Raw genomic sequence first — 57,671 nt, 5'->3', positions numbered from 1 at the left:
CGCCATTACCTAAAATCGCACTAAAGCCATTTTCGGCCAGCTCTTCAAACCTTGCTCGAGTATCTTCAACGACAACAACAGGGATTTCTTTTCTACGTAGCTTGTCTGCTAGCATACCGCCTACACGCCCATAACCGACAATGATGGCATGGCCACAAATATCGACAGGCACTTGAGTTTCTTCTTCCAGCGTTTCTTCCAGAAGTTGTTCTTCAATGGTTTCGGTACTTTCGAGGTATTTATCTAATAAAGTAAATAACACAGGGTTAAGCATAATAGAGACAATTGCCCCTGCTAACACAAGGTTCTGCGCGTCTTTATCCATGACACCGAGTGTTAAGCCCATACCTGCTAAGATAAATGCAAACTCACCGATTTGTGCAAGGCTAACTGATATGGTTAAGGCGGTTCGCCGTGAATGGCCAAACATCCTGACTAGTGCTAATGCCGCCGCAGATTTACCAATGATAATAATGGCGAGTACACCAAGAATGCCTAAAGGTTGTTCAATAAGTACGACTGGGTCAAATAGCATCCCGACGGAGACAAAGAACAGAACAGCAAATGCATCACGTAATGGTAAGGTATCCTGTGCTGCGCGGTGGCTCAATTCTGATTCGTTTAATACCATCCCAGCAAAGAAAGCACCAAGAGCGAATGAAGCGTCGAAAATCGCGACTGCTGCGTAGGCAATACCTAATGCTAGCGCAAGTACTGCAAGGGTAAATAGTTCACGAGACCCCGTAGAAGCGGTGCGCGATAAAATCCATGGAATGACCTTTCTGCCAATCACTATCATAATGAAAATGAATAGAACAACTTTCCCGATAGTCCAAGCTAGGCCTAATGCTAATTCACTAAAGCTTGCGTCATCGGTATTCATGATGGCAGCGGCTGCGGGGAGTAGGACCAAGGTTAATACCATGGCTAAGTCTTCCACAATCAGCCAGCCAATCGCAATTTGCCCACGTTGACTTTCAATCAGTTGCCGTTCTTCTAATGCACGAAGTAATACCACAGTACTGGCGGTCGAAAGACAAAGACCAAAAACAATACCCGTAAAGATCCCCCAGCCGAACAATAGGGATAACCCAAGACCAAGTAAGGTGGCTACTGCGATTTGTGCAATTGCCCCAGGAATGGCGATGGATTTAACGGCGAGTAAATCTTTCAGTGAAAAATGTAGGCCAACCCCAAACATCAGTAAAATAACACCGATTTCAGCTAACTCGGGTGCAAGAGCCGCATCCGCAACAAACCCTGGCGTAAATGGGCCTGCGAGAACACCTGCTGCAAGGTAACCAACTAAAGGGGAGATTTTTAATCGCTGTGCGATCATACCTAACACATATGCAAGGGCGAGACCACCAACAATGGTTGTGATTAAGGGCGTTGAATGCTCCATTTAGTCTCCTCTGATTAGTATAAATAATAATAGGTGGGTACATGCCGTTGACTTTTAAAATGAGGCCTTCATTTTAAAATGCAAATGCGATGTTTTTATATTTTAACTTTTTTTGAGAAAAATTTCCTTAAAAAAATGAAATGTTTTTAAAAAAAAGACGCTTTAAGGGTGCTAAATCGTTACAAACGATAAGATTATGGGATTTTTATCTGGAATTTATCTCTAAGGTGGTGAGAAAGACCCACACTTATTTTTAGGTAAGTGTGGGAAATATAACAAAATAAATCTATTTATGACCGATATTCGGCAGCAATACTGTAAAAATGCCAAGTAATGGTAGGAAAGCACAATAATGATAAACTTGTTCTATACTGGTTAAGTCAGCGATATGCCCTAAGACGGCAGCACCGACGCCTCCCATTCCAAAAGCGAGACCAAAGAATAACCCTGACACCATGCCTGTTTTACCGGGGATTAGTTCTTGCGCATAGACCAAAATAGCAGAAAAAGCGGAGGCTAAAATCATCCCGATAATCACGGTAAGGATACCAGTCCAATACAGTGAGGCATAAGGTAAAATTAAGGTAAAAGGTGCAACTCCGAGGATTGAGAACCAAATAACGTATTTACGCCCTATTTTGTCACCAATAGGGCCGCCAATCATGGTGCCTGCTGCAACTGCGAATAAGAAAACAAATAAGTGGATCTGGGCGTTTTGCACAGAAACACCAAACTTATCGATCAGATAAAAAGTGTAATAGCTGCTAATACTGGCCAAATAGAAATATTTGGAAAAAATCAACACTAACAATACTGCTAGTGAACCAATAATCGCTTTACGTGGTAACACGTTAATATCAGCGGTAGAAGCGGGTTTTTTACTTGCAGCACGGTGCTGTTGCTTATACCAATTACTGACTTGTAATAAAATGACGATGGCGAGTAATGCCGCTAATGAAAACCAGCCAATATTCCCTTTCCCATAAGGCTCTATAATTAAAGCCGCGAGTAATGGTCCTAAAGAAGCGCCTAAATTGCCGCCAACTTGGAAAAAGGACTGAGCGAGGCCATGACGCCCCCCTGATGCCATACGAGCAACACGCGAAGACTCAGGGTGAAAGACCGAAGAGCCGGTTCCGACTAAAGCGGCAGCGAGCAAAATGGTAGGGAAAGTTTCAGCCATTGCGAGCAAAATAAGCCCCGTTAGGGTAAAGGTCATTCCAATCGGCAATGAATACGGCTGTGGGTGCTTATCGGTATAGTACCCAATGATAGGCTGCAATAATGAAGCCGTAATCTGATAGGTCAAGGTGATCATCCCTATTTGGGCAAAACTCAATGAGAAATCAGCTTGCAACAAAGGGTAAATCGCTAATATCAACGATTGGATCATATCATTGAGTAAATGAGAAACACTGATAGCAGTTAGAATACTAAAAACAGTTTTCCCAGTTTTATTCAGTGGTTTTGATGGATTCGTGTTATTTGGGGTTGTGGTTTGCTCACTCATAATTATCAACTTTCTGTGTTACATAATTGTTATCAATATAGCTGAAATACAATTTATTTAAATGAATAAATAAGTCACATGAAAAAATAACACCAGTGATTTATTTGATGGCGATCTCATTTTTATGAAACGAATTTCTTATTCTGCAATAGGTATCAAATCCTGTTCATATTTTTGTGCTATAAAACTGAGGGTCGTGACAAGCTATAATCTAATATTAGTCAATTAAAATTCCTATACCAGCAGGGAGAAATGTATGAGGTTTACATTTAAGGCATCCGCATGTGCATTGACGGTATCATTAGCGTTAATACCCGCCACTATGGCAAATGCGTGGGAAAAAGATAAAACCTATAATATCACTATTTTGCATACCAATGACCATCATGGGCACTTTTGGCATAATGACCATGGCGAATACGGGCTAGCAGCTCAGAAAACAGTGGTTGATGAAATTCGCGATGAAGTAGCAAAGCAGGGTGGTAGCGTTTTATTGCTGTCTGGTGGTGATATAAACACAGGTGTTCCTGAATCAGATCTGCAAGATGCAGAGCCTGACTTCAAAGGTATGAACCTTGTAGGTTACGATGCAATGGCATTGGGTAACCATGAATTTGATAATCCTTTGGAAACTCTGCGCCAGCAAGAAAAATGGGCAACGTTTCCTTTCTTATCTGCCAATATTTATCAGGCAAGCACAGGTAAGCGTTTATTTAAGCCTTACCAAGTTTTCGATAAGCAAGGCGTAAAAATCGCCGTGATGGGGCTAACAACCGATGATACAGTTCGTATCGGTAACCCAGCAAACTTCCCTGACGTTGAGTTTCGCGTACCTGCTGATGAAGCGAAAAAAGTCGTCGAAGAGTTACGAGAAACAGAAAAACCAGACATCATCATCGCCGCAACCCACATGGGGCACTATGATGATGGCAATCATGGTTCAAATGCGCCGGGTGATGTAGAAATGGCTCGTAGTTTACCCGCGGGTTATTTAGATATGATTGTTGGGGGGCATTCACAAGACCCTGTTTGTATGTCTCAAGAAAATAAAAACTACAAGCAAGCTGATTATGTGCCAGGCACGCCTTGTGCGCCAGATAACCAAAATGGGACTTGGATTGTTCAAGCACACGAATGGGGTAAATATGTCGGACGTTCTGATTTTGAATTTAAAAATGGTAAGTTTACCCTGAAACATTACCAGTTAATTCCAATTAACTTAAAGAAAAAAATCACGAAAGAAGACGGCACGAGTGAGCGCGTTTATTATACGCAAGAAATAGCTCACAACCCTGAAATGACCAAGCTTCTGACGCCTTACCAAGAAAAAGGTGATAAGCAACTTAGTGTGAAGGTGGGGTCAGTTGAAGGTAAACTTGAAGGTGACCGCAGTAAAGTTCGTTTTGTTCAAACCAATATGGGGCATCTTCTGTTAGCTGCACAAAAAGAGCGAGCAGGGGCCGATTTCGCCATCATGAGCGGTGGTGGTGTTCGTGATTCTATTGAAAGTGGTGATATTACCTACAAAGATGTCCTTAAAGTTCAACCGTTTGCTAATGAGCTAGTGTATGTTGATTTTAAAGGGGATGAAGTGATCCCTTATTTGACAGCTGTGGCAAATATGAAGCCTGATGCGGGTGCGTATGGTCAGTTTTATAATGTGAATTTAACACTGAATAAAGATGGCACTATCAGTGATGTTAAAATTGATGGTAAGCCTGTTGACCCTAGCAAAACTTATCGCATGGCAACATTAAACTTCAATGCTATCGGTGGAGATGGTTATCCGAAAATCGACAACCATCCAAACTACGTCAATACAGGTTTTGTCGATGCAGAAGTCCTCAAGGGGTATATTGAAAAACATTCCCCTCTGAAGGCCGCGGACTATGAACCTAAAGGTGAAATTATTTACAACAATAAATAATTCATAAAACCAGTAGAAAAGCTCCATTTATATGGGGCTTTTTTATCGCAAAAATACATTTGCCACTAAACGTGGTCCTTCAAAGATCTTGAAAGTAGATAAGTGCTTAAAATAGTCATTAGGTGCATGGTCAACAAGGAAACGAACTTTTCCTTGTGTTAACCACAACTGATGGCTATTTATTAAGTGGATTTCAAGTTGAAATACTACACTCCAATTTTTACTGTTAGGGATATCGAAGTGAGCGACTGCATAATAGAGCCCGATTGGCGGTAGTTGTTTTCTACCACCATTTTTAGTTAATACCCATTCAATAGTAACGGGAAACATTAAATCAGCAGCTACTTGCGAATTTCAGCAAAGGTGGCATTCAGTACGTTAGCGAGGTCTGTGGGGGCGAGTTCAATATCTAATCCACGTTTTCCCCCAGAAATAAACATCGTCGCATATTGTTGTGCTTGGTCATCGATAACGGTGGGCAGACGCTTCTTTTGGCCTAATGGGCTAATCCCCCCAAGCAAATACCCCGTTGTTTTTTGGGCTATCTGAGGGTCGGCCATTTCAACTTTTTTTACTTTAAATACTTTGGCGACTAACTTTAAATCTAATTGACCTGAAACAGGGGTGACAGCAACGGCTAATGTTTTTTGGTCACCATTTAAGGCGACTAAGAGTGTTTTAAATACCTGTTTGGCATCTAACCCGAGCTTACGCACTGCTTCATCACCAAAGTTACTTTCATTGGGGTCATGTTCATAGGGATGCAGTGTAAATTGAATTTTTTGTTTTTCGAGTAATTTAACGGCTGGAGTCATTCTTTTGCCTTTTATTGAGTTATGACTTACTAACGCAAATATTCAACAAGACTATTTTCACCAAATAAATGCAATGCGCCCACGGCGACAACATAATTTCCATCAGGGAGCGCTTTGAGCTTCTTTCCCCAATCTGCATTACGTTGATTCATTAATACTTGATATGTCCCTTCGCTAAAGGTATTTGGGAGAATCGTTCGATTATTGGGTTGGTAATCTAGCCACCAACCTATCATGGTTTGCAGTAAACGTGCGTTTTCTCGCCAGTGAACCAGTGAGTCTTGTAATAACGTAAGCCCATTATTAGGCAAGGAAAGCAACAATTCAACTTGGGAATGGGTTCCCTCAAGCTCGATAATAGGTTTATTCTGCGATTGGGCACTGCGGAGTAATTGATAGTCTATGCCATAATGACCGCGCAAACCCAGTTCTTGGGCTTGTGTTGCTTGTAAGATCAATGCGATTTGCCATGAAGGTAGTGCGTCAAAGCGTTCAGGTGATTGGTGTATTTCTTGGCAAGACTGTAAGAAAAGACTGAACTCTTTATCAGTTAACCGCTGTTGGACTGGAGGTAGCTCAGTATTACCGTCAGAAAAAGGTGAGTGGGTATCAGTAATATCCGCTTCAACAATCAATGCATCTGCTTGGTTAAGTTTGTCTAATAGTACGCTAGATAAGGGAAACATATTTTCTGTTCCCATATGAATACTGCCCACTATGTGCAGTTTGAGGTGCTTTGATAGTCGAACATCAATGGCGGGATAAGGATAGACTGGCGCAGTTTCCATATGGAGCCAATTTTTTAAATTTTCGATAAGTTTTCCCATGTTCCCTACCCAATTCTTAGTTAGACAACTAGGTTAAACAATCTTTGGTCATTTTGCGAATGTTGAACGTCAATTGCGCATTTTTAGTGTGTTTGTCATTAAAAGTGATTAAATAAAGGGTGGATAAAACCGAGGAAATAATGCCTCTATAATAGAGGCATTATCAGTGATTAACTTTGCTTATTGATATTTTTAAACACGCTTAACAACGTAAATAAGCTAAAGGAACTAAATACCATTTCAATACCAATCAATGTTGTCAGTAAAGTGATTGACGTAATTGGGCCGTTTCCGATGAGTAAATAGGCGATAAAGAAATCTAAAAGACCAATAATAATTTGCAACCAACCGCTAGCGGAGCTGATTTGTTGGAAGCCAACATATAGCCGAATAACACCACCAATAATAAAAAGAGCGGCTACAAAAATGGCGAGAGCAATTAGACTTTGGAGCGGGTCTTTGATAAAGGAATAGCCAACAATGATATAGATTAGCCCAATAATAAAGCCAAATAAGCGTGACCACCCCGTGTAAATAACGGTGCTTAAGATGCTCACAATTGCGCCAACACCACCAATAATAAGCAAAACACCTAGTACTGTACTGACGGCGATACCAGATATCATTGGGTTAATAATACAAAAAATCCCACCTGCTAATAGTAAAAAAGATAATATTAACAAAATGGTGCGCTGTTTTTTAAACTCTTCACTAGCGAGTTTTGCGAGCTTATCACTATCAATATTAAGCATTTTGTACTCCAAATATTAAATAACGGGATATTTAACATTATAGACTTCGCTTTCAATTAATAACATATAAGATAATAAGATTTTACTGCATAAAGCATTTTCTGTGAGAATGGATAAAAGGAGAGGAAATCAATTTCCTCTCCTTACAGGGTTATTTCTCAGGTTTAAAGCGTAATAAGCGGTTGGCGTTACTGACCACGGTAATGGATGATAAGGCCATTGCTGCACCTGCAACGACAGGGTTAAGTAAAGTCCCCGTAATTGGGTATAAAATACCCGCCGCGATTGGAATGCCTAATGTGTTATAAACAAAGGCACCAAACAGGTTTTGTTTCATGTTACGCAGTGTTCCTTTTGAAATAGACACTGCATCGGCAACGCCATGTAAGCTTTGGCGCATTAAGGTAATGGATGCGGTCTCAATCGCGATATCACTACCGCCACCCATCGCAATACCAACGTCAGCTCGGGCTAGAGCAGGGGCATCATTGATACCATCACCGACCATCGCCACTTTGTGGCCTTTGGCTTGTAAGGCTTCGATTGCTGCTGATTTACCGTCAGGCATTACGCCGGCGATAACTTCATCAATACCCGCTTCTTTGGCTATCGCATTGGCGGTTACTGGGTTGTCGCCAGTTAACATGACTAAACGGAAACCTTGTTTATGTAAACGCGCCAGCGCACTTATGCTGTCTTCACGTAATGGGTCACGGATAGATAATAGTGCAGCGACTTTGCCATCCACCGCTAACATGACAGGTGTTACACCTTGAGTTGCTTGTTGATGCAATGTCTCTTCAATATCGCGGGTGTCGATATTATTTTGTGTTAACAGCTTTTGGTTGCCTAATAAAATGGTTTGCCCATTAATGATGGCGCTGACACCAAGGCCTGCGAGAGTCCTAAATTGCTCATTGGTTGGTAATGTTAAGCCTTTTGCTCGGGCTAATACCGCACGTGCTAATGGGTGATTAGAACCATTTTCCAATGAGGCCGCCAGTTGTAAGGCGGTATCTTGTTCATAACCATTAAATACATGGATATCGGTAACTTGTGGCATACCCTCAGTCAATGTACCTGTCTTATCGAATACTATGGTATCTAATTCACTGGCTTGTTGTAACGCATCTGCATCACGCACTAAGACACCAAATTCAGCAGCTCGACCTACGCCTGAAATAATGGACATAGGCGTCGCTAAACCTAAGGCACAAGGACAAGCAATAATAAGTACCGTGGTGGTAATGACCAGTGCGTAGGTAATTTGTGGGGCAGGGCCAACAAAGTACCAGATGGCACCTGAAATCAAAGCAATAGCCACGACGATAGGTACAAACACCGCAGAAATACGGTCAGCAAGTTGGCCGATTTGTGGTTTGCTGCTTTGTGCTTGGCGAACAAGATAAATAATACGAGCTAAGGTAGTTTGACTCCCCACAGCTGCTGCGCGAAATAGCACAGTTCCATCCTGAACTACAGTACCTGCATGGACTTGGTCACCCTTGCTTTTTTGCTGAGGGATTGGCTCACCAGTTAGCATTGCTTCATCTAGCCAGACTTCTCCTTCAATGATTTCACCATCGACAGGTACGCGGTCGCCCGTCGCTAAGCGTAACACCATCCCTTTTGTCACCTGCTCTAATGGCATATCCACTTCGCCTTGCTCTGTGACGACACGGGCAGTGGGGGGCGTTAAATCCAATAGCCTTTCGAGAGCTTTTGATGAACGCTGACGAGCACGTTGCTCTAGCGCATGGCCTAGGTTAATCAGACCGATAATCATTGCACTGGCTTCGTAATAAAGGTGCCTTGCCTGATCAGGAAACCACTCTGGCCAAATATTGACGACGATAGAGTAAAGCCAAGCTGCACCTGTTCCTAGTGCAACTAGGGTATCCATTGTGGCACTGCCATTTTTTAGGCTTTGCCATGCATTACGGTAAAAGTGGCCGCCTGCAAACACCATGACGGCAAGGGTTAACAGACCAATGGTTAGCCAAATAGTATGGTTTTGCTCAGTGAGCACCATATTATCGCCCATCATCCCCCAGACCATCACTGGGATACCAAGAGCGAGTGCTAACGCTGATTGCCAGCGAAAACGACGCATATTTCCCTGCGCCACTTCTTGCTGTCGTTCGCGGCGTTTTGCTTCATCTTGAATAATTTCAGCGCCATAACCGGCTTTTATGACGGCGTTAATCAGGTCTTCAGGGACTGCGGTTCCTGTAACTAACGCACTGCGTTCAGCTAAATTTACACGTGCATTCTCAACACCTGGGACGCTATTTAATGCTTTTTGCACTTTACTCACACAACTGGCACAAGTCATCCCGTCTAATAATAATTGAACACTGTCATCGGTTGGTGTTATGTTAGGTTGTTCATCTAAATCAGACTGCTGTGCCGGAATATCACATATTGCCGCTGAATCAGCTTCCGGCTGTTCAGTTTCTATCGTCAGCGGCTCAGTTTTTGGGGATTCAGAACCTTCTTGACTGAGGGATGCTTGATATCCTGCCCCTTCAATTGCACTAATTAGTGCATCAACGGAAGCATGACCGTGAACAACAGCCGATTTAGTATCAACTTCAGCACGTTCAACCCCCTCAACGGCTTCTAAAGCTTGTTGCGTTTTCGCTGCACATTTCATGCAACTTAAGCCAGAAAGAGCTAGTGTTGTTGTATTAGGTAGTGCAAGCTCCGCATGATAACCGGCTTGCTGAACCGCGCTAATTAAAGCTTGTGGATCAGCGGTTCCATAGACTTTTGCATGCGTGGTATCAACAATTGCGACGGCAACACCATCAACGGATTCAAGTGCTTGCTGGGTTTTACCTGCACATTTCATGCAGTTTAGACCGGAAAGCTGTAATTGTACGTCAGGGGTTGTTGCGACTGTAGCTTCATAGCCAGCGTCGGTGATTGTAGGAATAAAATCAGTTGCATCGGTATCACTGTCAAAAACAGCATAGTCGATGGTAACTTTAAGGTTAGCCACATCATCACGACTTTCCAATGCTTTAGTGACTGAACTGACGCAATGCATGCAGCTTAGCCCTTGTAATTTCAATATAACTTTATTACTCATTTTCCAGCCTCCAAACCCTTTTAGTAAATGGGTCTATAATTTTATCTTTAATTTGGTCTATAATTCGTCGATATGCAAAGGTTACACCTTCCAGCAAGGTTAAGGTCAAGAGGAATTATGAATATTAGTGAAATTGCCAAAAAAACTGGCCTAACTGCAAAAGCGATTCGTTTTTATGAAGAGAAAGGGCTAATTACTCCACCAGAAAGGGGGGAGAATAGCTACCGCTATTATCAAGAGAGGCACTTGAATGAACTTGTGTTACTCAAACAAGCAAAAGACGTTGGCTTTACACTGGATGAATGTGGCGAGCTGTTAGGGTTATTCCGTAACCCCAGCAGACATAGTGCGGATGTAAAAAGCACAACTATTGCTAAGATAAATGAAATAGAGCAGACAATCGTAAAATTGTCTGCTATTCGAGATACATTACAAGAGCTTGTCGATGTGTGCCCCGGGGATGATGGTGCTGACTGCCCAATTATTGACCATTTGGCGCGTAGTTGTTGTCACCTTCAGAAGGCTTAACTTTCAAAGTGATACCATCAACGGCAACGACGACCACTTCAGTGTTTACAGAAAGAGGGACGTCGCTATAAACACGCCAACTGCCATCGGCAAGGCGTATGCGGCTATAGCCCTCTTCAGTATCGGTTAATAAACGTGCTTTGAAGCCAACCAGTTGGTGACTAATTTGATTGACGTCATCGGCAGTCGTTTTCTTTCGCCCACTTAACCACTTACGCCATAAAACGGCAGACACAACCGTTAATACGGCGAATAAAATTCCTTGCCATTCCCAACCAAGAAATGGCAGTAACCAAGTGAGTAACCCGACGGCAACAGCGGCAATTCCTGACCATAGTAGATAACCGCCAGTACCAAGTAGTTCGGCAATTAGCAATAGCCCACCAAGACACAGCCAAAACCATGCCGGCTGAGCACTGATAAGCTCTATCATTCTGCGACCTGTTTTTTGGTATTGTTGGCTTTTTTACTTTCGCCGATCAGCTCTGTAATTCCGCCGATTGCTCCCATTAGATTGCTAGCTTCTAATGGCATCATAATCACTTTGCTATTTTCAGCGGAACCAATACTGGTTAGCGCATCAGTGTACTTCTGGGCAACGAAATAGTTAATCGCTTGCATATCCCCTGCGGCTATAGCATCGGACACCATTTGAGTCGCTTTCGCTTCGGCTTCCGCGGCTCTTTCCCGAGCTTCTGCTTGTAAGAAAGCAGACTGGCGTTCACCTTCTGCTTTTAGGATTTGGGATTGTTTTTCACCTTCGGCTTTTAAAATAGCCGCTTGACGAACCCCTTCAGCTTCCAAAATATCAGCACGCTTAGTCCGTTCAGCCTTCATTTGTGCATTCATCGCGCTGATAAGTTCTTTTGGTGGTTTGACATCACGAATTTCAATACGGGTGATTTTAACCCCCCAAGGGTTAGTTGCTTCATCAACGACATGTAATAAGCGAGTATTGATAGAATCACGTTGAGACAGCATTTCGTCAAGTTCCATTGAACCTAATACAGTACGAATATTGGTCATGGTTAAATTCAGTACGGATAACTCTAGATTACTGACCTCATAAGCTGCACGAACAGGGTCTACGACCTGAATAAAGCACACGGCATCGATAGTGACGTTGGCGTTATCCCGAGAAATGACTTCTTGAGATGGGATATCAAGGACTTGTTCCATCATATTAATACGACGGCCTATTTTATCCATAAATGGCACGATGATATGTAAGCCTGGTTGTAAGGTACGGGTGTAACGACCAAAGCGCTCTACAGTCCATTGGAAACCTTGAGGCACTGTTTTAACACAGGTAAAAACAATAACGATAGCGACAAAAATGATAATCGGTATTGCACCATAGGCGAACAAGTCCATATCGACCTCTTAATTAATAAAGTAATGAATAAACTTGGCGGCGATATTTACTTGCTAACGCATCGCCAGTACCCATTGCTGACATGATATCCATCATAGTTTTTTTAACGGCACCTTCACCAGCGCCCAAATCTTTACGTAAGAAGCCAAATAATAATTCCAGTGCTTCTTCATTACGGTTCACTTCATGGAGTTTTAATGCCAATTGTACCGCTAAATTTGTATTTTGTGGTTCTTGGTTAAATTCATCCTGCAATTGTTGAATTTCTGGGGTATCTGCAGCTTGTTTCAGCAATTCAATCTGAGCAACTAAACCTTGATAACGGCTGTCTTTATCTTGTAATGGAACACTATTCAGGGTGATTTGGGCATCATCAACTAAGTTTAAGCTAATTTGTGTTTCTGCCAATAATAGTGTGATGTCACTATTTTTAGGGTTAAGTTGGTTAGCTTCTTTTAATAATGGTAATGCTTCTTGTGCTTTACCTTCCGCGATTAGCTCCGCGGCTTGCGCCGCTTTCATTTCTTCTGGGCTAGGGAGTACCCGAGATAAAATTTCTAGCACAACCTCTTCAGGTTGTGGCCCTTCAAAGCCATCGACGGGGCGACCATTTTGCAATACATAGACGGTTGGGATTGCTTTTAAGCCAAATTGACCTGCAATCATTTGTTCTTCATCACAATTAACTTTAGCTAAAATAAATAAACCTGCATAGTCATTGGTGATTTTTTCCAACAGGGTACCAAAATCTTGGCAGTGTGGGCTGCGAGGGGACCAAAAATAAAACATGACAGGTAAGTTCATTGATTGTTCAATGACTTGATGCAGGTTAGTTTCGTTGATATCGATAATTTGAGCGTTAGCAAACATAAGGTATCTCTTTAGAATTTTTTAACATTAATAGTAGAGTGGGGCTGATTTTGCTTTTTTCAAGCCTTTTTCCCCTGATTTGCCAGTATTTTATCCATTAATTTGTCGGGTAGAATACGTTTAAGTATACGCACGGCAACGGTTAATAATGTGACTGAATAGCGTACTTTGGGGCGTGGGCTTTCTAAAGCATGGATTAGTTTCTCAACCACATGCTCTGGCGTTAATGTAAAGCGAGAAGCAATCCCTGGGTTTTGAATGGGTTTATCTTTTTGAGTTTGTTCGACATTTTGGGTAAATGCAGTATGAATAGGGCCGGGTTCAATTAAGCTGATAAATACACCGCTACCTTTTAGCTCTAATCGTAATGCATCTGACCAAGCTTCAAGGGCATATTTACTGGCTGCATAGGCCCCGCGGCCAGGGGTCGAAATAATGCCCATTACGGAGCTAGTTTGAATTATTCGGCCTTCATGGTGCTCTAGCATGGAAGGGAGTAATTGTAAGGTAAGCTGGTGGACACCAAAAAAGTTGGTGGAAAATTGCGCTTCGAGTTGCTCGCGACTAATGCTACTTAAAGGCCCATATACGCCAAACCCTGCGTTATTGAATAATCCGAAAAGCCGATGGTTACAGAGAGATAATACAGTTTGTGCCGCAGCATCTATGCTATTGTTATCATTAAGATCAAGGGAGACCGTGTCATAGCCAAGTGCTTGAAGGCGTAAAATATCGCTTTCTTTTCGACAAGCGGCAATAACATGGTAACCACGCTGGCGTAGGGTTTGTGCAGCACAAAAGCCAATACCACTCGATGCTCCGGTAACCAAGATTGATTTTTTGTTTCGTGCTGATGTTTGCATAACTTTACCTTGATTCCATGCAATTTAAATTATTTCGAGTATAAAAGAGGGCTTTTATACTCTGAGTTTAGCCATTATTTTACTGCTTAGGCGGTAAAATATGCGCAGAAAGTTGCTTTTCCATAAAATCAGCAATTGATGGTTGGGCTTCTACTGTAGGATGAATACCATCTTGTTGTATCCATTCAGGCTTTGTAATCACCGTTTCCATATAAAATGGTAATAAAGGTATTTTATTATTTTCAGCAAGTTTGGGATAAACTTTTTCAAAGCTTGTTGTATAACGTTTTCCATAATTGGGTGGAATACGAATTTGCATTAAGAGCGGTTTTGCACCAGATTGCTCTATTTGGTCGATAATTTGCTGTAAATTAGTTTCGAGATCCTCAACAGGGAGGCCTTGTAAGCCATCATTGGCACCTAATTCAATCAGAACCCAGTTTGGTTTGTTTTGTGTAAGTAAGGTAGAAAGGCGTTCAAGCCCTTGTGCTGAGGTATTCCCACTGATGCTGCCATTAATAACTGCAATGGGCGGTGACAGTTTCTGCCAACGGTCGGCAAGTAGCGAGGCCCAAGCCTGCTCAGCCGGTAAACGGTAGCCTGCACTCAGGCTATCCCCTAAGATCAATAACTTAGTCGACGCCAGTGCGTGTCCACTCGCGGTTAGTAACAGGAGAAAAACCAATATATGTCGGCGAATAATATTCTTGAAGTTCATCATCTCATTAAACGTGTTGGTCAAGGTGAACATGAACTGACTATATTGCAAGGTGTTGAGCTAATTGTCGAGCCCGGTCAAACAATTGCTTTAATTGGCGAGTCTGGATCTGGAAAATCGACCCTATTGGGGATCATCGCAGGCTTAGATGATGGTTCTAGTGGCACGGTTAGTTTACTAGGGCAAGAGCTAACCCGTATGGATGAAGAACAACGTGCGCGTTTACGTGCTGAAAGTGTCGGTTTTGTTTTCCAGTCTTTTATGCTTATTCCAACATTAAATGCGGTTGAAAACGTGCAGCTACCTGCCTTATTACGTGGTGAATCTGAATCAAAAAGCTACCAACAAGCCGCTGATTTACTGGCTGAATTAGGGCTAGGGAAACGCCTTAATCATATGCCGGCTCAGCTTTCAGGAGGGGAGCAGCAACGGGTTGCATTAGCTCGCGCTTTTAATGGGCGCCCGAAAATTTTGTTTGCAGATGAGCCAACGGGGAATTTAGACCGCCATACTGGGGATAAAATTGCTGATTTATTATTTGCTATGAATAAAGACCATGGCACAACCTTAATTTTAGTCACTCATGATAACGAATTAGCTGCTCGTTGCCAGCGTCGTTTACGGTTAGTTGATGGGCAATTGAGGGAAGAAATATGATTTGGCGTTGGTTTTGGCGTGAATGGAAAACACCATCGCTACTTATTGTTTGGCTTGCATTGACGCTTGCTGTTGCCTGCGTATTAGCGTTGGGGCGCATTAGTGATCGTATTGAAAATAGTATGAGTTACCAAAGCCGTGAGTTACTGGCTGGTGATTTAGTTTTACGTTCTTCACACCCCGCTGACCCAAAATGGTTGCAAGAAGCGAAAAATACAGGGCTACAGCTGAGCCAGCAGATTTCATTTTCGACGATGGCATATGCAACCGAAGATGAAGATGCAAGGCCGCAACTGGTACTAGTCAAAGCCGCAGATAACGCTTACCCACTCTATGGTGGGTTAGTAACTGAACCTGAAGGCTTACAGCCTAGACAAGGGCAGGTTTTAGTTGCACCACGGCTACTTGAGTTATTGGGACTTAAAGTTGGAGATAGCCTCGATATTGGTGATGCCACACTTAAAATTTCAGGTAAATTGCTCCAAGAACCTGATAGCGGTTTTAACCCATTTCAAATAGCGCCAAGGGTATTAATTGCGATTGAAGATGCACCATTAACAGGGGCAATTCAATTGGGGAGCCGTTTAACATATCGCGATATGTTTGCTGGTGATACCGACATGGTCAGCAGTTTTCAACAAAAATTTGATCAACAGCTCCGAAGTGACCAACGTTGGTATACTTTAAGTGAGAATAACGGGGCGGTCGGAAAAACCTTCCAGCGGGCGCAACAGTTCTTGTTACTGTCAGTTTTATTAACCTTATTGTTAGCCATTGCCGCGGTAGTGGTTTCTATGACCCATTATTGTCGCAGCCGTCACCAGTTAATAGCAGTGCTTAAAACCTTAGGTGCAGGGCGAAATGCGTTACGGAAATGGATTATTGGCCAATGGTTGGTGATCTTAATTGCTGCGGCACTACTCGGCTCATTATTAGGGTTGGCTTTTGAAGGCATTTTAATGCAAATCCTTGGGGCCATGTTACCGAAAGAACTTCCATCAGCAAGCTTAATGCCTTGGGTTTGGGCTGTAGGTACCCTATTTATTATTGCTATTATTGTTGGTAGCCGGCCTTATTACCAACTTATGGCAACTCAGCCTTCAAGGGTATTACGGGATGATGCTCAGTCTCCTGTTTGGCCACTATATTATTATTTACCTATCGTAGTATTCATTGTTGTTGGTGGTTTATTTATCTTTGCGGGGGTAAACCCACTGTTATGGTCGATTCTAGCAGGGATTGTGGTTGTTGCTATTTTATTGGCTTTAATTGGTTGGCTAGGGCTATGGGGGCTTCGACATATTAAATTCCGCCAGCTTAGCTTACGTCTTTCTGTGAGCCGGTTACTAAGGCAACCACTACAAACGATTACTCAGATGAGTGCATTTTCATTATCGTTTATGTTATTGGCGTTATTGATCTTAGTGCGCGGTGATCTTCTTGATCGTTGGCAGCAGCAACTTCCTGCGGATAGCCCTAATTATTTTTTGATCAACATGAATCACTCACAGCTTGAGCCTGTGACAAAATTACTTGCACAGTACCAAGTTAAACCGACAGAGTTTAACCCTGTGGTACTTGCACGCTTAACGGATATTAACGATCAATCTGCTATTGAATGGGCAGATGAGCGAGATCCCAATAATAATACGGTTAGGCGTGAATTAAGTTTAACATGGCAATCGGAATTAGCCCCTGCGAATGTAGTGGATGAAGGGACGTGGCCACCTAAAGCGGGTGAAGTTTCAATTGAACAGACGGTGGTTAAAGAGCTAGGTTTAAAAATCGGCGATAAACTTACTTTTAACGCAGGTGCTCAGGTGTTTTCGGCAACAGTAAGCAGTATTCGTACTGTTGATTGGGAAAGTTTACGGCCAAACTTCTATTTTATTTTTTCAGAAGAAACGTTATCGGCCATGCCAGCAACTTGGCTAAGTAGCTTCCATTACGAAGGCGATGGTCAGTTATTGACACAACTTAGTCGTCAGTATCCAACTATTAATGTCCTTGATACTGGGGCGATTATCACACAGATCCAGCAAATTCTTCAGCAAGTCAGCCAAGCTCTTGAAGTAATGGTTGTGTTGGTTATCTTCTGTGGAATACTGTTGCTATTAGCGCAGATCCAAGTGGGAATGAGCCAGCGTGAACGTGAGTTGGTTGTTTATCGCACCCTCGGTGCAAGTAAAAAACTGATGCGAAGAACACTGTGGAGTGAATTTGCTTTACTTGGTTTAATGGCGGGTCTTGCGGCTGCATTTGGCGCAGAAATCGCGTTATGGTTACTGCAAAGTAAAGTATTTGATTTTCCATGGCAACCCGAGTGGCGTATGTGGGTATTACTCCCTTTAAGTGCCGCCTTATTGTTATCTATTTGTGGCGGGTGGCTGGGGCTGCGTCTGGTTGGAACAGGAAACCAGCACAGGCGGCTACCAAATAGTTAACAGGGTGATTTTTAGCGTTAGGCGGTCTGTAATGCTAAAAGTTAACTTAAATAAAGGGGCAAGTATGAGTGCTGTTTGCTTGCCCTTAATCATAGTAGGCCGTTTGTTGGTGTCTCTAGTCAAATAACTGTCTTTAATTCATCACAAAATTGTCATTCACTATAGTTATGATTCCGCTGTCTATTATTGATGGTCATACAGTGGAAATATAACAATGCAATATAACAATTCTATTAAGCGTAAGTTCGGTTCTTTATCTTTGTTGGCAAGTTTAATTACTTTTAGCATTTCAGGGTTCGCTCAACAGGAAGTACCAGCAACGCTGGCTGGGCATTCTATTTTGCCTGTTGATTCAACGGTTTCAGCGCCACACAATGCGCCTTCAGGTTTACAAGTTAGCGGTAAATTTACTACGGGGACTCGTGTTGATACTCTCGGTAAAGTCGAAGGTAAATCTGCTGATCGACCAACAGGGATGTCTATTCCAATTAAAGGTCAACCGCGGCAAGGTCATTCAGGTATCAAGCATATGGCTGATGGTACTTATTGGGTTTTGACTGATAACGGCTTTGGTAACAAAGTAAATTCACCAGATTCTATGTTATATATCACGCAATATGATATTGATTTTAAATCAGGTAAAACGACACCATTGAAAACCGTTTTCTTCCATGACCCAAATAAAATTATTCCTTTTCATATTATTAATGAAGACTCAAAAGAACGTTATCTGACGGGGAGTGATTTCGACCCAGAAAGCTTTCAGTTTGCTGATGGTGCGTTATGGGTAGGTGATGAATTTGGCCCTTATTTAATCAAGATGGACCTTGATGGTAAAGTCTTGGCATTGTTTGAAACCCAAGTGAATGGGGAAAAAGTGATTTCTCCAGATCACTACCAAGTAACAACGCCAGGCAAACCATCTGATACAGTGGCTTTTCAAGTTAATCGCTCAAAAGGTTTCGAAGGGATGGCATCATCACCGGATGGCTCAAAATTATATCCGATGCTAGAAGGGGCAATTTGGGACGATAAAAAGCAAGACTATGAAAGTGTGGATGGTAAGCGAGCCGCTCGCATTTTGGAATTTGATGTCAAGAAACAAGGTTGGACAGGCAGAAGTTGGTTGTATGTCTTTGAAGATAACCAAAATGCGATTGGTGATTTCAATTTAATTGATGATACCCACGGTTTAATTATTGAGCGTGATAATGGCGAGGGGACAGCTGACAAGGCATGTGCAGCGGGTAGTAGTAAGACTGAAAATTGTTTTAGTCATTTAGCGAAATTTAAACGCGTATATCGCATTGAGTTCTCGGATAAAAATGTAGGCGGTGCGGTCGATAAGCAAGCATATATAGATTTGATGCAGATTAAAGACCCGAATAACCAAGCAAGAAAGGCGTTAAACGAGGGCGTATTTACCTTCCCATTCTTTACTATTGAAAATGTGGATATTGTGGATGATGAACATATTATTGTGGGGAATGACAATAATTTCCCATTCTCATCGAGCCGTGACCCTAATAAAGCGGATGACAACGAATTTATTTTACTGAAAGTCCCTGAGTTACTAAAACCTTAATTTATTTTATGCCACTTTAACACGATGTTGGGTGGCATAAACTGATACGCATGTGTTGATCCAATATCTGGTCTTTTAGCTTATTTTCCCTTGGTTTTAATCTTTCCCGAGCTAGAGTCTCGGGATTTTTTATTGGGTATTGAGTACAGGGGGCTTCATCATCAATGTTAGCAGTAAAATAACGACAACAGGGGCAGCAATAATTAAAAATGCTGGGGTGAAGCTGCCTGTAAAATCTTTTATTGCGCCGGCGATAAAAGGGGCCAAACAGGCAATAGTAGAAATTAAATTTACCACGGAAAACAATTCTAAATAAGGGCCACGACCAAAATAGTTAGACAGCAGAACACTCGATGCAAGGAAGGTCATACCATACCCAACACCGACACACAGTACGAATAAAATGAGCCATAACCAAGATGTCGCAATGCTTAGGAAAACCACGCCAAGTACCATAATGATTAGACTACCAATTAATAGTTTTTTAGGTTCTAACCATTCACCAGCAGCTCCACCAATAAACCTTGAGAATGCATTAACAAATGCCATTGTACTAAGTAATGAAACTGCAACGGTCATACCAAACCCGCGCTCCTCAATATGTGCCACGGCAAAGCTGTTGACAGTAATGCCACACCATAAAAAAGAGGTGTAGGTTGCTGCAATTAAATAAAATTGCCATGTACGCAGTGCTCTGCCGACAGTCCATACTTCAGCAGTACGATAAATGGGTTTATTGGCATCACTCACTTGTTTTTGCATCACTTTTTTTGCATGAGCTTGTTCTTGTTTGCCTTCGCGCAACATAAAAATCGTGATTAAAGTAACAATGCTCAGGTAAACGGCGCAAAGTACCCAATGCATACGCCATGAGCCGAGCTGATTAGAGGCATAAAAGTAGATCCATGGGCCTGCTACGCCACCTAACCCGCCTATGGTGAAATACATCCCAAAGGCGAGAGATTGTTTTTCAAATAACCGTGAGAGGACATAAGTCCCTGGAACGGTAGCCAGTAGGGTAAAACCTATCCCAATTAGTGCTGTGCCAAGAAAATAAGTACTGATGGTATGTGTGGAGTATAAGTTATAAAAACCCGTGATAAAGACCAATGTTCCCAACAGTAAAGTGGTGCGTACCCCCATTTTACGGATAAGAAGTGAAGGAAGAAAACTGGCGAGACCACAGGTTAACCCGAGTAAAGTAAAACCGAAGCCTGCTTCGCTCCAGCTCCATTTAAGTTCGCTTATCATCTCCGGTAGTACCACACCCAAAGAGGTAAAGGTTGTTGCGGTGGCTAAAAAGTAAACCAGCCCTAAAAGGATGAGAATGCACCATTGATAAAGCGGACTAAAAGGCTGCGAGGACATATTAACTCCGGTAATGCCGCACACCTTGAACCAGGATACGTATTGATTGGGTGACGGCCAAAAATAGCAGAATGCCCGAAAACATGTTCGGGCATCGATTAAGCGTTATTTTCGCTATTTATTGCTGAGAGTGCCAGTCTAATTTTGCATTTGCCCACTCAATACCACTTTTGTACTCATTTGGTAAAAGCGGAATTAGGCTATTAAGGGTTGAAATAAGTTGCTGGTAATCATTATGGGCTAAATTTAAATGACCAACTTTACGGGCAGGGCGTACTTCTTTTTCATACCAGTGTAGGTGAATAAGCGGTAGTTTAAGCCAGTCAAGGTTGATATTAGTGCCAATAAGGTTGACCATAACCGCAGGGCTATAAACCTCAGGGGATGGCATCGGCAAGTTTAAAATTGCCCTTAAATGTAATTCGAATTGGCTAATGGAGGCACCGTTTTGAGTCCAATGCCCACTATTATGAACGCGAGGGGCAATCTCATTGATAAGTAAGTTATCGCCAACCACGAAACATTCCATTGCCATGACACCGATATAACCTAATTCATCCATGACTGCACTTAACATCGCCTGCGCTTGCGCTTGTAATGGAGTAGCAGATTTAGGGAAAGCGACGCTGGTACGCAAGATCCCTTCTTGATGAAGGTTATGGGTGATTGGGTAGAAAACGGACTCCCCTGCTTGGTTGCGTGAGCCAATCACAGACACTTCGCCATCAAAGGGAATGCCTTGCTCAACGATGCACTCACCATAAATTTCTGCGGGCAATTGAGTTTCATCGCCGGGGCGCACTCTCCATTGCCCTCGGCCATCGTAACCGCCAGTTCTACGCTTGACGATGAGAAAGTCCCCTAACGTAGCGAATAGCTCAGGCCATTGTTCTGGTGACTCAAGCCGTGCCCAAGGCGCCGTTGCAAGCTGCAAGCTATCAAATAGGCTTTTTTGTGGGAACCTATCCGCTAGGCGTGGAAAAATATCACGATTAATAAAAGCGTTATGACGTGCGAGTTCTTTTGTTAATGGGGTTTCAGGCCAGCGTTCAATTTCCGCAGTGATCACGCTTTGTTGATAAGGAACCGCCTCAGGTTCCGCATCAAGGCCAACAGGAAAAACAGCGATACCTAATGGCTCGCCCGCTTGGCGAAGCATTCGGCCTAATTGGCCATTACCAAGAACGCAGACGGGCTTCATTAGGCTTCCCTCGGATCTGGGTTGTTTAACACATCATCAGTTTGCGTCGCACGCCATGCAGCGAGGCGATTGAAAACGACGGAGTCACTGATTGCGAGTACTTGAGCGGCTAATAAAGCCGCATTGGCAGCGCCTGCTTTGCCTATAGCTAAGGTCCCAACGGGGATCCCTTTGGGCATTTGTACGATAGAATAGAGGCTATCGACGCCACTGAGTGCAGCACTTTGTACAGGAACGCCAAATACAGGAACTAAGGTTTTCGCTGCTAACATACCCGGTAAATGAGCGGCTCCGCCAGCACCGGCAATAATCACATCAAAGCCATTTTCTTTCGCATTTTCAGCGAAAGAAAACAGTTTGTCTGGGGTGCGGTGTGCTGAGACTATTTCGACATGAAAAGGGAGTTGGAGCTCGGTTAACACATCAGCAGCATGCTGCATGGTTGTCCAGTCACTTTTCGAACCCATAACAATGGCGATTTTTGCCGCAGATTGATCAGAAGCTTGGGCAGTCATTTGGTGCTTTCCTGTATTGAAAAAAACGTCACCCGAAGGCGGAGAATTGAATTGTGCCGATCATATCACGACAAAGCAGCAAGGAAAACGTTTGCGTGATTAATAAATAGGCAATCAGTTGTGTTTACAACCAAGAAGTTGCAGAAGCGTTATTCGAATGGGAAGAAAATGAGTTCGATACCTTGTTGATTGATAACAAAGGCAGAACCTTCATGATGCCATGCACCTAACACGCCACGAAAATGAACTTTACCACCAATATTGATTTCATGAATAGCAGGGCGGTGGGTATGACCGTGGATCATCCATTGGGCTTGGTGCCTTTTTAGTGCGTCAATAACCGCTTGAGGATTAACATCCATGATGGATTCTGCTTTCATACTGCTTGCATACTGGCTATTTTGGCGCATTTTTTGGGCAATGCGGCGGCGAATAAATAAGGGAAGTGCAAGAAAAATACGTTGAACCCATGGAGTATGGACTTTTTTACGGTAGTTTTGATAAGCGGCGTCATCAGTGCATAAAGTATCACCGTGTAAAATCAAAATGCGATTACCATAAAGTTCCAGCAATGTTTCTTGGGGCAAAATAGTCATGCCACATTGTTTGGCGTAACGTTTACCCATCAAAAAATCCCGATTTCCGTGAATGAAATAGCAAGGGACTCCCTGACTTGTCAGTGTTTTTAATTCGTTAGCAACAAGTTGATGAAGCGGGCCTTGATCATCATCACCCACCCAATAATTAAAAAAATCACCGAGGATATACAGGCTATCGGCGTGGATGGCTTGCTGTTGAATAAAATTAATAAAACCGGCGGTGATCGCCGGTTCATCTTCACTCAAATGCAAATCTGCAATGATATAAGTGGACATGCGCTCAGGCTTACTCGCTAACTGTCACTTTCTCAATGATTACATCTTCACGAGGAACGTCTTGGTGGAACCCACTGCGACCAGTCGATACCCCTTTGATTTTGTCGACAACGTCCATGCCTTCAACAACCTCTGCAAATACGCAGTAACCCCAGCCATCAGGGCGCTCTGAGCGGAAGTTTAAGAAGTCATTATCAACAACGTTAATAAAAAATTGTGCGGTTGCAGAATGTGGGTCGTTGGTACGAGCCATTGCTAATGTACCACGGCTGTTTTTGACACCGTTGTTAGCTTCATTTTTGATAGGAGCTTTAGTGTTTTTCTGTTCCATGCCGGGCTCAAAACCACCACCTTGGATCATGAAACCATTAATAACACGATGGAAAATGGTATTATTGTAGAAACCTTCACGACAATAAGTTAAAAAGTTTTCGACTGTGACGGGGGCTTTATCGTCAAAGGTTTTGATAACAATGTCACCGTGATTGGTATGAAATGTAACCATAATAGCTATCCTGAATAATTGTTTTTTATGCGCTATCTTGCGAAAGCGTTGAGATCAGCAAGTTTATATCACAGATAAAACCTGACTTGAAGCAGCAGTACGCATTGTAGCTGTTTTATAGCATAATAGGTGCGTCTTAAATACAATGAAAAAACCGATAGTAAAGGTAGGTTAAACCCTTGCATTCTTAAGGTGAACGGGGTTCAATAACATGATATTTTATCGATAGAAATCGATAATCATTTTTCAAATAAAATGGAAAAGTTCAGATGCTGCAAATTTTTAATACACTAAGTCGCCAAAAAGAAGAGTTTAAGCCCATCCACGCAGGTAAGATTGGGATGTATGTGTGTGGCATCACTATCTACGACTTGTGTCATATCGGTCATGGCCGTACATTTGTAGCGTTTGATGCAATTAGCCGTTATTTACGTTATTTAGGTTATGACTTGAATTATGTTCGTAATGTGACTGATATTGACGATAAAATCATTAAACGTGCGGCGGAAAATAATGAAAGCGTTGAAGCGCTGACAACGCGTATGCTGGCTGAAATGCATAAAGATTTCGATGCTTTAAATATCTTGCGCCCAGACAGCGAGCCACGTGCAACACGTCATATTAGTGAAATTATTGAATTAACCCAAAGTTTAATTGAACGTGGACACGCGTATGTTGCAGGTAATGGCGATGTCATGTTTGAGGTAAAAACTGACCCGAATTATGGCTTATTGTCGCGCCAAGATTTAGAACAACTGCAAGCGGGTGCACGCGTTGAAGTTGCGGATGTTAAACGAAATCCAATGGATTTTGTGTTGTGGAAAATGTCCAAACAAGGTGAACCTAGTTGGGAGTCACCTTGGGGGTTAGGTCGCCCAGGCTGGCATATTGAATGTTCCGCGATGAATAGCAAAACGTTAGGTAACCATTTTGATATTCACGGTGGGGGCTCTGACTTAATGTTCCCACACCATGAAAACGAAATTGCACAATCTACCTGTGCCCATGATGGCCCATATGTTAATTATTGGATGCACTCAGGGATGGTGATGGTCGATAGAGAGAAAATGTCTAAATCTCTCAATAACTTTTTTACTATTCGTGATGTGCTTGAGTATTACGATGCAGAAACGGTACGTTATTTCTTGTTATCTGGTCATTATCGTAGCCAACTCAATTATACCGAAGAAAATTTAAAGCAGGCTCGTACAGCACTTGAGCGCATGTATACCGCATTACGAGGCACCGATAAATCAGCTGTACCAGCTGGTGGTGAAGAATTTAAAGCTCGTTTTATTGAAGCGATGAATGACGATTTTAATACTCCAGAAGCCTATTCTGTATTGTTTGATATGGTACGTGAAGTAAACCGCTTGAAATCAGAAGATATGTCAGCGGCCAATGGGATGGCGGCACAACTTCGTGAGCTAGCCGGTGTTCTAGGTTTGTTAGAACAAGACCCAGAAAGCTTCCTAAAAGGTGGCGCACAGACTGAAGATGATGGGGAAGTGGCAAAAATTGAGGCATTAATTCAACAACGTTTAGATGCGCGTCAGAATAAAGATTGGGCACAAGCGGATGCGGCGCGTGATGAACTTACTGCAATGGGGGTAGTGTTGGAGGATGGTGCGGCTGGCACTACGTGGCGTCGCAAATAATACGCGTCATATTTCGCGCTGTGGCGGTGTTGCCATCACTTGGCTACTTGGGTCACATACTTTTGTATGCTCCCCAAGTTATCCGCGTTCGGCGCCTAGCCACAACACGAACTATTTAGCGTATTAATAAGTGTTAATTTCACGCTGTGGCGGTGTTGCCATCACTTGGCTACTTGGGTCACATACCTTTGTATGCTCCCCAAGTTATCCGCGTTCGGCGCCTAGCCACAACACGAACTATTTAGCGTATTAATAAGTGTTAATTTCAAGCTGTAGCGGTGTTGCCATCACTTGGCTACTTGGGTCACATACCTTTGTATGCTCCCCAAGTTATCCGCGTTCGGCGCCTAGCCACAACACGAACTATTTAGCGTATTAATAAGTGTTAATTTCAAGCTGTAGCGGTGTTGCCATCACTTGGCTACTTGGGTCACATACCTTTGTATGCTCCCCGAGTTATCCGCTTTCGGTGCCTAGCCACAACACGAACTATTTAGCGTATTAATAAGAATCAACTTCACGTTGTGGCGGTGTTGCCATCACTTGGCTACTTGGGTCACATACTTTTGTATGCTCCCCAAGTTATCCGCGTTCGGCGCCTAGTCACAACACGAACTATTTAGCGTATTAATAAGTGTTTATTTCACGCTGTGGCGGTGTTGCCATCACTTGGCTACTTGGGTCACATACTTTTGTATGCTCCCCAAGTTATCCGCGTTCGGCGCCTAGCCACAACACGAACTATTTAGCGTATTAATAAGTGTTAATTTCACGCTGTGGCGGTGTTGCCATCACTTGGCTACTTGGGTCACATACTTTTGTATGCTCCCCAAGTTATCCGCGTTCGGCGCCTAGTCACAACACGAACTATTTAGCGTATTAATAAGTGTTAATTTCAAGCTGTAGCGGTGTTGCCATCACTTGGCTATTTGGGTTAGGTAGTTTTATCTCCCCGTTTTTCTTTTGTTCTAGATAAACGCCCCCCAATTAAGGGGGGAATAAGACTACCAACAGGGACTAGGAATGGAACTTAAATTGGTATGACTAAGCGATACTTGCCATTTCTTGTTGAGCTTCTTTAGGGGTTGCTTTTTTGACAATGGCATAAAGCACACCTGAAACCACTGTGCCAACTACTATCGCGAATAAATACATCAATACATGATTAATGGCTCCGGGTATTAACAGCACAAATAGACCCCCGTGAGGTGCCATCAACTGAATACCAAAGTACATGGATAACGCTCCAGTTATTGCGCCACCAATGATACAAACAGGGAGAACACGGATAGGGTCTTTTGCTGCAAAGGGAATGGCTCCTTCAGAAATAAAGCATAATCCTAGAACAAATGAAGCTTTGCCTGCCTCACGTTCCGCTGGAACAAATTTATGACGAGCCAAAAAGGTTGCAATACCCATTGCAAGAGGGGGAACCATTCCTGCTGCCATAATCGCTGCCATTGGCGCATAAGTTTGTGAACTTAACAGTCCCACACCAAAAGCATAGGCAGCTTTATTGACCGGGCCTCCCATATCAGTGCACATCATTGCACCGAGAATCGCCCCTAAGATCACGGCATTGGTGGTTCCCATCGTATTTAGCCAGTTTGTTAGCCAATCCATTAACCAAGCGACGGGATGCCCTATTACATAGATCATGGCTAGGCCGGTCACTAAGGTAGAAATTAGTGGCACGATTAAAATTGGTTTTAGTGCCTCCATTGTTTGCGGTAATTTTAATCGAGTACTAATAAAATGAGCACTGTAACCCGCAAGGAAGCCAGAAATAATCCCACCTAAGAACCCAGCACCTAAAGTGGTTGCAAGTACACCGCCGACTAGACCTGGCGTTAAACCAGTCCTATCAGCAATAGAGTAGGCGATATAACCGGATAGCACTGGCACCATCAACGCGAGAGCTGTTTGTCCACCAATTAGGCTAAGTGCCCAAGCCAGTGACCCTTCAATGTTGGAAGCGTCCAAACCAAAAGCAAATGACAGTGCGGTGCACAGACCTCCGGCAACAACCATCGGAAGCATATAAGACACTCCAGTGAGTAAGTGTTTATATATTCCACGTTTTTCATTGGTTTTATGTGATTGCGAGGAGGGGGTTCCACATTGTGGCGTGAATAGACTCGCTTCTTCTATAGCTTTATCCATTACTTGAGCTGTTTTTTTCAATGCCGCACTGGTGGAGGTGCGGTACATTTTTTTCCCCGCAAATTTATCAACATTGACTTCAATGTCTGCCGCGACGATAACAAGATCGGCCCGTTCTATTTCTTCTGGTGTAATTTCGTTTCCTACACCGACGGAACCTCGAGTTTCTACTTTTATATGCCAGCCACGTTTTTTGGCTTCAGTTTCAAGAGCTTCTGCTGACATATAGGTATGTGCAACCCCTGTAGGGCAGGCGGTAACTGCCAGAACAGATAGAGGAGATGAATGAGAAGGTGCTGAAGCATTTTCTGTTAAGAATATAGCTTGGCTAAGAGCTGCTGAAAGAAATTCAGCAGGTTGCCTAATTGCGTGCTCAGGAAGGCCAAAATAAACTTTTTTATCGATGCAAGGAAAGTTATCAGGTAGTTGATTTTCAAAACAAATGATAATATCGGCATCTGAAAGTTGTTCTGTAAACGTAATATTTTGGCTAGCAGATATTTTTTTTAAGGCATCAATAGCCAGCCAGACAATAGCAGGACCTTGTTGATGACTCGGAGCGATTAGTATTTTCATCATGTTTACCCTTATTCTACTGTAAACGGCTGTAAGTCAATTTGAGCCATCATGCGTGCAAGTTGAGCTCTGTTAGTAACACCAACATTAGGTTGTGAGACTGCGAGTGCGGATACCGCTGTAGCAAGACGTAAGGTATGTTCACTAGTTTGGCTCATTAATAAGCCATAGATTAGCCCGCCAACCATGGAGTCTCCGGCACCAACAGTACTGATAACTTCGCATTTAGGTGGTTTTGCAAACCAAGCCCCTGATGCGTTAACCCACATAGCACCTTCTTCACCCAAAGAAACGACAACATGGGCAATACCTTGCTGCCGGAGCTGATTCGCGGCCTCAACAATTTCTTGATGGGTAGATAGTGCTCTGCCTGCCCAAATTTCTAATTCACGGTGATTGGGTTTGACTAGCCAAGGTAATGCTTTTAAGCCTGCGACAAAGGCTTCGCGACTACTATCAAAAATCACACACATGCATTGTTCACGCAGGCGGCGCATCCATTGGGTAAAATCATTTAAGTCGACGCCTTGAGGTAAACTTCCGCTAACACAAATCATATCGAATTGCCCAGCCCAGCTTAGTGAGTCTGTTACGAAACGCTGCCAATCTGCTTTGGTAATGCTAAAACCTGAAAAATTGAAATCAGTCACAGACCCAGCTTGCTCTGTGAGTTTCACATTAATTCGTGTACGTCCTTCAACGACTTGGAAGCGATTCGCGATACCCGTTTCACTAAAGACTTTTTGAAAGCCATCTTGGTTTTCTTTTCCTAAAAAACCACCGACGGTGACATCAATATCTAAATTTTTAAGTACTTTGGCGACATTGATCCCTTTTCCTGCTGCGTGAAGACCTGCAGTTTTAACTAAATTCACATCACCACGATGGATATCAGTTAACAGACCAACTAAGTCATAAGCTGGGTTTAAAGTGATAGTTGCAACTCTTCTACTCATGGAATTTGTTCTCCAAGTCCGGAATTAATGGCTTCGCCAATCGTGCTTATCGCTTGCTGTGCATCAACTCCTTCTGCGTGAATTCGTAAACGATGGCCACATTTAGCGCCTAAACTGACTATTTTCATTAAACTACGCCCATTAACAGGTACTGCTGTCCCATCAAGGTTACTGACGGTGATTGTGCTTTCGAATTTTTTAATAGTGCTGACTAACAGGGTACTTGGACGAGTATGCAAGCCATGTGGATTCATAATGGTAAAATCTTGAGTGATCCCAGACTGGCTTGGTTCTATAAGTGAATCGGAGGGGGAAGGGGAGTTTGTGTTTTGTTCATTTGTAAAGCGTGAAACTAAAGAGTTAACGTTATCATTTTTTAAAATATGACTGATTTGTTGGTTTTGTAATAACTGACTTACTTTTGATAGAAATGACTCAACTTGGTTATTCGCATAAGAAATGGTGATTAAGGCTTTGACTGGATGCTCTTGAAAATGAAAGGTGTTTTTGGCGACCGATAACGCAATACCATTTTGAATGTTCCCAACAGGGCTATCACTTAGCCAAATACCTTGTCCAAGGTAATAAGGTGTTTCAGTGAGCACTTGCGTAATAAAGTCAGTACTCACTATTTGGGCATTTTGTAGGTTAATAATATTTTGTATTTTCAGTGTATTAATATTATCTGCATGGGCATTAATAGTAACCATCGTATCGTCAAATTTTAATGGCTGAATTTGGCTTTCTCCCATTAATAATTGCTTTAGTGCTTTAGGTGTATTTGCCTTTACCATTGCTTGCGCAATATTTTCATCACTAATAACGTGGGTCAATTGGCGAAGCAATTCTAAATGTTCATTAGATTGAGCTGCAATACCAATGACAATGTAAGCAGTTTGCCCATCGCCCCATTCAACACCATGAGGAAATTGGAATACAGAGAAACCCGTTTTTAATACTTGGTCTCGAGTGTCTGTTGTCCCATGAGGAATAGCAATCCCATTGCCTAAAAAAGTGGGGGCTTGCAGTTCTCGATTAAGCATCCCTTTTACATAACCACTTTTAACATAACCTGAGTTTTCTAATGCTAGAGCCACTTGTTCAATGGCACTCTTTTTGTCAGTTGCTGATGCAGCAAGATGGATATCATTAATTGATAGGCTAAACATAATTTCTCCTGATTATTTAGTGATAACCGGACCAGCCAGAAAGAATGCTTACGAGCAGATCTGATTGTTTGTTAATCATGTTATCGTTAACAACGATAGCTGAATCGTTTAGTCTTGTCTATGGAATAGAAGAAAATTATGTTGAAATTGAGATCTAAGTTAAATTTTTTAACTTAAATAAATACGTTTTATAAGGAGAGTTTTATTGCGAGCTGAAGTGTTGCTGAAATTATTTTCTTATCAAAAACAAAGAATAATGTTTTTTTAAAAAGGCAGGGGATAAAAAATATCTCAAAATAAATTGTTGATGGTTTACTTGGAAATGAGCTAACAGATAAAGGGGTGTTATGATGGGGGTAAAGAGGGAGGTGGGTAAGCTGAATGGCTCAGCTTACCCAAATAAACTATTCTTCAACTCTGACTGTTTCACTACCCATTGAAACGGTTTTTCCAGCCAAAATTTTGCAGCGTTTACGTGTTTCAACGACGCCGTCGACTTGTACTAAGCCATCAGCAATCATTGCTTTAGCCATTGCGCCACTTTCAGCCCAGCCTTGAATTTTTAGCAAATCGCACAGTTCGACGTGCGGATGCCCATCAAGATTGAAAATTTCCATTGTTGCTCCAGATTACATTAAATATCGTGGTACTCTTCACACGCTTGTAACGTGTTTTGAATCAGGGTTGCTACGGTCATTGGCCCAACTCCACCGGGAACGGGGGTTATCCAAGATGCGCGTTTTGACGCCTCATCAAAATCAATATCCCCTGTTACTTTACCATTTTCTAAACGGTTAATACCAACATCAACAACGATAGCACCAGATTTAATCCACTCTCCTGGAATAAAATTAGGCTTACCAACCGCAACAACAAGTAAGTCTGCATTGCGCACATGTTGTTCTAAGTCTTGGGTAAAACGATGGGTAACGGTTGTGGTGCAACCTGCTAATAGTAGCTCTAGGCTCATTGGGCGACCAACGATGTTAGATGCGCCAATAATAACGGCATTTAAACCGTGTGTATTGATATTATAGCGTTCTAGCAACGTAACGATGCCCCTTGGTGTGCAAGGGCGTAAGCGAGGTGCTCGCTGGCAAAGGCGACCCACATTGTAGGGGTGGAAGCCATCAACATCTTTGTCTGGATGAATGCGTTCAATAACTTTAACGTTATCAATGCCCGCAGGTAATGGCAATTGAACTAAGATCCCATCAATTTGGGTATCTTGGTTTAAATCGTCAATCAGTTTTAGTAATTCCGCTTCTGACGTTGTATCAGGTAAATCATAGGAACGCGAAATAAAACCGACTTCTTCACAAGCACGACGCTTACTGCCAACATAGATTTGCGAGGCAGGGTTGGCACCGACTAAAATAACGGCAAGCCCTGGAGCGCGTTTTCCTTGTTCTAAACGTAACTGTACTTTTTGGGCAACTTCTTGCCTAATTGTCTGCGCAATCGTTTTCCCATCAATAATTTTTGCTAACATCTGTAACTTAATCCATATATGAGACACGGTAATATCTCTATTTTGTCAGAACTTCACACTATTGTCAGTTCAAACTGTTACATAAATTGAGCATCTAGTAATTTTAGTAGCGAAAAGCCATTGACTCGGCGCTCAGCAACCGTATAATTCAACGCCATCAGCCATATAGGCTACCTGCATTATCAATGCGCCCTTAGCTCAGTTGGATAGAGCAACGGCCTTCTAAGCCGTAGGTCACAGGTTCGAATCCTGTAGGGCGTACCATTTAAAATCAATGAGTTATGCCAATTTCAATCCTGCTTGATTTCCTCCTTGTGTCGTAATTGTGCCGTTATCATCAAAAATAGTATCAATATGTCTAGCGTGTTCACTTAAATGATTAGGTGCAAGATGTGCATACCTTCTGACCATTTCTATGCTTTCCCATCCGCCCATTTCTAGAAGTGCTGAAAGAGGAACGCCTGATTGTATTAGCCAACTCGCCCAAGTGTGCCGTAAGTCATGAAATCGGAAATCTTCAATTCCAGCTTTTTTTTAATCTTGCATACCAAGCGTTATTATCATCAACTCTCATTTTTCTTACTACTGGGGTTAAGCCACTATTGAAAGCAGTTAAGCAAGCTGCTGATGAGTTAGGGATTAAACTTCGCTTCGGCATCAACTGGAAGAATGACCCATCACTGCCAATAGAAACCAAGTTCATTGATGCGCCTCATGTTGAGATACCGGCATGAATATAAAGCTGGCATCGATAATTATTATGGGCGTTTGTGTTCTAGGTGGATTGCTTAACTGGCAGGTTAGCGAAAACCAGAAGCTCACAAATGAAAATGAGCGACTCAGTCGTCAACTTTCAGAGCAAATAAACATTAACGCCGACTACGAAAAGCGCATTAACTCCCTTCGCAAACTCGACACCAAACACACAACGGAACTAACAAATGCAAAAAGTGAAATTGATAAGTTGCGTATTGCTGCTGAGCGTAATCCTGAGCGGGTGTACATCAGAGCCAGTTGTCCGTAAGTCGAAACCAATTCCACTTCCCGCGTGGATGATGGAACAACCGCCAGACCTACTGACACCTCTATCCGAAATTATTGGCTACTCAGAAACAGAATTGCAGAACTAACGAGAATGGTATTACCAACTATCGGACATAGCGTTATAGCTGCTATCAGAAAGTTTAAAAACGATGGTGAAGGGCTACAGTGGGATACTAGCGCAGGTAAATTAATCATTGGTAAAAATGGTGACAATTACTTGGTTGTTATAGGCGATAAGCGATTTTCTTTATCACTTGTTACCACTCAGGCAGGTTATGCAGTTCGTTATTGGTATTCATGCCCTCATTGCCATAAACGTAGAGCTACTCTTTATCTTGGCAGTAAAGATTTAGGATGTAGAGAGTGCTGGAAACTTCACTACCCCAGCCAGAGTGAAAGCCATCTTGACCTACTAAGGCGCAAAGTGCGAGTAGGTCGTTTTGCTATCTGGGGCTATAGTTCAGATGTTAGCAACCTAACCAAGCATGTGTATTCTTTCGATAAACCCAAAGGCATGAGATGGAAGAAATTCAGGGAGAAAGTAGCAGAACAGGCAAGATTAGAGGATTATTACTAGCAGGCGTTCATTCCATTTGTCGATAAATTAACGTCAGGTATTAAGATAAGGATAGCCTAATATTTCCACGCAGTATCACCTCACGAAACCTCACGCTTTTGAAGCTTTAACTACTAGCCAAAACTAGCCTTACTACTAGTAGGGGCTGTTGATCTTTGTACTTTTTTTGAACGGCATGGTGATGCTGTATAATCGATTTCGCCAAAAATTAACAATACAAATAGTCACCATGCCTCGAACAATGTTAACAGAAAAACAGTGGGTTACACTATCCCAACTGATGAGAAATACTCGACGGGTTTATAATAAATACGAACATAGAATGACGTTTGAAGGCATTCTATATCGAATGAGAACGGGCTGCCCTTGGCGAGACATCCCTAAAGCATTTGGTGAATGGAATACGATTTTTAGACGATTTAATCTTTGGTCTAGAAAAGGAATTATTCATATTTTATTCAATGAGTTATCACTTACATCCGATAGCAAATATCTCTTTATTGATGGCACAATTAGACGAGCACATCAACATACTACAGGTGCGGCAACAGAAGAAAATGAAGAGATAGGAAAAAGTCGAGGAGGAAATTCAACGAAGATCCATCTCGCAATAGATAGTCACGGTTACCTTGTTAACTTTGAGCTTTCAGGCAGTCATCGAAATGACATTGTTTTTGCAAAAGAATTTGTTGAAAATAGCCCAACATGTGATTTCACAGTAGCGGATAAAGGTTATGACAGTGAGAAATTTCGTGCTTATTTAACGGGTATAAAAGGGTCGACGCCAATGATACCAAGGCGAACAGTGAATCTATTAAACAATGATCATATGGACTGGGAGCTTTATAAGGTAAGGCATTTTGTTGAAAATGCGTTTGCGCAGATAAAGCATTTTAAAGCTATATCAAGTAGATATGATAAATTAGCAAGAAATTACTCATCGATGGTCGCTCTTTCATTAATCATGATGTGGATACCAAAATATCGATGAGTAATTTTTATATAAAGATCAACAGCCCCTAGGGAAAACTAGCGCTGTTACTACAGAAAACTACAGGTTGATACTAAGTTTTGCTAAGGTTTTTACTATGCTCTAGTATTATGGCCTTATAGTTAATAACTTCAGTATATGCTGGCGGGTTAGCGGTAATGATAAAACTAGTTTGGGAATAGAAATGCAAATAAATAAATTAAAAAACAAAAATGAGTCACCAGAAGACATTATAGAGAATTTGATATTTGCCTATCAAAATTCAAGAGAAACATATGTTGAAAACAAAAGGGTGTTTCGTGGGCGTAGTCATTCTATATCGGGTGTTTTTGAAGATCTATTTGCTGATTATTTGTCAAAAAATTTACCTGATAGTAATCAATATTTCGTAGACCAGCAATTGTTCTCATCAACAGCAAATATACGTTTTTTCCCAGATATATTAATTATGAATGATGAAATAAGTAATAATATCATCGATTTAAAGCTTGACTTTGGGTGGTCTAGAAATGATGTTTTTGCATTTTGCGAAACGTGGAATCAAAAAATAGATAAACTGAAAGGAACGAGTTTCACTTTCAATGATGGAATAACTAAAGAAAAAAAGAATGGTTTTTTTTCTGATAATTTAAAATATCATGTAGTAGTTTCGACTAAATTAAATAATGGAAGTAATTTTATTGAAATAAAAGATAATGTGACAAAAAATTTGGAGTATGTTGAGTTATATATACTCACTGATAGAGTCCATCCGAATGATTACAAAAGCACACCTGAAGAAAGGATAAAAAATATACATATATGCATGAGTGAATTTTCAAGATTAATGAATAATTTGTCATAATAATATAATTCTTTTAACACTTAACGGACAAAAATATAGTTTAAATTGTCCGTTATTAAAGGTAGCAAAATTCGGTGATATCAATTTTTACACGTTAAAATTAATAGCGGCTTTAGCACTATAAATAATTCAAATTATTTACTATATCCTTGTGACGCTTCCACGCTGAATAAATATCTTTATCCCACGCTTTACCGCTTTTAGTTTGATAACCAGCCTCGTTAATCCGTTTAGCGATAATGCGCCCGTTATCTATGCCCTCTGATAGCACCAAATTAACCACAGAAACGACAGCAGACTCATTATAGGTATACGGTGGGATATCTGCCTTACCAGCAATCAAAGACGCGATAGATGATTCTAGGCGTTCCACTAGCGATAACATACGAGCATCAGGATTACTGTCTGGTCGGTTTAACTTCTCTTTGATAGCTGAGACTATCCACGCTGTTTTATCAGTACCAGAGTTCGATACAGCATCATTAAACAGGGCTGGCAGTTCAGCAGGTAAACGAAAGGCAATAAGATTAGATTTACTCATAATAATCTATTGTTAGCTCAAAGAATGCTTATTATATCAGCGTATAACAGTGTTATACAGGTAAGAAAATATAAATCAATGAACATGGCAGTTTGATTTAGGAGCGTTGTATCCTGAAATATCTGATAAAGTTTAGGTAGGTTGAATACTAAGGAGATTAAATGGGGATCTACATTATTGAGATAGTGCCAAAAGATATTAGTTATATTCCTTCACGAAATGAACAGAATAAGATAGTTGAATTTTTAACTCGTTACGGTGTAGAGAAAAATCAAGTTGAACATAAAGTGAGTAACGGAATTCAATGTCATGTAAATCCCTATGGCAGCGAGAATATTAAGTGCCCCCACTGCGAGGAGAGGATAGAAATGACTTGGGTTTATGACATATTGAGCGAGGTATATGATAGCAATTCGATGGAGTTTCACCTCAAAGATATACAAAAAGTTCGTTATTCGCCTTGTTGCCAAAAACCTATATCTCTAGATAGTTTAAATTACGATGGAATTCTCTCTTTTTCTATTTACAGCGCTAGCCTTGAAGGGGGGGATGTATGGAATTTAATCGCAATGGATTTTCCGGAGAAGATTAATTATGAATTAGTTGAATTTATAGGCTTTCCCGCCGAAGTGTTGATGATTCGAATGTAATCAACAGTATACCAATCCAACGAGTTAGTGGCTTAAGATAAAGCCGCTAATTATAACCCAGTACAGCTAACCTATAAAAATACGGTGTAGTTATTTTGATATCAAAAAGAATCGCGGTAATAACGTACCAAAATGGTACTGTAGTAAACCACAGTGGTACTATGGTGTTGCTATAGTGATTGTAAGGTATCCGTTTTGGTATCCACCGAAAAGGCTATATTTTACTGGATACTCCATCCGCTGAATGTTGACAATTGCTGACATCAGAACCAGACAAAACCAGACATGAGAACAAAGTAAATGTTGTTAATTGTAGTGCTCGAAAACCTGACATTGTGTCAAACAAATTTATAAACCTGTCGAAAATAAAATAGGTACGCAGCAAAACAGGGGGCAATAAGTTTGGATTAGTCTTGACGGATTTAACTTGGTTACCACTGTAAAACATAACCCATTGATTTACCCGAGGCCGCCACTTTGGGTTCGCTCTGAGATAGCGTATTTTAACCTGTGAGCGTGGTTGCCATTTTGACGGTTGCCACTCTGGTTGCCAGCAAAACAGCATGTTTTATGCTAGTGGATTGATATGCTTTGATTGTTCCAATTCAGTACAATCAAGGTATGGCGATAATCACAACACCTTTGAGGTAAAGCCATGTAACAACGTGAAGCAATAGAAGCCGTTATGATGGAGTTAGCCCACCAGCAAGGGCAATCACTTAACGGACGCGATAGGATTAGTTACCTACCTTTAATTGATCCTCTTTAAGATGACCAGTTCAGCTGCTCCGAAGTTACCGAGGAGTTTCAAATATATCTATAAAATTTTAGTTACTTGTGTGCTCAATTAATTCATAGTTAATCTACTAACTTATTGTGCAATGAGACCCTTATTGAGGCGCAAATATGATTATACGTTGTTATAGTGACAAAATAAGCGATAACAAAATAGATGAGCTGACCAATTTATTGTATAGATGCGTCCTTGGTGGGGCTAGTGTTGGATATACTGACGCAAAAGATCAAATAGGTGATATGAAAAATTATTGGGTTGGTGTCAATCACTCTTTATCAACAAACAATTTTAAGCTTATCTCAGTAGAGGTAGATAATAAAATCGTTGGTGTTGTTGGACTTGATTTGTGTACAAAGCCAAATGGCAAACACCGAGGAGAAATTTGTAAATTATTGGTATTACCTGATTACAGGCGCAAAGGTCTCGCAAGGAGATTAATGCTAGCGGCTGAGCAAATAGCATGGGAAACAGGATTGACACTTATAACATTAGATACAAATACCAAAGGAATAACTGTTAGCTTATATACCTCTCTAGGATGGCAGGTTAGTGGTGAAATCCCTGAGTTCGCTCAATCAATTCATGGCGACCTTGAATCAACAACCATCATGTTCAAGCTAAACCCTGAAAGTAAAGTTTAAATAAGATTGATTAATAGCTGATTAAATTTGAAGTCGTACCTGTGTTAATTTTACAGTTCCGTTTGAAACGAAGTCGTGGAAAACACGAGTAGAACTATTTCCGGTTGGTATTTCATTATCTGCAATGAAATTACCAATTGATGATATTTTGCAATGCTGGTGGCTTTGGGAAAACTGAAGCCTGAACCTCTTAATTTTTGAGTCACAAAATAAAAAGGGGACATAATTGGGAGCATGATACGAAATTGAATGAATATAAAATGTTTATAATTAATGAGGTATGTCTTTATATTGAATCCTGTAGACTTCAAATGATGTCTATTTTTATGCCTAAAATTCAGTGGGTTAACTGATTTTACGCTTTCTTTGTTCATCTTCCAATGTAAAAAACTCCGCTCTATAAGCCGTCATGTGAACCCCTTGATGGTGATCCTACGTGATGGACACCTTAACTTAACTCAGAGCGGATATTACAACTTTGCTATTACAAACGGTGTGCACTAATAATTAAAAAAGGTGAATATCGATTAAAAATTTCAGCTTCCGGTTTTTCCAATAGGGCTTCATTGATGACTTTAGGCTCTTTAAGAGCATCAATCACAAATCCCACATTGAGTAATCCCATAATATAACTTTCGACTGTTCGGTGATATTTAATAACGTCATCGACAAACCATGAGGTATGACGTATAGACTCATTCTGATAATTATCGACAGGCATACAGATAAATTCACCAGATTCATTTTTCATAAATGAAGAAGCATGTGCGGTACACATCGGATGTTCCACAGAGAATACAAATTTCCCACCCTCTTTGAGGTGAGAATATGCTTCGCTTGCGAGCTGATTAAAGTTTTCGATATAGTGGATTGCGAGGGAGGAAATAATAAAGTCAAAACGTTCATCGAAAGTCATAGGGTCAGTCATTGACGCATGAATATATTCAATATCATCGGTTTGGGTCAGTTTTCTGGCTTGTTCTATCATGTTACTTGAAAGCTCAATACCGTAAACTTTTTTCGCCCCTTTGCTGTGTGCGTACCGTGCAAAATCACCAAAGCCAGATCCCAAATCGAGAATTATTTTACCTTTTAAATCAGGTAATAGAGCCCTTAATGCAGGTTCTTCTATGATGCCATTAAGGCCCGTATCATTGACCCTTAATGTTTGATAATTTTTAAAAAAAATGGGGTTATCATAAATATTCTGTTCTTTCATAAATAGTCTCAGTATCGTTATAAATTATCTTCAAGCTGTTACCACTGATCACCACTGCGAAAATCGCAATAGAGTGGTTGGGAAAAATCAATCGTTTTATCTTTTGTCCACCCAAGAACGCCGCCTTCTTCATCAATGGAATGAATATAAGAGCCTTGTTTGAGTTCATACAGCTTTCCTTCCCAAACATGCCATCCTGCTGATTGATATAGAGGAAAACCCTCTTCAGATGCAGAAAGTAAGCCGAGTTGATAACAGTTTTCTATAATTTTGTTGGTTTCCTGCATGAGCTGTCGACCAATACCTTGGCGGCGATAACTTTCTAATACTGCCATGGCTTCAACATAACCGACAGTGACTGGGTGATGACCTAATGCCATATTGCGCTGAACAATGGATACGTGGCCAACAACATGTTTTTGGTCGTAAGCTAAAATATGCATGCCGCCTAAAGCATGCTGAAAGTCATCTCGAGAAAAATCACAGTCAAAGCTTTGATATAACAAAGTGTAGATAACCTCTTTTTGGTCATTAGATAACTGCGATGTATGGCGACTGAAATATTGGATAGTCATAGAGTCTCTTGAAGTGCTAGAAATAAAAGTAAATAGAATCAATAATTTTTTTGGCGCCCCAAATATACCAATAATATTATTTAATAATTTTGGATAAGTTGGGGTAATGTGTTTGTTAAAAAGGTAATTTCATTATTATCTAACTCATGCAAATGGAGCGGTTTGTACGAGCGCTAATATCTCGCTCTAGGGAAGAAAAGTTTTCATAAACACGTTGCGCCTCACAAAAAAACTGTGAGGAAACAAGTTTGAAGCCATATTGCTGTAATACAGTTTCAATTTGTTGCTGAATTGGACTGCGTATAGCTCCAATTTCAATCAGTTTGGAAAGCATTCAAAGAGGAAACCACGTAAGTGTTGTTCTCCACCCGATAGGGCAACATTTTCATGCTTCTATCCTGAATAATAAAATACCCATAATCATTTAGAATTCTATGGATTTCATTATAATTACCATTGTAATCATTAGTGTGGTGAATTAGTGCTCTTTCAAATACGATATCAATACTTACTGTATCAGTCTTGCTGAAAAGATATTTGTAGATAATTGATGGGTTTTTCTGTCGCGGCTTTAGCCATGTATTTAGAAGTTACCCCGAATGGCTCTAAGTATTGGCGTATAAAATATAGATATGCTGGTAAAGATAAAAGGCTGGCTTTATATGTATAATTGTAATGTGTGAGAAGCCAGTCATTGATATGGTAGATATTCACATTAGAGCTGATAGCGTGAAATTCTTACACACCATAGGGCGCAGTGCTTTCTGTTTTCTAGTGGATAACAATCGAGTAGTGTCGACCATATCTTTTTATAAGACAAAAAATAGGTCCGTTCAACATGATAGCGATTTTGATTAAATCATTTATTGGTAACATTAATGGATATAAAAATATAAAGAAAATAATATGGTTATGTATGTTAATTCCAGTTTTTGGTATCGCTAAGGAGAAGCCTACCGTTGTTTATACTCCCTTAGAGCTATTAGAGATGACTGTTACCAATAAAATCCCGAATAGCGAAACCCCCGTTTTGGATAAGTCTGATAGCTCTAAAATGCTATTTAATGAATGTAAATCAATAGCAAAGATTGTAATTTCTAATTTCAGTAACGCCTACCCAACAGTAATTGATGTTGATAGCAGCACACACTTTAAAGTAAGAGTCGGATCAATAGATGAAGTGTTTACCTTGGAGTGTGTTAATGATGAAAAACGGGTTTACAGGGCTAAATACAAACCTAAAAGTAATTAGTTTTTATGGGGAATAGTTGATTATTGGTAGGGGAATAAGAATGATGATTTTCGGGCTCGTTAACAAAGGTAGTTAGATAGTTTTTTAACATTATATTTAAATTATATCCACTTCTCATGTAAATATGAAAAGGCGTTGTAATTTCAAATAGTTAGTAACTATATTTAAAAATTAAGTAATAACATATTCACTAATGTATTTTTTGTATATTCTAAAAGGATTTAGAGATGGTAAAGATAATTAATACTATTCGATATTAATTTATCACCTTTGTTGACTGGCGATGAAAAATAAAACGCTATAACACCTTATTCAGTTGAGGAGTAAGAGCTGAATAAGGTGTTATTTATATATTAAATCAGAGCAATACACGATAACATTGATCAAAACTAGCTAAAAAAACCAGAACGTGTGAGTTCTCCTATACCCGTAATGATAAACTGCACGCCCATACAAACCAGTAAAAATCCCATCAGCCTAGATATTGCATCAATACCGCTTTTACCAAAAAACTTCATAATAAGATTTGAGCTTTTTAGACTGGCCCACAGGATCACAGAAAAAATTAAAAATACCAGCGGTGGCGCGACAATAACAACCCAATGTGGGTAAGCGCTTTCATTGGTGATTACTGATGAAGCCATACTAATAATCATCGCTATAGTACCTGGCCCTGCAGTACTTGGCATAGCTAAAGGAACAAATGCAATACTAGATGTATTATCTACCGCTTTTCCCTCTTCAACATTACGGCTATTTTCAGCGATAGGAAACAACATACGAAAACCAATGTAGGCAACAATAAAACCACCTGCAATCCTCAAACCAGGAATAGTAACACCAAAGGTATTCATGATCGCTTGCCCTGAATACCATGAGGCCAACATAATAAAAAAGACATATACAGGCGTCATTTTTATAGTTTTTTTACGAGCCTCAATTGTCATTCCACCTGATAAACCAAGAAACAATGCAACTGTAGTTAGTGGATTTGATAATGGCAACAATACCACTAACCCAATACCTATTGCAGTTAATAATTCAAACATGACCACCTCATATATTTATGGTTATAACAACAAGCCAATAACGTCTTTGGCATACTTTACATTAATATCAGAATAAAATTTTTCAGTACCATTAAGAGATTTCAATATATTATCTTTATCATCTTTTATTGATACTGCATTAATGATACTTACTATCAGCTTTCTTACCTGCTCAGATTCCGATAATTCATATAGGCTAATCAATGCAATTAACACGTAAAATTGGTTAATATTTTTATGTTCATATAATGAATTCACATTCATTAGTAAGGTATTACGGATTTTTATGAGAGCCAATTCATTTAACGGTATTGTATTTATCTTCTGTAAAATGAAATTAACTTTACGAGATTCTATTTGCTGTGTATTACTCAATGGGATGATATACAACATCAAGATCACTATAATGATAGAAAAAATAAGTGCTATGGCTGTATTAGCAAAAAAGACAAAATCAAAGCTCATTGGATTAGTAAAATTAATTAAAAATATTAATGAAATACACATAATATGTGAAATCAGAAATGCTAATTTACCGACTGTTTTCAGGACACCTAAAAGGATGAAAACAGGGGTCATAATCAAAGCTGCTTGCATAAAGCTTGATGCTTGTATTAAAAAGAAAAACTTCAATACATAGCTAAGTGCGATAACCAAGAGAGCAACAATAAATACAATAAAAGCAAGCTTATTAGCATTGGGAATAGTAACCCCAAAAGTAAAAGAAATACTCACTAGCACAGGCAATATGTAGCCATATTCCCAACCAGTATTAAGCCAAAACATGACACTAATCACTAGGCTTACAACTAACCTTAATGTATTTAAAAAAGCATCTTTCCAATCAAAAAAAACATAAAACTGAGAGGTGGAGGGATTATCAACCTTGTTCTTCAAGCTTAATATTTGATTATATTTTTCATACTGTAAAAATGCTCGATCGACTAAACCAATAATAGATATAGTGACCAGCATAGGTAATTTTAATACCTTACTGTGTGCCTTTTTAAAAGATAAAAAATGACTTTCATATTTACTCACTTCATCATGGGCAATACTATCAGCAATGATAATAGATAGATTTTTCATCGTATTATCATAGTTTCCTTTGAACACACTTGATAACACATCTTTTCTATCCGTACTTATTTTTCTTTTCAGTAGAACTGTTTGTAGATTATTCGTTCTATTTGGCAAAGCATAACTAATAAATGTATAAATAATGATACCTATCATGACCTCCATTAGCCTTTCTTGAGACAAATTAAATATAGTCATAGGCAATGGATAAACTGAAGTACCAAAAGCAATAATTGCCGAAGTATACCCCGAAAGTGAAAACATATAAGGCATCATATAACGTGAGGTCAGCGCCATAAATAAACATACTGACAGCCAAATAATAATCAGGGCGGTAAACAGCCAGTGGTCACTGATACTAATATTAGCGATTAATGTTACTGCTATTACGCCAATAAAACTTCCCGCAAGCCGTGCCACCATTTTAGCCAAGCTTAATGATGGGTCTGGATAGCCAATGATTGCGACCGTCATCATTGACCAATAGGGCTTATCAAAACCAAAATATGAAGATATATACCAAGCCAATAAAATCGCTAGCATATATTTAACTGCGAATATCCAGTTTAGTTTCATCACTTAGTCTTCAATAAATACAGTGCAAGTCGTACCCGGTATAAGTGTAACTCCTTGAGTGCCATTTAATGATATTTTAATTGGTACTCTTTGCGCTAATCGAACCCACGGGTAGTTAGGCTGTATATTTTCAAGTAACAGACTCCCTGTCGTGGAATTGTTATCATCAATTGCTCTACCAATGCTTTGTACTTTGCCTTTTAATTCATGATTGTTGCTGTATAACTTTATACTTGCACTATCACCAACCACAACATTGGTCATTTTAGTTTCTTCTAAATAAGCAATCACATAGAAAGAGTCTTTATCAACGATCGCAAATAAAGGGGAACCTGCATTAATATAATTCCCTGAACGTAAATTCAAATTAGTAATAAAACCATTTACTGGTGAATGAATTTGTGTTCTTGATAGGTCAAGTTTAGCTTTTTCAATCTTCACTTTTGCTAATTCAATTTTCTTAGCTAAGCTTTCCTGGCGGGCTCTAGCATCATCTAGCTCTTCCTTAGATATTGCAACTTGACTTAATTTAGTCCGCCTTGCTAATTGGTTCTTTGCAAAATTGTATTGAACTACTAAATCATTAAGTTCTAATTCAGATTGACGTAGTTTAATTTCATAATCAGTAGGGTCAACGATGAGTAACAATTCACCTTGTTTGACCTCTTGGTTGTCAATGACCATCAATTGTTCAATTTTCCCTGAAACCTCAGCTGTCACTTGGTTGATTTCAGCGCGCACTCTACCATCACGAGTCCATGGACTTAATGCATAATGGTTCCATAATAAATATATAGACGAAATGATGATAAAAACAGATATAATAATTAATAAGTATTTCTTTATATTCATTATATTACCAACTATAAATTAATAATGAATGAACGGCCAAAACGCAGAAAAATAGTATGGAAATATCGAATAAACTCCCCGCATATTCATATTTGCACACTAAATTTGCGTAAACCACCCTAATCAATAACCAAAAAAAGAAACCTAAAAAAAATACCAAAGCAATACCGGGTATAAAAACCGTACCCCCTAGAATTAAATCTTTCATACGACTATCCCATTATAAAGAGATATTTGGCGACATTAACTATTGTAGGTAGTAAATTTACATCGCAGTATAATTTTTAAAATATAACAAACCCAAACAATTGCTTTAATTATATAAACTGTAAAATATTACGATTTTCTTATTTCTACTTTACTACATGATAGGAATAATGAATTTAGCCGATTATATTACCAATAAATACCGATGTAAAACTTGAAAGCACCAAAAGTTAACTTGTCAGAGTTAAATGCCAAAATTAATCATGATTGGTTATTGTGCAGATAAATGAATTTATCTTAATTATGTGCATTGTAACTAGTAATCTCATGCATTTTTATTAATTAAGTCTGTACTATTTTAATAACAAGACAACTAAATAGAACACGATATAATTTACTAAATAGATATTTACATTGGTGCAATTAATCAGAAATACAATTTAAATTGGTAATAATAATATATCCTATGGATAAGCTACCTCTTAATGTGGTGAAATTATTCAGTTTTATTACAACCATTTAATTGCTGACTTTGACGCAAATCCATTAAAAATAGTAACAATACTACACATGAAAGACGTTAAAATACTAAGCCACCCATCCGCAGATATGCCACTATTCTTATGGAGAATACGTATTGATAGGGTTGATGGGTTTCATTTAGGAAGAGCTCAGTAGCCATCAAAAACTAACCCGCTTATGAATTGCACCCAAAAAGTTGGACATATCATTCAACATATAGGGGGCTTTTTTATGGATATCTCATGGAGATAACCGACTATCCTGAATGGTTCTCGTAACCACAAAACGTGGATAAGAATAGACCGACTGACACAGCGTTCAGGATTGAGTAATCAGAGTATGTGATCGTGAATATCACCAAGAAAAACCGTGCTTAAATCGCGAGAAAAAGAGTGAATTCGTAGTTGGCCTTGAAGAGGAATAGAGTATTGAAGCCTATTAATGGCTGTATTTATCCAATAATTGCCTACTATTAATTGTTGTTCTCAGTTTACTACCACAGAAAACTTCAGATTGAAATTAATTATTGTTCACAATATCAGATGTATAAAAATGATTAGGTCAATAGATTATTATGATACAAAAGTTTTAGTAAGAGATTGTAATTGGTAGAGCGAAAAAATAGCCATGCGATATCTTTCGTACCGTTTTGAACGGCGCAATATTTGGGGGTTAGGTTGTGTTTATTTCAATATCGGATGATTCTCATATGTCTAATAATTACTATAGTTAGTATAAGATACACTTAAATTTCATATCTACATGAAATAATTACTAATTACTAATTATTAATTTTGAGCTATCTTCGATGAATAAAAAATTCAATTTAAGTATAATTTTAGTTTCACTGATCATATTAAGTGGTTGTACTCAGAAACATAGAGATACCATATCAGATATAACTTATGCATTAACGGGTGTCCCTGGTGCAAAGCACAAAAACAATGGAAATAACACCACTGCAATGAAATCAAAAGCACAATTAGAAAGAGAAAAAGAGGAGTATGAATTCAAAAATCGCCGCCAAAGTTGGATTGGTAAATCTATAGATGACCTAATAATGCAAAGGGGCAGCCCTTTTGGGGTTCATAAGAGACAGGATGGGGGATCTCAGTATACCTTTAAGAAAACCCAAAACAGTTCTAATGACCCGTACCTTAATAACCCTCGCTTATGCGTAGATAACTTTATTACCGATAAAAATGGATTAATTAAAGACTGGTCATCTTCTAACTGCCTTTATTAAACATAGCTAATATAGTTTCTCCTAATCCTTTTTTGTTAGAAGGGCGAGTTAGTTAGCTAAAACCGCCCCTCTACCTGTTTTATAATTAAATAAGCTTACCTACAATATCCTTATCCCATACTTTACCGCCTTTAGCTTGATAGCTAAGCCCATGAATTCGTACAGCGATAATGCGCCCGTTATCTATGCCTTATGATAGTACTAAATTGATCACTGAAACGACGACAGACTCATTATAGGTATAAGGTGGGATAACTTCTTACCAGTAATTTTTAAAACCTGTAATGGTAATAATGACTCAAATGGAAAGAATCAGAGCTATTCAGGATGCTGAAAAAGTCAAGCCACCTCTAAATTAACGCGTTGTAGCGGGTGACCTGCCAGAAAGGAAGAAAGTTACAGGTTACTATGAGTGATTTAGTGGTTATCCGCTAACAGGAGCGCAGAGAATTGCTTGTTAGAATTTGTTTATAAATGTAACCTTTGATGTCCATATATGTTTTTTTCCACGGGTCTTATTAAATGAAAAATTTGTTAGTTTCTGTTAGTTGTATTCTTTCATTATCTGGGTGTGCAGTGACCGAATATAATTACACGCCAGATTCACATAAAATAAGTGAGCCGAAAGTAGGTAGTGTTAATCGTGCCATCATAGGTCAAAGTTTAGTTAGGGAAGGTGATATAAGCGAGCTGAAAGCGATTAAGGTATTGAACCCAATACAAATAGACTTGGCTTATAAAATTATTCCTGGTGTGTTCAAAAAAGTTGGTTCAAGTGACAAAGGTGATTTCTATATGCCAGCTCAAACCATTGACTCCGGTTCTGTTGTCGTTGAGGCTCTTGGTCAGCCATGGAGTTCAATTTTAATAAAGAAAGGAGCCAATGCTAATGAAATTTGTATTGTAACTGACTTAAATGTTGCTGTTTGTAGTGATAAAGCCCAAATTGAATATCTTGAGTTAAATAACCCTGATGGTAATTCATTTGAGCAGGCTTTGATTTTTAATGGGATAAATAATCAAATAGTAGATATTAGCTACAGAAAAATAGGCTCAAACATTGAAAATCAAGGGTTTGGAAATAACCTTCAATATAACCTTAAAAAAAGCAATGTTATTTCTTATGGGAATGTAAAACTAAAAATTATAAATAGTTCTAATGATTCATTGACGTATGAAGTTATAAGTAATTTCTCGGGTAATTAAAACTATCGGAAATGGATGGTTTTTCCAAAATATAGCGTTAAACATATAAAGTCATTCTTTGTTTAACGCTACTATCGTAACTTTGAAATATCAAAGCTAATAGTTCCCGCGCATAAAAATCTTGTAATAATTTAAATCGTAAACTGTTTATAGTTTTACTATAAAAAATAGTTATGGTGAAAATATATTTCAATGAAATTTCAATAAGATAAGGTATTTTTTTGTTGAGCGAATGACACCTTTCTCTGTAATTTATTATCTTCTGAAATTTTAGTAAAAAGTCTGTAAACCCTTGTCTAATTGAATCACCCTTATAATGATAAATATAATTATCACAAAAAGAGAGTCATAATTGAACAGTATATGTATGTTATTTTTCATATATAATATTCTGTAGTCAAGGTTTGGCAGTACGAGGTAGTCGAGTTATAAACTAAAAAATTTTGTGTAAATGAAATATTATAAAAAGAAAGGTGAGATACTGTGAGCATATTTAAATCGATTTGGGATTTTTTTGGCCTGTATCAGACTAAAAAAATAAGAATTTTACATTTATTAATTTTAGTTTTAGTGATATCGCAAATCATTGTTAGTAATTGGATGACAGGAACAAAGTCAGTCGTTCCTCCTTTTTTTGATATGGCTTATTTATTCACTTGGATTCATATTATTTCTGGTTTTGTGCTCTTTTTTTTAACGTTCTTTTTAGTCGTATCTTGTTTTAATCAACGCGGTTTTAGATATTTTTATCCCTATCTCTGGGGGGATTTTAAACAAATCAAAGAAGATATAAATTCTCTTTTAGCTAAAAAGCTACCAGATAGCTCTCCTAAAGGACTTGCTGCAACAGTTCAAGGGTTGGGGTTGGGGTTGGGGGCTTTATCAATTGTTATTTTGTCAGGTATAACATGGTTTATTTTATGGCTACAGCAGTCTCCATTTGCTTTAGAGGCTAGGAGTATTCATAAGTCACTCACTATTTTAATTGAGATTTATATTTATGGTCATGGTGGTTTAGGGGTTATCCATTTTATAATTTGGAAAAAAAATAATAAAATGGGTGGTTAGTTTTGCTCCTATGTATTTAATGATTTTTTATGAATCTCTAAATACTAATAAAAACAAACAATTTCATTTTAAATGAAGTTGGTGAAGGTTATTTTTATTCCCTATGATATTTAATAAAGTTAAATAAATCATAGGTATAGGTTATTACTTTTGACACTTTTGCTAGCAATAATATCTATAGAAAAAATAACCCAATTACCGCTTTAAATCACATTTGTTATTCTCGATAAGCCTTTTAGTGCAACAGCATGAATCACGGGTGAAACACTTGTACAGCAATTCCCTAATACTGTTATTTTATATTTCTTTGCTTGTTCAGCAATCGTGGTAAATAGTACGCAGTTTTGAGTCATCATTCCGCATAATTCAATATGTTCTATATTATGCGTTATAAGCAAATCATCAAGGTGCGTTTCATCAAATGAGTTGCCATGTCTTTTAGTTACAACGAAATGATCTTGGGACAGGTTAGTCAGTTGAGATATAAGTTCACAACCTTTTGTTGTTTCGTCAAAAAAGGCCGAGCCTAGAGGTGATAGATGTTGTATAAAAATAATGGCACAGTCATTTTTTTTGAATTCTAAAATTTTATCAGATATACGCATTAAGGTCGTTTCAATATCCCATAAAGGAAACCGCCCATCAGTAAGATAGTCATTTTGTGCATCTATAACGATTAATGCCTTTTTCATAATATCTCGTTAATTTAGGTTAGATTAGAGTTGAGTGTGAAATAAAGTAAAAAGAATTACAACAACTTTTAGTATTAACTCTCAATGATGCTAATTATATTCTGTATGAAATATTGCCATAGCGTGGTGGCTCATCGCCTGAAGGGGGGGATTAGGATAACCTATAGTTAAAAAACACATATGCTTTGACGTATGTGTTTGGCGTGTATATATTATACATAGTAGAGAGTAAAGGAGCATGTATGGAACCATTACAACTGTTTAAAATTTTAGGCGATCAAACAAGGCTAAATATCGTGTTGCTTTTAAAAGCATCAGGTGAATTGTGTGTTTGTGATATCTATACCGCATTAAATTTATCACAGCCCAAGACATCTCGTCACTTAGCGATGCTTAGAGAATACGGTCTTTTGCTTGATTCTAAACAGGGTAAATGGGTTCACTATCGCTTATCTCCAACATTACTTCCATGGGTAAAAAATATCATTGATGTCACCTATGCAACCGAGAAAAATAGAATCGCAGATTTGCTCAAGAGCCTAGAGACAAAAGTGTCAGTGGGTCATTGTTCGGCATAAAATTTTTTAAATTAACATATTCGAAAAAACATATATAAGGTTGAGATATGAAAAGATTAGAAGTATTTGACCCAGCGCTATGCTGTAGCACTGGTGTTTGTGGAACAGAAGTCGACCAAGTATTAGTAGACTTCGCAACAGATGTAGATTGGTTAAAAAAACAAGGGGCGAATGTAAAGCGTTTTAACTTAGCACAAGAACCTATAGCGTTTGTTGACAATACAAAAGTGAAAACATTTTTGGAAACCGCGGGGGCGGAATCACTCCCTCTATTTATTCTTGATGGTGAGATTGTGTTGACTGGTCGATATCCTAAACGCCATGAGCTTGCTAGATGGTTTGGAATTCTTATGAATATTGAGAAGGTTGAGGTCATTAAGCCGTGCTGTGGTAACGATAAAACATGTTGTTAACGAGGGATATACAATGAAATTTTTAGATAACGCACCTAACTATTTATTTTTTACAGGAAAAGGTGGGGTCGGTAAAACCTCGATTTCATGCGCAACAGCAATCAAATTGGCAGAGGAAGGAAAAAAAGTTTTATTGGTAAGTACTGACCCGGCTTCTAATGTGGGGCAAGTATTTTCTCAATCAATTGGAAACCACATTAAGCCAATAACATTAGTGCCAAACCTATTTGCGATTGAAATAGACCCGCAAGCCGCTGCCGAAGAATATCGAAATAAAATTATTAATCCCATCAAAGAAAGTTTACCTGAAGCGGTAATTCAAAGTATTACGGAGCAGCTATCAGGTGCCTGTACAACAGAGATTGCTGCTTTCGATGAATTTACTGGGTTGTTGACTAATACACAGATTACCCGTCAGTTTGACCATATCATTTTCGATACTGCACCAACGGGGCATACCATTCGTTTACTACAACTCCCGAGTGCATGGAGTGATTTTATCAGCGATAACCCTGACGGAGCGACATGTTTAGGGCCAATGTCTGGCCTTGAAAAACAGCGCGAGCAGTACAGCATGGCTGTGGAAGCGCTGAGTGATAACTCGCTAACAAGGTTACTATTAGTTGCACGTCCTCAGTCAGCTGCGTTAAGAGAAGTTGCGAGAACCTACAATGAGTTATCTTCTCTGGGGATTAAAAATCAGCAATTGATCGTTAATGGTGTTTTCCCCGAAACGGCGATAACTGACAATGATAAGTTATCCCATGCGCTCTACTCTCGTGAACAAGCCGCATTAGCGTCTATGCCTGAAGCACTACGCTCGTTACCTGTCGATATTCTTTATTTACAAAATATCAATATGGTTGGAGTCGATGCACTGAAGCAGTTGTTATCTAATGACATGCCACAAGTTCCAACTACTACCCCGACAAAACAACCTATTTCTTTACCTACTTTGTCAGAACTGGTTGGCGAAATATCTCAACAACAGCATGGGTTGATTATGTTAATGGGAAAAGGCGGTGTAGGGAAAACAACGATTGCAGCATCAATAGCGGTGAAACTGGCAGAAAAAGGGTTAGATGTTCATCTGACCACATCCGACCCTGCTGCTCATATTGAGTCAACACTCGATGGTGTTTTACCCAACCTTCAAGTTAGTCGAATTGACCCTATCGCCGAAACTGAACGTTATCGTAGTTATGTTTTAGAAACAAAAGGGAAAGATTTAGATGCAGAGGGGCGGGCATTACTAGAGGAAGATTTGCGCTCCCCATGTACTGAAGAAATTGCGGTATTTCAGGCCTTTTCTCGCATTATTAGGGATGCTGGAAAACGTTTTGTTGTGATGGATACAGCTCCAACAGGGCATACATTATTACTCCTTGATGCAACTGGGGCATACCATAAAGAAATTGCTAAGAAAATGGGAGGGAAGGGCCACTTCTTAACCCCTATGATGCAATTGCAAGATCCTGAAAGGACAAAAGTGATTATTACGACACTTGCTGAAACAACACCTGTGCTTGAGGCGGAAAACTTACAAAATGATTTAATACGTGCAGATATACACCCGTGGGCATGGGTGATTAATAATAGCCTATCTATCACAGAAACAACCTCACCATTGTTACTTTCAAGGGCAGAGCAGGAGGTTTCTCAGATTGAAAAGGTGGTATCAACATTGGCAAAGCGTGTTGCTATTGTCCCTTTACTTGAGACAGAGCCTGTGGGGATATCCGCATTAAGTCAGCTCGCAGGATAAGTTCTACTTTTGGAAAAAGGTGCATAGAAAAGCACCTTTTAAACGAGGTTGTTATGTTTATTGCCGCATTAATTTTTATTTTGACCATTACGTTCGTTATTTGGCAACCCAAAGGGCTAGGTATTGGCTGGAGTGCAACGGCAGGGGCGGTATTAGCCCTTATTTTTGGGGTGATTAGTTTTCAAGATATTCCCGTTGTTTGGAATATTGTGTGGAATGCCACCGCGACATTTGTTGCCGTGATTATTATCAGTTTGCTGTTAGATGAAAGTGGCTTTTTTGAATGGGCGGCATTACATGTTGCCAAGTGGGGTGGTGGCCAAGGAAAACTATTATTTAGCTATATTGTGTTACTCGGTGCGACTGTTGCGGCTTTATTTGCCAATGATGGTGCGGCATTGATATTAACGCCGATTGTGATTGCAATGTTACTTGCACTTGGCTTTAACAAAGGCACGACATTAGCATTTGTTATGGCTGCTGGTTTTATTGCAGATACAGCGAGCCTGCCACTTATTGTTTCTAACCTCGTTAATATTGTTTCAGCTGACTTTTTTAATATTGGTTTTACTGAGTATGCGTCAATTATGGTGCCGGTGGATATTGCTGCGATTATTGCGACACTGGTGATGTTACATTGGTTTTTCCGTAAAGATATTCCTAAACAATATGATGTCACTAAACTGAGTGAACCAGCTTTAGCTATCAAGGACATGACGACGTTTAAAGCAGGCTGGTTTGTGCTAGCGCTATTACTCATCGGTTTTTTTGTCTTAGAACCATTAGGTATTCCTGTTAGTGTGATTGCTGCGATTGGTGCTTTAATTTTATGGGGAATTGCAGCTAGAGGTCATACGATTAATACCAAAAAAGTGTTGCGTGGTGCGCCGTGGCAAATTGTTATTTTCTCGTTAGGTATGTACTTGGTCGTGTATGGTTTAAGAAATGCAGGGTTAACGGATTACCTCTCTGAAACGCTTGATTACCTTGCCGATAAAGGGTTATGGGTAGCAACACTAGGAACAGGGTTTATCACTGCGTTTTTATCATCCATCATGAATAACATGCCAACAGTATTAATCGGCGCTCTTTCCATTGAAGGTAGCCAAGCAACGGGAGTTATTCAACAGGCGATGGTGTATGCCAATGTCATTGGTGCTGATTTAGGCCCGAAAATTACCCCTATAGGGAGTTTAGCAACATTGCTGTGGCTGCATGTGTTATCACAAAAAAATATGACCATTACATGGGGATATTATTTTAAAACGGGGATCATTATGACTATTCCTGTACTCACCGTCACATTGATTGCTTTAGTGCTAAGGCTTTCACTGCTAAATTAAGGGCAACTCCATGAATGAAATTACAATTTACCATAACCCAGATTGTGGTACTTCACGCAACACTCTAGCGATGATCCGCAATAGTGGCATTGAACCGACGATTATTTATTATTTAGAAACGCCACCCACTAAAAATGTATTAGTTCAACTGATTATAGATATGAACATTACGGTAAGAGAGCTATTACGCAAAAATGTGGAACCGTATGAGCAAATAAGCTTAGAAAAAACGATTTATACCGATGACCAATTAATTGATTTTATGTTGCAGTACCCAATATTGATTAATAGGCCGATTGTGGTAACGCCATTAGGTGTGAAATTATGCAGGCCATCTGAAGTGGTATTAGACATATTGCCAAATCCGCAGCAAAAGGTGTTTATCAAAGAAGATGGTGAGGTTATCGTTGATAAACTGGGGAACAGACTAAAGTAGGTAACTATTTAGTGGTTTTATTATGTTTTCTTTTACGTGAATACGTCTGAAATAATGAGAAAAATAAGCTCTATTTCAATGAAATGGGCGATAAAACCCCCTGCGATTACCAGTGAAAACGGTTTTTTTATATTGCTCGGTCTTAAAAAGCACTAAAGGCTGAAGGCCGCCTTTAGTGCGAGTTGAGGTTACAGCGCACTATCCCGTTAATTAAGGGATTACAAATAAGGCAATGGCCAGTGCTTAAAGTAGATATGCTTTGCTTGCCAATCTACTTTCTCAGTATTGTCTGCAAGTAAATAGCGAGCGACAGTAAATGCAAATTCAAAGCTGACACCTAGCCCTTTTGCACTAATAAATTTACCATCCACAACAACGTCTTGATCAACGTAGTGCCCATCATTATATTTTTCAGCAAGTTTATCACCAGTACTATAATGTCTACCTTCAAGTAACTGATGAGCTGCGAGTACTTTGGCACCAGAGGAACATAGGGCACAAATATATTTATCTTCAGAAATATGACGGCGAAGAAACTCAATAACTTGTGGTGAGCTACTAAGGCGATCGGTGCCTTTTGGGCCGCCAGGCATCATTACTGCGTCATAACTGTGAGATAGTTTTTCTGTTAACAAGTAGTCAGCACTAATTTTAGTTTCAAAATAAGTATTTAGTGTCAGGGTATTCATACATGAAAGAACATCAACATGAATATCTAATCGACGCATAATATCAATGAAAACGACGGCTTCACCTTCTTCGAAGCCATCTGCGAGTAATACAGCAACTTGTTTCATGTCATTCCTTTATTATTTATTTCAATGAATTATAACTTTCCATCACTTTTACAAACGCGAATTTTATCCATGACAACCGATTTCATTGCAGCTTTGCCTGGAACTAAATAGTGACGAGGGTCAGTAGCATCTGGGTTTTCAAGAAAGTAGTGTTTGATGGCATCGGAAAAGGCTATTTTCAGTTCAGTTGCCACATTTACCTTACAAATACCTAGATCAATACAATGGCGTACATCTGCATCGGGTATCCCTGATGCACCATGTAATACTAGTGGTATTTCTGTTTTTTGACGGATTGCTTGTAAACGGTCAAAATCTAAGTGCGGCTCGCTTTTATACATACCATGAGCTGTACCAATTGCGACCGCAAGTGAGTCAATACCAGTGCGTTGGATAAATTTTACGGCAGACTCTGGGTCTGTAAATAAAGCATCTGCAGCATCAACGACCAAATCATCTTCTTGGCCCCCTAAGCGTCCAAGTTCCGCTTCTACGGTACAATCCCATTGGTGACAGTAATCAACAACTTGTTTAACAATTTGAATATTTTCTTCGAAAGGAAAGTGGGATGCATCTATCATTGCGGAACGCACTCCTGAGACCACCTTTTGGAAAATATCAGGAATATCTTCATGATGGTCTAGGTGTAATGCGACAGGAATATGATAGCGTTCAGCCGCTTGCTGGCAGATAGCAATAAGATAATCACTCCCCGCATAGGCAAAGGTACTTGGTGTTCCTGCGAGGATCACTGGAGACCCCATTTCTGCGGCAGTTTCCATCACAACTTGAATAGTCTCGAGATTGTGGATGTTGAATGCAGGCACAGCATAGCCACCTTGTTGGGCTTTATTTAACATACTACGGGTCGATACGAGAAACATAGTTGCCTCTTTTTTCATTTGATTTCGATTTATAATAATCGAAAGATAAGGAAAGGTAAAAGATCTAAATCACATTTTATTTGTTTCACACCGAAAGGTAATGAAAGAAAACTAAAAAAAATGACTCATTTTAGAACTATAAGTTGTCACACCTTTACGTAATAGGTTGTTTTTAGGACGTTTTGATTGACCTATAATTGTTTCAATTACCTTTTGAGTGAGAGGTTGTTTATCTAAGCGGCGACTTAAAGGAGACTGCTGTTGAGTATACTCCTGCCGAAATATCACCGTAACTTCCTGCGTATCTTTAACTCCTATTACCGAAGCATGAATCGATGGAATTTCGAAACGAAAATCGGCCTTTTCGATTGGAAGTTCGCTGGTGGGAGTTTGCCAAAGCTGAAGCCGTTCACCACAATATAAAGCGATGACTACAGACCGTAATGACCAGAAACTGCTTGCAGGTCCGCTGTAATTATCGACAAGACGAGAGTCTTGCGCGAATAAGCCTTGCGTTGGTGCTCCCGCTTTTAATGCACCATTACTAATAAAGTAGCGAAGTGTGCTTTCTAAGGCATGTTTGGCTTGACCGATACTGACGGAATCACAACCTAAATCAACACCTGCGATTAATGGAGTTGACACCGCTAAACGGTAACATGCACTGCGCCCAAAAAATGGAATACCTTTGGTTGTAATAAATGGTAGATAGCTGCGATTAAACTGATTAAGGGATTGCTTTATAAATTCATGATCGAAGCCTGGAATAATTTGGTTTAGCCAGTAAAGCCCATAGTAAAAACCCCAAGCATTGTAATAATCAAAATTCCCTTTTGCACCATCACGGAACCAACCGTCGCCAGCATAAAATTGTTTAATTCTGTTATAACGCCAATGGGCAATATGGTCAGTTCCCGTCAATGCTTTGATAACAAATTGGACGGTGAGTGGGAATAAATGCCAGTTATTATCAACGATTTCGCAGTGATTAACTTGTTCGAACCACGTGATAATTTGGTGTTGTAAGCTAATATCAAGCTGATCCCATACCCATTTACGACTGAGCCAAAGGGTGAGAGCTAAGTCTGCAGATTCACATATTTTTTGGTCGTAGTTTTCAAGCTTCCCCCAATAGCCTTTATGGGAAGGGTTTGTCCCATTCACAAATGCGCTTTTAATCATCTCTGCAATATTAAATGGTTGTTGGTTTAGCCCTTTGATTATCGGTTGCTGATGATGAACTAACCATGCTGCAAGCAGGGGTAATACTCGGCTAACACCTTCCATAGCATCTGTCTTGACGGTTTGTTGTCCGGGGCTTCCGGGGTAATAAGCATGGGTATAATCCCAAACTTGATAATGATGAAAAGCCTCCGTGACATAGCGAGTGAGTGTTTCGCAAAGAAATAATAATGGCTTTTGATTATCGCGAAAGGTATCGGCAATAAGTTGGTCATGGTGGTGGTAAGCCCGTTTTCGGATACATCTTCTAATAATATTTTCTTTAAACAGTCGTTGATAGATGGCTATATTAGGGTGTTCATAGGGGAGTTTTGGACGTTCAGTAGGAATAATAGGTGTAGTCATATTTATTCTCGATTGTTAGAAAAAGCGAGCTTCCATGCTCACTTAATTGGCCAAAGATCCGATTCTATCGTGCAGAATCAACAAGTATTTGGTAACGGTCTTGTCCCCATACAACAGGTTTTGGTTTGTCTTTAACCCAATGATAATAAGCAGATTTTAGCTGTTTAACTTTTTCTGGATACTGACGTGCTAAATCAATTGATTCAGCAGGGTCTTGTTTATCATTGAATAGCTTAGGTTGGTTTGAGCCATCGTCATAAAAATACAGAGCCCATTCGCCATCACGGATCGCCCATGAGCCTTTTGATAGTTTTTCTAGGTTAGGGTTATTAGGGATTTCTTTACGTTGGTATGTTATCCATTCATGGTAACCGTGCCAGAATGCCTGATTT

56 protein-coding genes, 1 tRNA gene and 2 pseudogenes (2 of these 59 running past the window's edge) are annotated in these 57,671 nt (G+C 39.8%); 25 read left to right on the top strand and 34 right to left on the bottom strand.

The features are described from left to right. Window positions 1-1,405, bottom strand: partial view of a YbaL family putative K(+) efflux transporter gene (gene ybaL, locus ACIPUA_RS14760; protein ID WP_042848129.1) — the 5' portion only. Its footprint begins 347 nt before the window's first position; the window shows 1,405 of its 1,752 coding nt (coding positions 1-1,405); the start codon lies at window positions 1,403-1,405; its stop codon lies beyond the left edge, outside the window. Window positions 1,406-1,691: 286 nt separating this feature from the next. Then, complete coding sequence (locus ACIPUA_RS14755) at window positions 1,692-2,915, bottom strand: MFS transporter (RefSeq protein WP_042848128.1); 1,224 nt, start codon at window positions 2,913-2,915, stop codon at window positions 1,692-1,694. 256 nt (window positions 2,916-3,171) lie between these two features. Between ACIPUA_RS14755 and ushA the strand changes: the two genes are divergently transcribed. Further along, window positions 3,172-4,842 carry a bifunctional UDP-sugar hydrolase/5'-nucleotidase UshA gene (ushA, locus tag ACIPUA_RS14750; protein ID WP_449059818.1) on the top strand — a complete coding sequence of 557 codons (1,671 nt, stop codon included), beginning with the start codon at window positions 3,172-3,174 and terminating at the stop codon, window positions 4,840-4,842. Between the two features lie 42 nt (window positions 4,843-4,884). Here ushA and ACIPUA_RS14745 read toward each other — a convergent pair whose 3' ends face one another. The 5 genes from ACIPUA_RS14745 to copA all read right to left on the bottom strand — a co-directional run bounded on the left by ACIPUA_RS14745 (window position 4,885) and on the right by copA (window position 10,330). Continuing rightward, the gene (locus ACIPUA_RS14745; RefSeq protein WP_042848125.1) at window positions 4,885-5,172 is read right to left on the bottom strand and encodes a hypothetical protein; all 288 of its coding nucleotides are present in this window, start codon (window positions 5,170-5,172) and stop codon (window positions 4,885-4,887) included. Window positions 5,173-5,183: 11 nt separating this feature from the next. After that, window positions 5,184-5,657 (bottom strand): Cys-tRNA(Pro)/Cys-tRNA(Cys) deacylase YbaK, encoded by a 474-nt coding sequence (gene ybaK, locus ACIPUA_RS14740; protein ID WP_042848122.1) that lies wholly within the window; start codon window positions 5,655-5,657, stop codon window positions 5,184-5,186. 29 nt (window positions 5,658-5,686) lie between these two features. After that, window positions 5,687-6,484, bottom strand: a complete 798-nt coding sequence (locus ACIPUA_RS14735; protein ID WP_048608060.1) for a TraB/GumN family protein — start codon at window positions 6,482-6,484, stop codon at window positions 5,687-5,689. A gap of 170 nt (window positions 6,485-6,654) precedes the next feature. Beyond that, window positions 6,655-7,236 carry an HdeD family acid-resistance protein gene (locus tag ACIPUA_RS14730; protein ID WP_042848118.1) on the bottom strand — a complete coding sequence of 194 codons (582 nt, stop codon included), beginning with the start codon at window positions 7,234-7,236 and terminating at the stop codon, window positions 6,655-6,657. Between the two features lie 151 nt (window positions 7,237-7,387). Continuing rightward, window positions 7,388-10,330, bottom strand: coding sequence for a copper-exporting P-type ATPase CopA (gene copA / locus ACIPUA_RS14725; RefSeq protein ID WP_042848116.1), 2,943 nt, complete (start codon window positions 10,328-10,330; stop codon window positions 7,388-7,390). Between the two features lie 117 nt (window positions 10,331-10,447). Between copA and cueR the strand changes: the two genes are divergently transcribed. Beyond that, complete coding sequence (cueR, locus tag ACIPUA_RS14720) at window positions 10,448-10,858, top strand: Cu(I)-responsive transcriptional regulator (protein WP_042848115.1); 411 nt, start codon at window positions 10,448-10,450, stop codon at window positions 10,856-10,858. On the opposite strand, the gene ACIPUA_RS14715 is transcribed toward cueR, so the two are convergent. The 5 genes from ACIPUA_RS14715 to tesA form a co-directional block, all read right to left on the bottom strand. After that, the gene (locus ACIPUA_RS14715; protein ID WP_042848113.1) at window positions 10,812-11,291 is read right to left on the bottom strand and encodes an NfeD family protein; all 480 of its coding nucleotides are present in this window, start codon (window positions 11,289-11,291) and stop codon (window positions 10,812-10,814) included. The genes cueR and ACIPUA_RS14715 overlap by 47 nt on opposite strands. Next, on the bottom strand, window positions 11,288-12,232 hold the full coding sequence (locus ACIPUA_RS14710; RefSeq protein WP_042848111.1) for an SPFH domain-containing protein: 945 nt from the start codon (window positions 12,230-12,232) through the stop codon (window positions 11,288-11,290). Before ACIPUA_RS14710 ends, ACIPUA_RS14715 begins: the two co-directional genes overlap by 4 nt. 13 nt (window positions 12,233-12,245) lie before the next feature. Beyond that, window positions 12,246-13,103 (bottom strand): co-chaperone YbbN, encoded by an 858-nt coding sequence (locus tag ACIPUA_RS14705; protein ID WP_042848109.1) that lies wholly within the window; start codon window positions 13,101-13,103, stop codon window positions 12,246-12,248. 59 nt (window positions 13,104-13,162) lie between these two features. Further along, a complete protein-coding gene (locus ACIPUA_RS14700; RefSeq protein WP_042848107.1) occupies window positions 13,163-13,966 on the bottom strand; it encodes an SDR family oxidoreductase in 804 nt (267 codons plus the stop codon). 79 nt (window positions 13,967-14,045) lie between these two features. Then, window positions 14,046-14,687, bottom strand: a complete 642-nt coding sequence (tesA, locus tag ACIPUA_RS14695) for a multifunctional acyl-CoA thioesterase I/protease I/lysophospholipase L1 (RefSeq protein WP_042848104.1) — start codon at window positions 14,685-14,687, stop codon at window positions 14,046-14,048. Between tesA and ybbA the strand changes: the two genes are divergently transcribed. The 3 genes from ybbA to ACIPUA_RS14680 all read left to right on the top strand — a co-directional run bounded on the left by ybbA (window position 14,655) and on the right by ACIPUA_RS14680 (window position 19,370). Then, window positions 14,655-15,341, top strand: a complete 687-nt coding sequence (ybbA, locus tag ACIPUA_RS14690; protein WP_042848102.1) for a putative ABC transporter ATP-binding protein YbbA — start codon at window positions 14,655-14,657, stop codon at window positions 15,339-15,341. The two genes, tesA and ybbA, sit on opposite strands and share 33 nt — an antisense overlap. Further along, entirely contained in the window at window positions 15,338-17,785 is a 2,448-nt protein-coding gene (ybbP, locus tag ACIPUA_RS14685; protein ID WP_048608057.1) for a putative ABC transporter permease subunit YbbP, read from the top strand. The genes ybbA and ybbP overlap by 4 nt, the downstream gene beginning before the upstream one ends. Before the next feature lie 214 nt (window positions 17,786-17,999). Beyond that, a complete protein-coding gene (locus tag ACIPUA_RS14680; RefSeq protein ID WP_166685774.1) occupies window positions 18,000-19,370 on the top strand; it encodes an esterase-like activity of phytase family protein in 1,371 nt (456 codons plus the stop codon). 129 nt (window positions 19,371-19,499) lie between these two features. On the opposite strand, the gene ACIPUA_RS14675 is transcribed toward ACIPUA_RS14680, so the two are convergent. The 5 genes from ACIPUA_RS14675 to ppiB all read right to left on the bottom strand — a co-directional run bounded on the left by ACIPUA_RS14675 (window position 19,500) and on the right by ppiB (window position 23,834). Continuing rightward, window positions 19,500-20,738, bottom strand: a complete 1,239-nt coding sequence (locus tag ACIPUA_RS14675; RefSeq protein WP_129466313.1) for an MFS transporter — start codon at window positions 20,736-20,738, stop codon at window positions 19,500-19,502. Window positions 20,739-20,856: 118 nt separating this feature from the next. Continuing rightward, window positions 20,857-21,939, bottom strand: coding sequence for a 5-(carboxyamino)imidazole ribonucleotide synthase (gene purK, locus ACIPUA_RS14670; RefSeq protein WP_181468693.1), 1,083 nt, complete (start codon window positions 21,937-21,939; stop codon window positions 20,857-20,859). Further along, a complete protein-coding gene (gene purE / locus ACIPUA_RS14665) occupies window positions 21,939-22,454 on the bottom strand; it encodes a 5-(carboxyamino)imidazole ribonucleotide mutase (RefSeq protein WP_449059817.1) in 516 nt (171 codons plus the stop codon). The genes purK and purE overlap by 1 nt, the downstream gene beginning before the upstream one ends. Before the next feature lie 149 nt (window positions 22,455-22,603). Beyond that, the gene (gene lpxH / locus ACIPUA_RS14660; RefSeq protein WP_042848091.1) at window positions 22,604-23,329 is read right to left on the bottom strand and encodes a UDP-2,3-diacylglucosamine diphosphatase; all 726 of its coding nucleotides are present in this window, start codon (window positions 23,327-23,329) and stop codon (window positions 22,604-22,606) included. Between the two features lie 10 nt (window positions 23,330-23,339). Beyond that, a complete protein-coding gene (gene ppiB, locus ACIPUA_RS14655; RefSeq protein WP_042848090.1) occupies window positions 23,340-23,834 on the bottom strand; it encodes a peptidylprolyl isomerase B in 495 nt (164 codons plus the stop codon). A gap of 269 nt (window positions 23,835-24,103) precedes the next feature. Here ppiB and cysS point away from each other — a divergent pair, with 269 nt between their 5' ends. Continuing rightward, entirely contained in the window at window positions 24,104-25,492 is a 1,389-nt protein-coding gene (gene cysS / locus ACIPUA_RS14650) for a cysteine--tRNA ligase (protein ID WP_042848089.1), read from the top strand. A 1,044-nt stretch (window positions 25,493-26,536) separates the two neighbouring features. Here the strand turns inward: cysS and fruA are convergent. From fruA to folD, 5 genes are all read right to left on the bottom strand, one after another. Further along, a complete protein-coding gene (gene fruA, locus ACIPUA_RS14645) occupies window positions 26,537-28,231 on the bottom strand; it encodes a PTS fructose transporter subunit IIBC (protein ID WP_071548522.1) in 1,695 nt (564 codons plus the stop codon). Between the two features lie 11 nt (window positions 28,232-28,242). Next, window positions 28,243-29,187, bottom strand: coding sequence for a 1-phosphofructokinase (gene fruK / locus ACIPUA_RS14640; RefSeq protein WP_042845343.1), 945 nt, complete (start codon window positions 29,185-29,187; stop codon window positions 28,243-28,245). Further along, window positions 29,184-30,356, bottom strand: coding sequence for a fused PTS fructose transporter subunit IIA/HPr protein (gene fruB / locus ACIPUA_RS14635; protein ID WP_071548521.1), 1,173 nt, complete (start codon window positions 30,354-30,356; stop codon window positions 29,184-29,186). The genes fruK and fruB overlap by 4 nt, the downstream gene beginning before the upstream one ends. A 404-nt stretch (window positions 30,357-30,760) precedes the next feature. Then, window positions 30,761-30,973, bottom strand: coding sequence for a ribosome-associated protein YbcJ (ybcJ, locus tag ACIPUA_RS14630; protein ID WP_071548520.1), 213 nt, complete (start codon window positions 30,971-30,973; stop codon window positions 30,761-30,763). 17 nt (window positions 30,974-30,990) lie between these two features. Continuing rightward, window positions 30,991-31,848 carry a bifunctional methylenetetrahydrofolate dehydrogenase/methenyltetrahydrofolate cyclohydrolase FolD gene (gene folD / locus ACIPUA_RS14625; RefSeq protein ID WP_071548519.1) on the bottom strand — a complete coding sequence of 286 codons (858 nt, stop codon included), beginning with the start codon at window positions 31,846-31,848 and terminating at the stop codon, window positions 30,991-30,993. A 187-nt stretch (window positions 31,849-32,035) separates the two neighbouring features. Between folD and ACIPUA_RS14620 the strand changes: the two genes are divergently transcribed. Further along, window positions 32,036-32,112 (top strand) — tRNA-Arg (locus tag ACIPUA_RS14620). Window positions 32,113-32,127: 15 nt separating this feature from the next. On the opposite strand, the pseudogene ACIPUA_RS14615 reads toward ACIPUA_RS14620, so the two are convergent. After that, window positions 32,128-32,443 (bottom strand): annotated as a pseudogene (locus ACIPUA_RS14615) (tyrosine-type recombinase/integrase); the annotation flags it as partial. A 7-nt stretch (window positions 32,444-32,450) separates the two neighbouring features. On the opposite strand from ACIPUA_RS14615, the gene ACIPUA_RS14610 reads away from it, so the two are divergent. From ACIPUA_RS14610 to ACIPUA_RS14585, 6 genes are all read left to right on the top strand, one after another. Then, the gene (locus ACIPUA_RS14610; protein WP_336431838.1) at window positions 32,451-32,582 is read left to right on the top strand and encodes a hypothetical protein; all 132 of its coding nucleotides are present in this window, start codon (window positions 32,451-32,453) and stop codon (window positions 32,580-32,582) included. Beyond that, window positions 32,579-32,872, top strand: coding sequence for a lysis system i-spanin subunit Rz (locus tag ACIPUA_RS14605; RefSeq protein WP_072035172.1), 294 nt, complete (start codon window positions 32,579-32,581; stop codon window positions 32,870-32,872). The genes ACIPUA_RS14610 and ACIPUA_RS14605 overlap by 4 nt, the downstream gene beginning before the upstream one ends. Beyond that, window positions 32,790-32,978: a lysis system o-spanin lipoprotein Rz1 gene (gene rz1, locus ACIPUA_RS14600; RefSeq protein ID WP_072035171.1), complete on the top strand. Its 189-nt coding sequence runs from the start codon at window positions 32,790-32,792 to the stop codon at window positions 32,976-32,978. The genes ACIPUA_RS14605 and rz1 overlap by 83 nt, the downstream gene beginning before the upstream one ends. A 5-nt stretch (window positions 32,979-32,983) precedes the next feature. Beyond that, on the top strand, window positions 32,984-33,469 hold the full coding sequence (locus tag ACIPUA_RS14595; protein ID WP_449059816.1) for a hypothetical protein: 486 nt from the start codon (window positions 32,984-32,986) through the stop codon (window positions 33,467-33,469). Between the two features lie 229 nt (window positions 33,470-33,698). Further along, entirely contained in the window at window positions 33,699-34,460 is a 762-nt protein-coding gene (locus ACIPUA_RS14590) for an IS5 family transposase (protein WP_449059826.1), read from the top strand. Between the two features lie 184 nt (window positions 34,461-34,644). Further along, complete coding sequence (locus tag ACIPUA_RS14585) at window positions 34,645-35,304, top strand: hypothetical protein (RefSeq protein WP_042845336.1); 660 nt, start codon at window positions 34,645-34,647, stop codon at window positions 35,302-35,304. 118 nt (window positions 35,305-35,422) lie between these two features. Here ACIPUA_RS14585 and ACIPUA_RS14580 read toward each other — a convergent pair whose 3' ends face one another. Beyond that, window positions 35,423-35,845, bottom strand: coding sequence for a hypothetical protein (locus ACIPUA_RS14580; RefSeq protein WP_042845334.1), 423 nt, complete (start codon window positions 35,843-35,845; stop codon window positions 35,423-35,425). 161 nt (window positions 35,846-36,006) lie between these two features. Between ACIPUA_RS14580 and ACIPUA_RS14575 the strand changes: the two genes are divergently transcribed. Next, window positions 36,007-36,495 (top strand): hypothetical protein, encoded by a 489-nt coding sequence (locus ACIPUA_RS14575; RefSeq protein WP_042845332.1) that lies wholly within the window; start codon window positions 36,007-36,009, stop codon window positions 36,493-36,495. A 906-nt stretch (window positions 36,496-37,401) separates the two neighbouring features. Further along, the gene (locus ACIPUA_RS14570; protein WP_042845329.1) at window positions 37,402-37,932 is read left to right on the top strand and encodes a GNAT family N-acetyltransferase; all 531 of its coding nucleotides are present in this window, start codon (window positions 37,402-37,404) and stop codon (window positions 37,930-37,932) included. 484 nt (window positions 37,933-38,416) lie between these two features. Here the strand turns inward: ACIPUA_RS14570 and ACIPUA_RS14565 are convergent, their stop codons facing one another. Then, entirely contained in the window at window positions 38,417-39,151 is a 735-nt protein-coding gene (locus ACIPUA_RS14565; RefSeq protein ID WP_042845325.1) for a class I SAM-dependent methyltransferase, read from the bottom strand. Between the two features lie 38 nt (window positions 39,152-39,189). Next, window positions 39,190-39,726, bottom strand: coding sequence for a GNAT family N-acetyltransferase (locus ACIPUA_RS14560; RefSeq protein ID WP_042845323.1), 537 nt, complete (start codon window positions 39,724-39,726; stop codon window positions 39,190-39,192). 577 nt (window positions 39,727-40,303) lie between these two features. On the opposite strand from ACIPUA_RS14560, the pseudogene ACIPUA_RS14555 reads away from it, so the two are divergent. Next, a pseudogene (locus ACIPUA_RS14555) lies at window positions 40,304-40,393 on the top strand (Arm DNA-binding domain-containing protein); the annotation flags it as partial. Window positions 40,394-40,564: 171 nt separating this feature from the next. Then, the gene (locus tag ACIPUA_RS14550; RefSeq protein ID WP_071548319.1) at window positions 40,565-40,978 is read left to right on the top strand and encodes a hypothetical protein; all 414 of its coding nucleotides are present in this window, start codon (window positions 40,565-40,567) and stop codon (window positions 40,976-40,978) included. A gap of 389 nt (window positions 40,979-41,367) precedes the next feature. Here the strand turns inward: ACIPUA_RS14550 and ACIPUA_RS14545 are convergent, their stop codons facing one another. The 3 genes from ACIPUA_RS14545 to ACIPUA_RS14535 are packed head-to-tail and all read right to left on the bottom strand — an operon-like array spanning window position 41,368 to window position 44,535. Then, entirely contained in the window at window positions 41,368-42,027 is a 660-nt protein-coding gene (locus ACIPUA_RS14545; RefSeq protein WP_048608043.1) for a MarC family NAAT transporter, read from the bottom strand. A gap of 21 nt (window positions 42,028-42,048) precedes the next feature. Then, on the bottom strand, window positions 42,049-43,683 hold the full coding sequence (locus ACIPUA_RS14540) for an FUSC family protein (RefSeq protein ID WP_449059825.1): 1,635 nt from the start codon (window positions 43,681-43,683) through the stop codon (window positions 42,049-42,051). Window positions 43,684-43,686: 3 nt separating this feature from the next. Then, window positions 43,687-44,535, bottom strand: coding sequence for an efflux RND transporter periplasmic adaptor subunit (locus ACIPUA_RS14535; RefSeq protein WP_042845314.1), 849 nt, complete (start codon window positions 44,533-44,535; stop codon window positions 43,687-43,689). Window positions 44,536-46,072: 1,537 nt separating this feature from the next. Between ACIPUA_RS14535 and ACIPUA_RS14530 the strand changes: the two genes are divergently transcribed. From ACIPUA_RS14530 to ACIPUA_RS14520, 3 genes are all read left to right on the top strand, one after another. After that, window positions 46,073-46,510, top strand: coding sequence for a hypothetical protein (locus ACIPUA_RS14530; RefSeq protein WP_048608041.1), 438 nt, complete (start codon window positions 46,073-46,075; stop codon window positions 46,508-46,510). 522 nt (window positions 46,511-47,032) lie between these two features. Further along, window positions 47,033-47,716 (top strand): hypothetical protein, encoded by a 684-nt coding sequence (locus tag ACIPUA_RS14525; RefSeq protein WP_071548316.1) that lies wholly within the window; start codon window positions 47,033-47,035, stop codon window positions 47,714-47,716. A 483-nt stretch (window positions 47,717-48,199) separates the two neighbouring features. Further along, window positions 48,200-48,784: a cytochrome b/b6 domain-containing protein gene (locus tag ACIPUA_RS14520; RefSeq protein ID WP_449059815.1), complete on the top strand. Its 585-nt coding sequence runs from the start codon at window positions 48,200-48,202 to the stop codon at window positions 48,782-48,784. Window positions 48,785-48,987: 203 nt separating this feature from the next. On the opposite strand, the gene ACIPUA_RS14515 is transcribed toward ACIPUA_RS14520, so the two are convergent. Further along, on the bottom strand, window positions 48,988-49,476 hold the full coding sequence (locus ACIPUA_RS14515) for an isochorismatase family protein (protein WP_048608039.1): 489 nt from the start codon (window positions 49,474-49,476) through the stop codon (window positions 48,988-48,990). 242 nt (window positions 49,477-49,718) lie between these two features. On the opposite strand from ACIPUA_RS14515, the gene ACIPUA_RS14510 reads away from it, so the two are divergent. The 5 genes from ACIPUA_RS14510 to arsC are packed head-to-tail and all read left to right on the top strand — an operon-like array spanning window position 49,719 to window position 54,011. Then, complete coding sequence (locus ACIPUA_RS14510) at window positions 49,719-50,054, top strand: metalloregulator ArsR/SmtB family transcription factor (RefSeq protein ID WP_042845301.1); 336 nt, start codon at window positions 49,719-49,721, stop codon at window positions 50,052-50,054. 47 nt (window positions 50,055-50,101) lie between these two features. After that, window positions 50,102-50,467: an arsenite efflux transporter metallochaperone ArsD gene (arsD, locus tag ACIPUA_RS14505; protein WP_042845298.1), complete on the top strand. Its 366-nt coding sequence runs from the start codon at window positions 50,102-50,104 to the stop codon at window positions 50,465-50,467. A 13-nt stretch (window positions 50,468-50,480) separates the two neighbouring features. After that, complete coding sequence (gene arsA / locus ACIPUA_RS14500) at window positions 50,481-52,232, top strand: arsenical pump-driving ATPase (RefSeq protein ID WP_048608035.1); 1,752 nt, start codon at window positions 50,481-50,483, stop codon at window positions 52,230-52,232. A 53-nt stretch (window positions 52,233-52,285) separates the two neighbouring features. Continuing rightward, window positions 52,286-53,575 carry an arsenic transporter gene (locus ACIPUA_RS14495; RefSeq protein ID WP_042845295.1) on the top strand — a complete coding sequence of 430 codons (1,290 nt, stop codon included), beginning with the start codon at window positions 52,286-52,288 and terminating at the stop codon, window positions 53,573-53,575. Window positions 53,576-53,585: 10 nt separating this feature from the next. Then, window positions 53,586-54,011 carry a glutaredoxin-dependent arsenate reductase gene (gene arsC / locus ACIPUA_RS14490; protein WP_449059814.1) on the top strand — a complete coding sequence of 142 codons (426 nt, stop codon included), beginning with the start codon at window positions 53,586-53,588 and terminating at the stop codon, window positions 54,009-54,011. 218 nt (window positions 54,012-54,229) lie between these two features. Here the strand turns inward: arsC and ACIPUA_RS14485 are convergent, their stop codons facing one another. From ACIPUA_RS14485 to ACIPUA_RS14470, 4 genes are all read right to left on the bottom strand, one after another. Continuing rightward, on the bottom strand, window positions 54,230-54,808 hold the full coding sequence (locus ACIPUA_RS14485) for a DJ-1/PfpI family protein (RefSeq protein WP_048608033.1): 579 nt from the start codon (window positions 54,806-54,808) through the stop codon (window positions 54,230-54,232). 29 nt (window positions 54,809-54,837) lie between these two features. Then, window positions 54,838-55,692: a tagatose bisphosphate family class II aldolase gene (locus ACIPUA_RS14480; RefSeq protein ID WP_042845292.1), complete on the bottom strand. Its 855-nt coding sequence runs from the start codon at window positions 55,690-55,692 to the stop codon at window positions 54,838-54,840. A gap of 111 nt (window positions 55,693-55,803) precedes the next feature. Further along, entirely contained in the window at window positions 55,804-57,279 is a 1,476-nt protein-coding gene (locus ACIPUA_RS14475; RefSeq protein ID WP_042845291.1) for a DUF2264 domain-containing protein, read from the bottom strand. A gap of 64 nt (window positions 57,280-57,343) precedes the next feature. Further along, window positions 57,344-57,671, bottom strand: partial view of a sulfatase family protein gene (locus ACIPUA_RS14470; RefSeq protein ID WP_449059813.1) — the end only. Its footprint extends 1,280 nt past the window's final position; only the last 328 of its 1,608 coding nucleotides appear in the window; its start codon lies off the right edge, out of view; its stop codon occupies window positions 57,344-57,346.

This window comes from Providencia sp. AGC89 (genome assembly GCF_053543535.1).
This window is presented reverse-complemented; position numbering and strand designations above follow the sequence as displayed.

Bases quoted from the DNA above. Each gene is read 5' to 3' on its own strand.
- ACIPUA_RS14755 (WP_042848128.1), bottom strand. From the start codon at position 2,915: ATGAGTGAGCAAACCACAACCCCAAATAACACGAATCCATCAAAACCA.
- ushA (WP_449059818.1), top strand. From the start codon at position 3,172: ATGAGGTTTACATTTAAGGCATCCGCATGTGCATTGACGGTATCATTA.
- ACIPUA_RS14745 (WP_042848125.1), bottom strand. From the start codon at position 5,172: ATGTTTCCCGTTACTATTGAATGGGTATTAACTAAAAATGGTGGTAGA.
- ybaK (WP_042848122.1), bottom strand. From the start codon at position 5,657: ATGACTCCAGCCGTTAAATTACTCGAAAAACAAAAAATTCAATTTACA.
- ACIPUA_RS14735 (WP_048608060.1), bottom strand. From the start codon at position 6,484: ATGGGAAAACTTATCGAAAATTTAAAAAATTGGCTCCATATGGAAACT.
- ACIPUA_RS14730 (WP_042848118.1), bottom strand. From the start codon at position 7,236: ATGCTTAATATTGATAGTGATAAGCTCGCAAAACTCGCTAGTGAAGAG.
- copA (WP_042848116.1), bottom strand. From the start codon at position 10,330: ATGAGTAATAAAGTTATATTGAAATTACAAGGGCTAAGCTGCATGCAT.
- cueR (WP_042848115.1), top strand. From the start codon at position 10,448: ATGAATATTAGTGAAATTGCCAAAAAAACTGGCCTAACTGCAAAAGCG.
- ACIPUA_RS14715 (WP_042848113.1), bottom strand. From the start codon at position 11,291: ATGATAGAGCTTATCAGTGCTCAGCCGGCATGGTTTTGGCTGTGTCTT.
- ACIPUA_RS14710 (WP_042848111.1), bottom strand. From the start codon at position 12,232: ATGGACTTGTTCGCCTATGGTGCAATACCGATTATCATTTTTGTCGCT.
- ACIPUA_RS14705 (WP_042848109.1), bottom strand. From the start codon at position 13,103: ATGTTTGCTAACGCTCAAATTATCGATATCAACGAAACTAACCTGCAT.
- ACIPUA_RS14700 (WP_042848107.1), bottom strand. From the start codon at position 13,966: ATGCAAACATCAGCACGAAACAAAAAATCAATCTTGGTTACCGGAGCA.
- ybbA (WP_042848102.1), top strand. From the start codon at position 14,655: ATGTCGGCGAATAATATTCTTGAAGTTCATCATCTCATTAAACGTGTT.
- tesA (WP_042848104.1), bottom strand. From the start codon at position 14,687: ATGATGAACTTCAAGAATATTATTCGCCGACATATATTGGTTTTTCTC.
- ybbP (WP_048608057.1), top strand. From the start codon at position 15,338: ATGATTTGGCGTTGGTTTTGGCGTGAATGGAAAACACCATCGCTACTT.
- ACIPUA_RS14680 (WP_166685774.1), top strand. From the start codon at position 18,000: ATGCAATATAACAATTCTATTAAGCGTAAGTTCGGTTCTTTATCTTTG.
- ACIPUA_RS14675 (WP_129466313.1), bottom strand. From the start codon at position 20,738: ATGTCCTCGCAGCCTTTTAGTCCGCTTTATCAATGGTGCATTCTCATC.
- purK (WP_181468693.1), bottom strand. From the start codon at position 21,939: ATGAAGCCCGTCTGCGTTCTTGGTAATGGCCAATTAGGCCGAATGCTT.
- purE (WP_449059817.1), bottom strand. From the start codon at position 22,454: ATGACTGCCCAAGCTTCTGATCAATCTGCGGCAAAAATCGCCATTGTT.
- lpxH (WP_042848091.1), bottom strand. From the start codon at position 23,329: ATGTCCACTTATATCATTGCAGATTTGCATTTGAGTGAAGATGAACCG.
- ppiB (WP_042848090.1), bottom strand. From the start codon at position 23,834: ATGGTTACATTTCATACCAATCACGGTGACATTGTTATCAAAACCTTT.
- cysS (WP_042848089.1), top strand. From the start codon at position 24,104: ATGCTGCAAATTTTTAATACACTAAGTCGCCAAAAAGAAGAGTTTAAG.
- fruA (WP_071548522.1), bottom strand. From the start codon at position 28,231: ATGAAAATACTAATCGCTCCGAGTCATCAACAAGGTCCTGCTATTGTC.
- fruK (WP_042845343.1), bottom strand. From the start codon at position 29,187: ATGAGTAGAAGAGTTGCAACTATCACTTTAAACCCAGCTTATGACTTA.
- fruB (WP_071548521.1), bottom strand. From the start codon at position 30,356: ATGTTTAGCCTATCAATTAATGATATCCATCTTGCTGCATCAGCAACT.
- ybcJ (WP_071548520.1), bottom strand. From the start codon at position 30,973: ATGGAAATTTTCAATCTTGATGGGCATCCGCACGTCGAACTGTGCGAT.
- folD (WP_071548519.1), bottom strand. From the start codon at position 31,848: ATGTTAGCAAAAATTATTGATGGGAAAACGATTGCGCAGACAATTAGG.
- ACIPUA_RS14605 (WP_072035172.1), top strand. From the start codon at position 32,579: ATGAATATAAAGCTGGCATCGATAATTATTATGGGCGTTTGTGTTCTA.
- rz1 (WP_072035171.1), top strand. From the start codon at position 32,790: ATGCAAAAAGTGAAATTGATAAGTTGCGTATTGCTGCTGAGCGTAATC.
- ACIPUA_RS14595 (WP_449059816.1), top strand. From the start codon at position 32,984: ATGGTATTACCAACTATCGGACATAGCGTTATAGCTGCTATCAGAAAG.
- ACIPUA_RS14590 (WP_449059826.1), top strand. From the start codon at position 33,699: ATGCCTCGAACAATGTTAACAGAAAAACAGTGGGTTACACTATCCCAA.
- ACIPUA_RS14585 (WP_042845336.1), top strand. From the start codon at position 34,645: ATGCAAATAAATAAATTAAAAAACAAAAATGAGTCACCAGAAGACATT.
- ACIPUA_RS14580 (WP_042845334.1), bottom strand. From the start codon at position 35,845: ATGAGTAAATCTAATCTTATTGCCTTTCGTTTACCTGCTGAACTGCCA.
- ACIPUA_RS14575 (WP_042845332.1), top strand. From the start codon at position 36,007: ATGGGGATCTACATTATTGAGATAGTGCCAAAAGATATTAGTTATATT.
- ACIPUA_RS14570 (WP_042845329.1), top strand. From the start codon at position 37,402: ATGATTATACGTTGTTATAGTGACAAAATAAGCGATAACAAAATAGAT.
- ACIPUA_RS14565 (WP_042845325.1), bottom strand. From the start codon at position 39,151: ATGAAAGAACAGAATATTTATGATAACCCCATTTTTTTTAAAAATTAT.
- ACIPUA_RS14560 (WP_042845323.1), bottom strand. From the start codon at position 39,726: ATGACTATCCAATATTTCAGTCGCCATACATCGCAGTTATCTAATGAC.
- ACIPUA_RS14550 (WP_071548319.1), top strand. From the start codon at position 40,565: ATGATAGCGATTTTGATTAAATCATTTATTGGTAACATTAATGGATAT.
- ACIPUA_RS14545 (WP_048608043.1), bottom strand. From the start codon at position 42,027: ATGTTTGAATTATTAACTGCAATAGGTATTGGGTTAGTGGTATTGTTG.
- ACIPUA_RS14540 (WP_449059825.1), bottom strand. From the start codon at position 43,683: ATGAAACTAAACTGGATATTCGCAGTTAAATATATGCTAGCGATTTTA.
- ACIPUA_RS14535 (WP_042845314.1), bottom strand. From the start codon at position 44,535: ATGAATATAAAGAAATACTTATTAATTATTATATCTGTTTTTATCATC.
- ACIPUA_RS14530 (WP_048608041.1), top strand. From the start codon at position 46,073: ATGAATAAAAAATTCAATTTAAGTATAATTTTAGTTTCACTGATCATA.
- ACIPUA_RS14525 (WP_071548316.1), top strand. From the start codon at position 47,033: ATGAAAAATTTGTTAGTTTCTGTTAGTTGTATTCTTTCATTATCTGGG.
- ACIPUA_RS14515 (WP_048608039.1), bottom strand. From the start codon at position 49,476: ATGAAAAAGGCATTAATCGTTATAGATGCACAAAATGACTATCTTACT.
- ACIPUA_RS14510 (WP_042845301.1), top strand. From the start codon at position 49,719: ATGGAACCATTACAACTGTTTAAAATTTTAGGCGATCAAACAAGGCTA.
- arsD (WP_042845298.1), top strand. From the start codon at position 50,102: ATGAAAAGATTAGAAGTATTTGACCCAGCGCTATGCTGTAGCACTGGT.
- arsA (WP_048608035.1), top strand. From the start codon at position 50,481: ATGAAATTTTTAGATAACGCACCTAACTATTTATTTTTTACAGGAAAA.
- ACIPUA_RS14495 (WP_042845295.1), top strand. From the start codon at position 52,286: ATGTTTATTGCCGCATTAATTTTTATTTTGACCATTACGTTCGTTATT.
- arsC (WP_449059814.1), top strand. From the start codon at position 53,586: ATGAATGAAATTACAATTTACCATAACCCAGATTGTGGTACTTCACGC.
- ACIPUA_RS14485 (WP_048608033.1), bottom strand. From the start codon at position 54,808: ATGAAACAAGTTGCTGTATTACTCGCAGATGGCTTCGAAGAAGGTGAA.
- ACIPUA_RS14480 (WP_042845292.1), bottom strand. From the start codon at position 55,692: ATGTTTCTCGTATCGACCCGTAGTATGTTAAATAAAGCCCAACAAGGT.
- ACIPUA_RS14475 (WP_042845291.1), bottom strand. From the start codon at position 57,279: ATGACTACACCTATTATTCCTACTGAACGTCCAAAACTCCCCTATGAA.